Genomic DNA, 57,671 nt, shown 5'->3' with positions numbered 1-57,671 from the left:
TTTGCCTTAACTATAATATCGTCTCCTGCTTCAACTTTGTACAAGTTTACAAATGCTTCTGAATAATCTGATACCCTGTGACCAGCTACCACGAAATTTCCTTTTTCTCCTGGTTTTGCTGAATCTTCAAAATGACCTAAGTAATACTGAAGTACATTATCAGACATTCCTTCCACTAAGCCTTGAGATAAGTTTATACTTGGAATTTCAATTAAAGCAATAGGTTTATATCCATTAATTGATTTATCACCATTATCAGATCCCTCACTTTTCGGATCTTCATTTATTACTTGTTCTAAAATATTTTGAAGCTCTTTTTGTTTCTTTGAAGTTTCCATTTTTTTATAAACAATTGATATTATCAATGCTAGTCCAACTATTATTAAAATAATCCCTATTACTCTTCTAATCTTTTCTTTCAAATTCATCATCTCCCATTAAACATTTATACCACTCTATCATATATTATATCATAAACATTATGGACTTTTATAATATATATGTTCTAATTATTAATTTACATTACATTTTGTATTATTTATTTTATAGTAAAATCTCATTAGCAGTATATGAAGAAAATTTAAAAGCATATATATTTTTGAATTTTATATATAAGTTCCTGTAATACCGAATTACTTATACTATAACAAAGTGTATTTACTTTAATTAAATTAATGCAATTTATTAGAACTTATATATGCTTTTTATAGTCTATTAATATTTTAGGAGCAACTTATGAATAGAAAAATAATTTATGTAGATTTCGTCCTTAAACGTAAGAAACTTTCATCTAGGACCATTCACTTTATTTACAAGCTTAATATTAAATTAAATCATCTTATTAATAAAATATTTAAGAAAAAATATGTAAAAAATAATTCTAAAGTCTATCCCTTTAAAAAAGTATTATAGTTCTAAAAAATAAATTTTAAATATATCTTCTATATTTATGGTAAAATAATTCTATAATTAATTTAGAGGTGATAAAGTGAGGATAGGATTAGGATACGATGTACATCGTTTAGTTGAAGAAAGAGACTTAATAATAGGAGGAGTTAAAATTCCTTATAAGCACGGTTTACTTGGACATTCAGATGCTGATGTATTACTTCATGCAATTATGGATTCATTGCTTGGTGCTTCAGCTCTAGGTGATATAGGCAAGCATTTTCCTGATACAGATGAAAGATTCAAAGGTATTTCAAGTTTAAAACTTTTAAAACAAGTAGGATTACTTCTTTCAGATAATGGTTATTCCATAAACAATATAGATGCAACTATTATTGCTCAAAAACCAAAAATGTCTCCTTATATACAACAAATGAGAGAAAACATAGCACAAGCTTTAGAAATTGATTTAAGTCAAATTAATGTTAAGGCAACTACTGAAGAAGGACTTGGATTTACTGGCAGTGGTGAGGGTATATCCTCTCAAAGTATATGCCTTCTTACAATGGATAATAAATAATTAAAAAGTTAAGAATTAAATTAAAGCTTATAAAAAGCAAGGAGATAACTAAAAAGTTATCTCCTTGTTTTTTGGTTTATATATTTAAATTTTTACAACAGCCTTATTTATTTCTCCAATGAATATATATAGCTATTATAGCACATATCCCCATAAGATATGGATAAAATAAAAATTTCATTATTGCAAATGGTGATAAAGCTGCAAGACCTGCCGCTGATATTAGTTGAGCTCCATATGGTATTATACCCTGAAATACACATGAAAACATGTCCATTATTCCTGCAACTCTCTTTGGTTCTAATTCAAATTCATTTGAAATATTTTTAGCTATTGGTCCAACAGTTACTATTGCTACTGTATTATTAGCAGTACAAATATCTACTAAACTTACTAGGGTTGCAATACCATACTCAGCCCCTCTTTTACTTTTAAAATTCTTCAGTCCTTTGTTAAGTATAAAGTCTATTCCACCATTAAACTTTATTATCTCTATTGTTCCAGCTATAAGTAATGAGATTATTATTAGCTCACTCATACCAGCTATTCCATCAGATATAGAATTAAATAATCCCAATAAGTCAAAGCTTCCAAATATAAATCCTATTATACCTGAAGACAAGATTCCAAGTAATAAAACTATTATTACATCAACTCCAAGTAAAGCTGTTATTATAACTATTATATAAGGTAAAATTTTGAATATATTAAAACTTAAAGAATCTAAACTAACTACATTTGCATTTCTTGTTAATACCATGAATATTAACGCAGTTATTATTGCTGCTGGAAGAACTATTATAAAATTCATTTTAAATTTATCTTTCATTTCACAACCTTGAGTTCTTGTTGCTGCTATAGTTGTATCAGATATTATTGAAAGATTATCTCCAAACATAGCACCACTAACTACTGCTCCAACTGCCAATGCTGTTGCTATTCCTGTCTTGTCTGCTATTCCAACTGCAATTGGAACTAATGCAACTATTGTTCCCATTGATGTTCCTATAGATAAAGCTATAAAGCAACCTATAATAAACATTCCAGGTATTAATAGACTACTTGGTAATAAAGATAATCCTAAATTTACAGTTGAGTCTACTGCTCCCATATTTTTAGCAACTTCAGCAAAGGCTCCTGCTAATATAAATATTAATATCATTAATAAAATATTAGTGTTTCCTGCTCCCCTGCAAAAAACTTCTACTTTTTCATCAAACTTTACTTTTCTATTCATAATTAATGCTGTTAGAGCTGCTACTAAAAAAGGAACAATAACTGATACAGCATAAAAATCTTTTGCTATTATAGATGTACCTAAATACACTAATAAGAATACTCCTAATGGAATTAAAGCTAGTCCATTACCTTTGTTTTTCAAAATTTCTTCCTCTCCTTTAAAATATAAATTATTTCTAATAACAAAATTAAAAAAGTCGCAAAGGCGAGCTTGTCGAGCCGTCGACTTTTTTTAGCGCATGTGCATTTCCGAATCTTGCCTGAGGAAAATCTTGCACGCGCACTATATTCACATTTTTTACTCTTTAGGATATAACTTTAATAACTAAATATCTTACAATAATTATGCAAAATAAATATAAAAATATAATTTTCTAAAGAGTAAAAAAAGCTCCTGTAGAAATACAGAAGCTTTACTCACACATATAAAAAATTATAGTTCGCCTCTTATCTACCAGGTTTACCTGCAGGATTTAGCACCTTAAGAATTAATTAAAATTCTTGGTTGCTGGGTTTCATAGGGCCAGTCCCTCCACCACTCTTGATAAGACTTTTAAATTTTGCACTATAATAGTATCAATTTAATATACTATTGTCAATATGAAAAATATTCCTAACACCTTATATAAGTCTTTTATTTTTAAAGTTACTATTAACAATAAAGTATTTAGTGTTAAATGTTCTATAAATAGAAAAAAAGAGATTACATAAAATTAATCTCTCTTTTAATGGTGCGTTATCAGGGGATCGAACCCGGGACACCCTGATTAAGAGTCAGGTGCTCTACCAACTGAGCTAATAACGCATATGGAGCGGGTGATGAGAATCGAACTCACGTAACTTGCTTGGAAGGCAAGGGCTCTACCATTGAGCTACACCCGCAAATATTATTGACAGTAATATTATATATTTAGTAATTATTACTGTCAATAATTAGTTTTACCTTTAAATTATTTCTGTAAGGGATTTTAATAAAATATCTCTAAATCGCTCTCCATGGCTCTTATTTTTATCAGCTTTTTCACATACTTCTTTCCAATCTGAAATAATTAAGCTAGTTCTCTCTTGAAATTCTCTTTCACTTGTTGTCATATAGCTTGAATTTATAACAAATTCCCCTAATTCTTTTGGTGTATTAAAAATTTTTAAATATAAAAATTCTCTATTGTCTCCGTACCAAGTTCTATTAAAGTCTCTAGCAAACTTTTGAAGTGCCCTAATTAATTTATCTTTAGGTAAAGCCCAACACTCCTTTATCATTTTTACATGTCTTCTCATATTATCTGCTTCTTCTTTAGATATTTTTTTATTTTTTTCTCCATCTGAAATTATTATTTCTACTGGAATGTTTGGGACATTAACAACTAACCTTTCCTTTCCATATATCCATTTATAAAAGGCTTCTTGTAAAAATGAATATTGAATATATCCTAACAATATTTTTTCATTTGGAAAGTATGCCCATGTATTATTAAGTCCGTTATTCTTGCAAAAAACTAAGCTATGGATATATATACTTTTTTCATTAGGTAACTTATCCATAAACATATGTCCTCTTATAGTTTTATTTTCATTAATTAATTCTTCCCAGTAATCAAATGAATCATAACTATGTCTCACTGTATCACCTTTCCTTCAGTCTCGTAATATAATATACTATATATATATTATATAGTATATTATACCACCTTTACAAGTATTTTTTAAGAATATAACAAAGTAAATATAAACACTTTATTATAACAATATAATTCTATGTATTAGGATGCACGTATTTTTAGCGTAAAATACCTACTCACCCAATGATATACTTTTATATCTAATTTGAAATAAAAATAAATTTATTTTATAATATTATTAAAGATATAAAAAGGAGGCATGACTTTGTACCACTGTGAAATTTGTGGATCAAAAGCGGATATTCATCATATAGTTCATAAACACGAAGGTGGCTACGATATTAAGTTAAACTATAAATATCTTTGCAACTACCACCATAGAGGGAAACATGGTCCTCATAACTGTATAGAAACTGATTTAAAGTATAAACTTGAATTACAAGATAAGCTTTTTAAGCTCTTACCAAAAGATTACTATACAGCTAAGGAACTTTACAATATTTTAGAAATATCTCATTCTTCTTTAAAAAAGTTAATCAAAAACCTTAAACTATTTAAAGAAGGATACTCTAAAAAAGAAATAATAAAGAACCTCATGGGTGGTAAACTCTACTCCTATGCTATGCTTCAAGAGCTTGAGTTAGAACGTCTTTTCCATAATATTAATATTAGCTAAAATTTAACTTTATATTCAAGTTACCATTTATTTGTATATGTAATTAAATTATAGATATTTTTAATGAATTTTAATAACTTTATATAAATTTTTTCCAATTAAAAAAGCTTCTTAAAGATTATACATTTCTTTAGAAGCTTTTATTTTATTCAATACCTAAAATTTCTAATATGTTCTTTTTCTTAAATAATATTCTAGATCTTTAGTACAACAATACCTTTTCTAATTTAATAGGCTACCCTTAAAGTTCTTTAGCAACCTTATTTATTTTTTCCTTTAGGCTCATTAAATTTTTTCTAATTTCTGTGAATTCCTCACTTAACAAAATCTTATCTCTAACAACAACCTTTCCATCAACTACTACCGTATCTACATTACTAGGATTAGCCGAATAAACTATAGTAGCATAATAATCATATATTGGTTGCATATTAACAGATTTTGTCTCTATTAAAACTAAATCTGCCTTTTTTCCTATTTCTATGGATCCAACATCTTCACTCATTCCTAATACTCTAGCTCCACCTATGGTAGCCATCTCTACTAATTCTATTGATGGTAGTAACGTTCTATCCTTATTAAATAACTTATGTATCTTACCTACTTGTGACATTTGAGTTATTATATCTAAAGTATTTCCACTCATAGGCCCATCCGTTCCAAGCCCTATGCTTATTCCTTCTTCTTTCATCTTGACAATAGGCGCTACACCTTTTGCCCCCTTAGAATTTGCACCTATGTTATGGGATACACCTACTCCTCTTTCTTTTAATATTTTTATATCTTCATCATTAACTAACACTGTATGTGCTGATATAAAATTAGAATCTAATATACCCAAGCTATCTAAATATTGAACTGGAGTTAGATTATACTTTTCTCTATATTCACTTATTTCATAATCCATTTCAGCTACGTGTATAGTTATAGGAACATTATATTCTTTACTTATTTTATATGCTTCTTTTAATGATTCATCTGTATTAGTATATGGTGCATGTGGTGCTATTCCTGGAGTTATTAAAGTATCATTCCTCCATTTTTCAATAAAACGCCTTGAATAATCTAATCCCCCAAAAGGCTCTTTAGTATCTGGCGCGACGAAGTTTACTATGGTTTCACACAATACTCCCCTTATATTTAGTTCTTTAGCAGCCTTTGCAACTTCATCTTCAAAGTAGTACATATCACAAAAAGTAGTTACTCCCCCTAATAACATTTCAGCTATAGCATATTTAGCACCTATATAAGTTAACTTTTCATCAACTAACTTTTGCTCTAATGGAAATAAATATCTTTTTAATCTATCCTTATAATCATCTGCCAAACTTCTAAAAGGAACCATTGATGAATGAGTATGACAATTTATCATTCCTGGCATTAAAATTCCTTCTTTTCCATCTATAACCTCAAATTCACATTCATTTGAGCCTCTATTTTTATTTATATATCTCTCTAGAGAATCATCCTCTAAACTAGCATCTCCAATATATGTTATTTTATTTCCTTCAAAAGCAACTACTCCATTTTCTATAATGTCTTTATTTTCATTCATAGTAATTATAGTAACATTCTTAAATATAGTTACCTTACTTTTTACTTTCATATTGTCCTCCAAGTTATATTTTTATATTAAATTAGACTATGCATAACATAGTCTAATAATTTATTACTTAAATAACGAAACAAACTTCTGAGCCTTTACATCTATTAATCCTTTATCTGTAATTTTAAGAGCTGGGCTAACAGGTAATGACAATGTACTAAATGACATTATTTCATTCATATGAGTATAGCCTAAATCCTTCATCCCTTGCCTTACTTTTTCTAGATTTTTCCCTACTACCTCAATTGGCTCATCACTAACTATTCCACCTATAGGTAAGCTTAACTCAGCTAATACACTACCCTTATTTACAACAACATATCCTCCTCCAGAAGATATAACTTGATTTACAGCTAAAACCATATCCTCAACAGTTCTTCCCATCACCATAAGATTATGGTGATCATGTGCCCACGTAGTTGCTATTGCACCTTCTTTTATAATTCCACCTTCTACTAAGCCAAAAGCTACATTATTGTTTTTACCATATCTTTCAAATACAGCTATTAAGCAGCAGTCTTTATTTTCCCACTCTAAAATGTTATTAGCTATATTTAGTGTAATTTCACCTTCTTCTGTAAAGGTCGTATTCTCAAATACTTTAATAGTCCTACATGTAACTTTATTATTGTATAATTTAGGCACTTTAATTAGTAAATCTTCTTTAGTAATTGGTTTTACTTTTATACTGTTATAAAATCTTTCACTAAATCTGCTCTTTGTTTTAAAATACTCTTCTTTTATTCCTTCTGATTTACTAAATACAACTTCTCCATTTTTATAAACTTCTTCAATCTCAAAGCTATCTAAATCACTAAGTAGAATAAAGTCTGCAATTTTTCCCGGTGCTATTATTCCTATATCTAGAAGTCCCATTCTCATAGATGGAGTATAAGTAGCTACATATACTGCATTTTCTAGTGACATTCCTAATTTCATGGCTTTTTTGACTAATTCATTAAGATGTCCTTTTTTTAACGTATCTGCCATTACATCGTCTGTAGCTAAGCAAAAATGCTCATATAAATTATTCTCTATTAAAAAATTTATATTTTCACTAGTCATTGATTTATGTTGCATTTCTATAAACATACCATTTCTTATTTTTTCTTCAAGAGATGATACGCTTTGTTGAGTATGGTCTCCATTTACACCTCTATAAATATACAAAGATAAATCTACTCCATCAATTTTAGGACAATGTCCCTCTAACGGAAAGTTTCTTTTTTTATTTTTACTAATATTGATTATCTTATTTATAGTAGAATTTTCATCCTCTATTAAATCCTTAAAGTTCATTACTTCTCCGAGACAAAGAACTCTATCACAGGATAATAGTTCCTCTACCTCTCTCACACCAATTTTCCCTCCAGTAGTCTCTAAATCACTTGAGGTTGAAGGTACAGAGCTTGGTATGCCATAAAATATATCTACTTTTTCCTCAGACTTCATAAATTCCTTTATTCCTTCGATTCCAAAAACATTTGCAATCTCATGAGGATCAGCTACAACTGTAGTGACCCCATGTTTTATTACAGCCTTTGAAAATTCGCTCGGAATGGTCATTGAGCTTTCTATATGCATATGTATATCTATTAATCCTGGAATCATGTACTTATTATTACCGTCTATAACATTTTTAGATGTTAACCTGTTCTCATAATTATGTCCTATATGAACAAATTTACAATCATGTATTACAACATCACCTTTTATGAATTTTTTAAAATAACTGTTATATACATTTAAATTTTTTATAATTAATTGTACTTCCATTCTCTCACCCATTTAATACTAGTTCATTATTCTGTTCCAAGTATTAATCCATTGCTCCATTAATGGATTTACAAATTTGAAATCTATTATTTTTGCATTATCAACTACTGCTCCATATGTTAAATTCTTAGAATCTTCTTCGGTTAATTTAACTTCTGTATTAACTGGTGCTTCCTTTAAAGCTTTAGCTGTTTTCTCTTGAACTTCTGGACTTAAAGCATAATTTATAAACTCATACGCTAATTCTTTGTTCTTTGAATTCTTATTTATATTAATTGTGTTGAAGTTTAAGTAAGTTCCTGATTCTGGAACTATATTTTTAACTCCTGGCTTAGCTTTTGCAATTGTATCATATGCGAAATCTGATGCTACAGCTGCAACTATTTCTCCACTTGAGAACATATTAGCTAAATCTGATGATTTGCTATAAGTCTTAACAACATTTGGCTTTAAAGCCTCTAGTTCTTTAAAGGCTGCCTCACCTTTATCTGATTTGATATCAACCCCTGCTTTAGTTGCCGCAATATCTACTATTGCTGGCCCATTAGTAGTAGTTATATCGGGTATAGCTATTTTATTTTTTAATTCCGGTTTCCATAAATCTTCCCATGAATTTATCTCTATTCCAGCCGATGGATCTACTACTATTCCTATACTGTTTAATGTATAAGCTGGCCCATATCCTCTTTCTACAGTAGCTTTAGCTTTTTCATTTATATTTTCAGCATTTGGTATTTTTGAGTAATCTATTTTTTCAAATATACCTGCTTCTATACCTTGTTCAGCAAATGACTCTGCTAAATAAGTTATATCTATATTAGAATTAGGATTGTTCTTCATTTTAGTTAGTCTTTCAGAATTATTTCCAACCTCTAAAACAATCTCTACTCCATGTTCCTTAGCAAAAGGTTCAAACACTGTTTCTTTTAATACATCTTCATTTAGTCCCCATGTTGAAATTACAAGTTTTTTGTTTGATGCAGCATCTCCAGATTTGTTACATCCTACTAAAGCTGTTGATAAAATTAATCCTGTTAATAATAATGCTAAAATTCTCTTCTTCATAAATATTCTCCTTTATCTTATGCAAATTTTATAATATAACTATTTTATTTGATGGTAATTGAATCTTTACTTTATCTCCTTTTTCATATATAAGGCTATTTTCACTATTCACAATTATGCTACCCACAGATGTTTTAACATCATATTGGTATGCTTTCCCTAAGAATGTTCTTATTTCTATGATACCATCTATTGTATTTTCTAGCTCTTCATTAACTATCTTTATATCATCTGGTCTTATAGTTGCTTTAACATCTATTTGATCCTTTGATTTGTCCACCTTAAATTCAGCTCCACATTCACTACAATAAGTATCCTTTGAAACCTTTTTTAAATTAATGAAGTTTTCAAATCCTACAAACCTTGCAACAAACTCTGTAGCTGGATTTGAATAAATATTTTCCGGAGTATCAAATTGTTCTATGACTCCTTTATTAAGTACTGCTACTCTATCTGAGATTGAGAAGCACTCTTCTTGATCATGAGTAACAAATAATGTTGTTATTCCTAGTTTTTGTTGAAGTTTTCTTATCTCAACTCTCATCTTAAGCCTTAACTTTGCATCAAGATTACTTAAGGGTTCATCTAAGAGTAAAAGTCTTGGTTCTATAACTAATGCCCTTGCTATAGCTACTCTTTGTTTTTGTCCCCCAGATAATTCTTTAGGATACCTCTTTGCTAAGTGAGTCATATCTACAGTTTCTAATATTTCATCTACCTTTACTTTTATTTTATCCTTAGGCATATTTTTCATCTTTAAGCCAAAGGCTACATTTTCTTCAACTGTTAAATGTGGAAATAATGCGTAACTTTGGAACACTAGTCCAAAATTTCTATTATGAACAGGTATCTTTGTATAATCTTCATTCTCTAATAAAAACTTACCTGCAGTTGGCTCTATAAATCCTGCAACAACTCTTAAAGTTGTAGTCTTTCCACATCCACTTGGCCCAAGAAGAGATACCAGCTCTCCCTTTTTAACTTTTAGATTTAAATTTTCTAATATATTATTTTTTTTATCATATGAAACATTTATGCTTTGTAAATTTATTAAATCCATTTTACTTGTCCTCCAACTCTTTATTAGTCATAACTTTATCCTGCAAAATTATTAAGACCTAGGGTCTTTTCTAATATGTACATAATTCCAATAGTTAATATCATTAATATTACTGACAATGCTGATACTGTTGGATCATAATTATACTCAACATAGTTCATCATTGTTATAGGTAATGTACTTACCCCTGGTCCAGTTAAAAACATAGATACTGGAACATTATTAAATGAATTTATAAAAGCTAACATAAATGCTGCCATTACTCCTGATGTTATATTAGGTAATACTACTTTAAAGAAAGTTAATGATTTTTTGCATCCTAAGCTCATAGCTGCTTCTTCTATTGAATAGTCAAATACTTCTAAACTAGATCCAATAACTCTTATTATGTAAGGAATAATTACTAATGTATGTCCAATAAATAAACTAATATGTACTGAAAGACTTAACTTTACTAATAAGAATTGGAATAGTGAAAATCCAACTACTATACCAGGTATTATTAGCGGTGAGAAGAAGAAGCTTTTAATAGCAGCTTTTCCTCTAAAGTCATATCTACTTAATCCATAAGCTGCAGGAGTACCTATAATTAAAGCCGCTAATGTAGCTACTCCCGATATTACAAAACTGGTAATCATACTGCTTATAAAAGCTTCTGATTTAAATACTGTTAAAAACCATTTTAAAGTGAATCCTTTTGGTGGGAATGCTATATAGTTTTCTGTTCCTATACTTGTCATAGCAATAATAACTAATGGCGCAAATAAGAATATATATACTAATACAACAAAAGCTGTTAGAAATTTATTTTTTTTCATCTTATGAAACACCCCTCTTATCTAGTTTTGACGCTAGGAAGTTGATTCCCTTTATAACTATTAATGTAACTACAATCATTATAGTGGCTACTACTGCAGCTCCTTGCCAATCTCCCAATGTCATGGTTTTTTGATATATTAATGTGGCCAAAACTGTATTTTTGTTTCCACCTAATAGTTGTGGAGTCGTATATGCAGTTAAAGAGCCTGTAAATACTAAAACTGTTCCAACTATTAATCCTGGTAAACTAAGTGGAAATATAACCTTGAAAAATGCCTTTAATTTACTTGCTCCCAGACTTTCTGCTGCTTCTAATAAATCATTTTCTACATTTTCCATAACCCCAACAAGAGAAATAATCATTAAAGGTAAGAAAATATATACTGTACCAACTATAATTGCGCCTTCTGTATACAAAAGTGATAGTGGTTCATTTATCATATTTAACTTTATAAGTAAGCTATTAATAACACCATTTTTCCCTAAAATGCTCATCCAAGCAAATGAACGAACAACTGAATTTGTTAAAACAGGAAATACTGTTAATGCAATAAGTAAACCTCTTAACTTTTTAGATATTCTTGATATGTAATACGCTACTGGTACACCTATAATCATACAAATTGCAGATGATATTAATGATACCTTAATGGTCCTCCAGAATATTAACATCATATATGAATCTTTAAAGAAATTTGTATATTGGCTAAACATTCCTCCAGCTGTATTTGTCAATGTAGGAATTATCGTGCCTAATAGTGGAACTATCATAAAGTATGCTACCAATACTACACAGGGTATAAATAGTATATAATGACTTTTTCGCTTCATTTTTTCATTTCCCCTCTAAATAATTCGTTAATATACGAATATTTTAACATTTTTTATTCATATTATAAGTTTATTTTACTTTTTTATACGAACAATGTCAACTTTTTATTTTTTATATTTCGTTTTAAGTCTATTTTTAATATTAATTTTAACTAAAATTATGTTTCATAATCACATATTTATGATTTAATTCAATTTCTACATTTTCTTTCCATAGCCAAATCACGAATATTCTTTTCTTATATATAGATTAAAATATCTTTATACTACTTTTTTATAAAAAATTTTAAGTTTAATTCTTTTTTGTTGACATTAGCATATTATATAACTATAATAATTAGTAATAAATATTTAAACACGTTGAAGAGAAGAGTAAACTACGTTTCATTTTCAGAGAGAGATATGTTTGGTGAAATTATCTTACTTGAATTTAGTTGAAGACCACCTCTGAGTGACTCTAATAAAGTCCGTTTATATCACGTTACGATATTCTTAAGAGGCCTTATTGTAGGCAATTAAGGGTGGAACCGCGGGAAAATTAGAATTTATACTCTCGTCCCTTCTATTTATATAGAAGAGACGGGAGTTTTTTTATTTACTTTTTAAATTTGTATTACGAAGGGAGAAATAAATATGATTAAAATTACTTTAAAAGATGGATCAGTAAAAGAATTTGAAGCTAGTATTTCTGTTTTAGATATAGCTAAATCAATTAGTGAAGGCTTAGCTAGAAATGCTTGTTGTGGAATAGTTAATGGAGAGGTTGTAGATTTACGTTATGTTGTAAATCAAGATAGCGAACTTGCAATTTGCACATTTGATTCTCAAGAAGGAAAAGATGCATTAAGACACAGTATATCTCACGTTTTAGCTTATGCAGTTAAAAGATTATATCCTAATGCAAAACTAGCTATAGGACCTGCTATAAGTGATGGTTTCTATTATGATTTTGATGTAGAAAATTCATTTACAGCTGAAGACTTAGTTAAAATAGAAGATGAAATGAAAAAAATAATAAAAGAAAATCCTTCTATCGAAAGATTTGAATTACCAAGAGTTGAAGCAATAAAGCTTATGGAAGAAGCTAATGAACCATATAAGGTTGAATTAATAAATGACTTAGACGAAAATGAAGTTATATCTTTCTATAAAATGGGTGACTTTGTTGACTTATGTGCAGGTCCTCATTTAATATCATTAAAATCAGTTAAAGCTATTAAACTTATTAGAAGTGCAGGTGCTTACTGGAAAGGTAATGAAAAGAATAAAATGCTTTCAAGAGTATATGGAACAGCCTTCTTAAAGAAAGCTGATTTAGATGCTCACTTAGAAGCATTAGAAGAAGCTAAAAAGAGAGATCATAATAAGTTAGGTAGAGAACTTAAAATATTTACAACTGATGAAAATGTAGGTCAAGGATTACCATTAATAATGCCTAAGGGAGCAAAAATGATACAACTTCTTCAAAGATGGGTTGAGGATGAAGAAGAAAAAAGAGGTTATGTATTTACTAAAACTCCTTCTATGTCTAAAAATGACTTATTTAAGGTTTCAGGACACTGGGATCACTATAAAGACGGTATGTTTGTTTTAGGTGATGAAGACCATGATCCAGAAGTTATGGCATTAAGACCTATGACTTGTCCATTCCAATATACTATTTATAATGCTGAGCAACACAGCTATAGAGAGTTACCAATAAGATATGCTGAAACTTCTACTTTATATAGAAATGAATCATCAGGTGAAATGCATGGATTAATTCGTGTAAGACAATTTACTTTATCTGATGGTCATATAGTTTGTAGACCTGATCAAATTGAAGAAGAATTCAAGGGTTGTGTTGAGTTAATAAATCATATAATGTCTACTTTAGGAATTGATGAAGATATTTCATTTAGATTCTCTAAATGGGATCCAAAGAACACTGAAAAGTATATAAATAACCCTGAAGCCTGGGAAGATACTCAAGTGTTAATGAAAGGAATATTAGATCATCTTGGCATTAACTACGTAGAAGCTGAAGGTGAGGCTGCATTCTACGGACCTAAACTTGACATTCAATTTAAAAATGTTCATGGAAAAGAAGATACAATAATCACTATTCAAATCGACTTTGCTCTTGCAGAAAGATTTGGTATGACTTATATAGATAAAGACGGTAATAAGAAACGTCCATATATAATTCATAGATCTTCAATTGGATGTTATGAAAGAACTTTAGCTATGCTTATTGAAAAATATGCTGGTGCATTCCCAACTTGGCTTGCTCCTGCTCAAGCAATAGTTCTTCCTATTTCTGATAAATATAATGACTATGCTGAGTCTATAGTTAAAGATTTCAAAAATGCAGGAATAAGAATTTCTGGAGACTACAGAGCAGAAAAGATCGGCTATAAAATTAGAGAAGCTAGACTTGAAAGAATCCCTTACATTTTAGTTGTTGGTGAAAAAGAAGCTACTAACAATGAGGCTTCAGTAAGAAGCAGAAAAAATGGCGAAGAAGGTGCAATTCCAGTTTCAGAATTGAAGAATAGATTAATCTTAGAAATAGCAAATAAAGAAAAATAATATAAAGCAGGTATTTGAAGTTAATCAAATACCTGCTTTTTTCATTATTTATTTTCTTCAATAAGTTTTTTCATCTTATTTTGAAGTAACCATATCTTCTTTTGCTTTCTATTATAAGATACCATTCTATCTTTATTATTTGTACTTGATTCTAATAATTTTGTACAATTTTCTTCAGCCATCTTTAAAGCATCATTAAGAATTTGAAGTTCTTCCTTTGTAAACATAACAAACCACTCCCTATAATTAATTTGTATTCTATATTTAATAATTAAATCAATTAGAATTTTATTTATTATCACTAATAACTTTCATTGCTTTTTCTTATTTAATATTATTTATTATATCAAAAGTATTGCGAAATTTAAAATATAAAACTTTAAAGAACTAAATAAGAAAAAGTTAGATTGTTCTGTATTATATAATCTAACTTGTATGAACCGCTTTATTATATCTTTAATTTATAAAAAGGGGTGCACGTTTCGTTACCCCCATTCATATTGTGAACTTGTTTCAAGGTATGAATAATTTTAACCTACTTTATTTTAGGATGTTTTTCTAGACATTTAGCTAATTCTAAAGCATTTTGAGAATACATTTCCGTTCTTAAATGAGAAGTTTCTAAAACCTAAATTTGTTAAGTAAGCATTAAATAGACTTTGACAAGTCCCAAGATCTCATCCTAATGTAACTTTTACCTTTATTATATATGCATCATTCTCAAAATTTTCAACTACTAATTAAAATTTATCTATGATTTTGCTATTAGTAACTATATAGTCTATCTTAACATCGTGTGCCTCGGCATCTATACTTTCAACTATTTGAATATCATAAGCTAAGGCCACTTTATTATTTTTATATTTTATATCTTCTAAATACCTATCGTAATAACCTCCGCCATATCCTATCCTATTTCCTTTATTATCAAAGACTACTCCTGGGACTATTATTAAATCTATATTTGTTTTTTCTATAAAATTAGAATCATCGTATGGCTCCAATATTCCCATGGAGTTTTTCTTTAATTCATTAAATGAATTTAACTTTATTGCTTTCATAGATTTATCACCCTTATATATTTTAGGAATGAAAACTTCTTTTCTATCATTTAATGATTTTTCTATTATATTTATTGTATTTATTTCATTACTAAAATTTATATAAATAAAAATACTCTTGGCATTTTTATATAGTTCACTATTTACTAACTTATTAAATATATTATTATCCATATATTCTTTTTCGTTCCTAACTAAAGCATCTCTTATTGATAATATTTCATTTCTTAATTTTCTTTTATCTTCTTTATTCATAATATTCTCCTTAAGTCAGATAGTTTATAAATATTTTCTCAACTATACTTTCTAATTCCCTTTATAATATAGGATAATCCAAGTCCCAAAAATGCCGCTACTGTTCCAAACATAAGATTACCTGTAAGCAATCCAATTGCAGTACCTGCAATAAATCCTCCTACCATTATAAATTCATCCTTTTCTTCAGAATCTTCATTAATCTCATTTTCTAATTTAGTTCCATCATTATCTTTATTCTCACATGTAATATCCCCATCTCTTACTAAATCATCTAATGTTATTTTAAACAAATCACTTAACACTATTAATTTATCTATTTCAGGATATGTTTGACCAGACTCCCATTTTGAAACTGCCTGCCGAGATACAGATAATATTTCTGCTAATTTTTCTTGAGATAATCCCTTTTCCTTTCTTAAAACTTGTAATTTTTCTGAAAATTTCAATCTTATCACCTCTATTAAAACATACCTAATTATAAACTTTCATACTACCAATTAACACTTGCTTTTTGTCAACCTAAAGTTGCCATTCTGTTAAAATACATAAGTTTTCTATATTTATAACTCATGCACATTATATTATTATAATATATATTGACACTATTTAATCAAGTTCACTAATTAACAATCTCTGTACTAAATATCCATTGTTTTTCTTCTATATTCCTACCCTTAATAGTAACATTATTACCATTTACTTCTATATAAACTCCTTTGATATAGTCTGCTTCTCTCCTATAACCCTTTTCTTCATTTGGATCAGGTATAATAGTATAATGAACAGCCCCTGTATTAACTATTGTAAATGGTTTGTTTAAAATTACACTGTTTTCATTCAAGTCACTATGAGTGTGAGATGCAAACATTATTACTTCTGGATATTGTGCTAATATCTCTTTAATTTCTTCACTTTGTTTAACACCAATCCATGAATTATTTCCATAATCTAAGTGTTGATGTAGAAATACAAATATCGGCTTTCCTTTTTGGTGATTTTCAGCTAGTTTTTCTTTAAACCATTCTAATTGTTTATTAGATATAAATGCTGTTACTGAATTTAAAGTTTCAGAATTACCATCTTCAGATCCTAGTGATATAAAATGATAATCTTTTATCCATTTATCATGATATACCTTTTCTTCTCCGGAAAACTCAAGATATTTATTCATAAATATTTGAACTTGCTCTGGGGCATTCGTTTCAGTATTATAATCAAAAAATTCATGATTCCCAATATTTTTAATAATTGTTCCAGGTAAGAACTCTTTATTTTTCTCTAAAGCTTTTTGTACTGAATCATATTGTTCATCTAATCCTTGATCTACAACATCACCATTTAACACTAATGCATCCATATTAGGATTTATTGTATATAAATCATTAATAGCCTTTTGAAAATGATCAATATTCTCATGAACATCTCCTAACACAGCAAAAGTAAGATCTGAATTTGATGTTGTTGTTGCTGTTGTAATCTTAGGAATTGCTTTAGATTTATTTATATATGTAACTGATATTACTCCTAAAAAGATTATTATAATTGTACTAATGATTAATTTAAATTTTTTCATTTTTAATCACCTCTACTTTAAAATTAGTTCTGAATATAAAATCTTAATTAAATTTATTTTTTTCTATAACTTATATAATATTCACTTCTATTTCTTAAAAGTTTGCTAATTTAATATATCTATAATATAATTTCAACTTATCTTTATCACTAATTTAGCATTTAACCCCAATTATGTCTAATACTTAAATTCAATATATAATGTTTAAAAAGTATTATATATATTGAATTTAAGCAAATCAAAATCATCTAACTACAATTTATTATAAAAAGTCCATCATAAATTTAATATTCTATATAAAAAAAATCGTTAATTCTATTTATAAGAATTAACGATTTTTTACTCTTTATTTGAAAGCCATATGCACTAACTATTAATCAAGATCTAAGATATTTTTAATTTCATTTTTATAAGCATCTGCTTTAGCCCCAAATATAGCTTGAATTCCATTTCCAACTTCAACTACACCTGCTGCTCCTAAAGATTTTAATTCATCTTTATTTACATTTGCTTTATCTTTAACTTCAACTCTTAATCTAGTTATACAAGCATCAACACTAACTATATTTTCTTCTCCACCTAAAGCTGCTAATACTGCTGGAGCTTTTTCAACTATTTCGTTGTTTTTACCCTTAGCATTTTCCTTTATATCAGCTTGAGGGATTCCAGCTTTAGCTTGGTAATCCGCTTTAGTGTAAAGCTTAGTTTCTTCTTCACTTTCATCTCTACCTGGAGTCTTTAAGTTGAATTTCTTAATCATGAATAAGAATAAGAAGTAATAAACTACTGCATATACTGCACCAACAATTATAACCATTATCCAGTTAGTTGGTACTCCAGCTCCTGCTGGTAATAAACCGAATAAAGTAAAGTCTATTAGACCACCTGAGAATGTCATACCTATAAATACATTTAATATATCCATTAACATAAATGATAAACCTGCTAATATACAGTGTACTCCGTACAATACTGGAGCAACGAATAAGAATGTAAATTCAATCGGTTCAGTAATACCTGTTAACATTGATGTTACTGCTGCTGAAATTAATAGTGATCCAACAATTTTCTTCTTGCTTGGAGCTGCTGCCTTATACATTGCTAAAGCTGCTGCTGGAAGACCAAATATCATAAATGGGAACTTACCAGCCATAAATCTTGTAGTACCTGCAACTACTGTTGCCATATCTGCTGATGAAGCACCAACTAAACTACCCATATTTGATAATTGAGCAAAGTAAGCTGTATTAGCTCCTGCAACTGTTTGCCATGTTCCATTTACTAAAATATTTCCTTCAACAAATGATCCAAACCAGAATGGTGTATAGAATACATGGTGTAATCCAAATGGAACTAATGCTCTTTCAATAACTCCATAGAAGAATGTTCCAACTGCTCCTGCATTTCTAACTAATTCTGAAAGTCCTACTATACCATTTTGTACTACTGGCCATGCGAAAGCTAAAAGTGCTCCAACTAAAGCCATAACTAATGATGTTATTATCGGTACAAATCTTGATCCTGAGAAGAATCCAATAACTTGTGGTAATTGTATTGTGTGATATTTATTATGTAATAATGCTGTAACTATACCTGCTATAATACCACCAAATACTGACATATTTAATGTGAATATACCTAAGTTAGTAGTTACATAAGTTCCATATGCACCAACCTCTTTCGCAGTAACAACGCCTAATTGAGTTAATCCTAAAGTTAACATTGAAGAGATAACTTGGTTCATTACTATGAATCCAAATACTGATGCTAATGCTGCTGTTCCTTTATCTTTTTTAGCTAGTCCAACAGCAACACCTACTGCAAATAATAATGGTAAATTTCCAAATATTATATCCCCAACATTTTTCATTATTGTTAATACTGCTGTAACAGCTGGAATACTAACAAAAGCTATAAGTGGTTGATAAACTGCTGGTGGATTGTTTAATCCTGATATTCCTAATAATGCACCACCAACTCCTAGTAAAATACCTGCTATTGGTAAAGCTGCTATTGGAAGCATGATTGCTTTACCGATTCTTTGTAAAAATTGTAGCATTTATAATTCCTCCTTAAATAAATTTTATATAAATATAAAAATAAGCTGCTAAGTAGTTTTTGCTACTATGGATTTATTGTTTCCATTTTGCCATAAAGTTATGAAGCCTTTTTAAAATAGTATTATAAAAAATAAAAAAAGGACCAAAACCTTATAGATATAGCTATATCTATAATATTTTTAGTCCTTGCCTGCATAACCAGTAACACACTACTTATTTAATTACGGTTTTATAGTATCACAACTTTTTTATAATGTAAATGTTTTTTTATTATTTTTTTCTAATTTATTTTTATTTATTAAATTATTTATCATATTATTTAGTAACTTATATTGATTTAAATCTTTTGTTTCCTTCTTCATAAAATCAGCTCCCTGTTACTTTATTATTATATATTGTACATAATAAAAACACTAGTTTTATTATAAGCAGAATATATTTCTTTTAGTCAATTATTACATGTGACTATTTAACACAACCATTAATCTCATTTTTTCTTTCAATACATGATTCTTTCTAAGAAATAGATATTTTATTTAAATATTTAAAATTCCCAATATATATTATATGTTTACGCACTCTAAAATAGTTCCTAATTTTCTATTTTAAGTTTAGCTTAATATACTAATACTAAGAATCATCATAGTCAAAATCACAAATTTTCACCTTTTTCTATAGATTTTTTACAAAATAAATTGTATAATTATAAGAAATATTTAATTTATAACAAATTAATTTAATTAATTATAAATTTCGAAAGGATTCGATAAATATGGCATTAATAGGAATATTAATAATAATTGTAGGATTTGCTCTAAGGTTTAATACGATAGCAGTTGTAATTGTTTCTGGTATTGTAACTGGTTTAATTGCTGATATGAGTATTTCTGAAATACTTACAACTTTAGGTCAAACCTTCGTACAAAAAAGAGAAATGAGTTTATTTCTTTTAACATTACCTGTAATAGGATTATGTGAAAGATACGGACTAAAAGAAAAAGCAATTATGCTAATAAAGAAAGTAAAAGGCTTATCCACTGGTAAACTTATCTCTGGATATTTATTGATTAGAGAAGTATCTGCTGCCCTTGCAGTTAAACTTGGTGGACATCCTCAATTTGTAAGACCACTAATTAATCCTATGGCTCAAGGAGCTGCTATCTCTAAATATGGTGAACTTGATGATGAAGATGAAGATTTAATTAAAGCTCATTCAGCAGCCGCTGATAACTATGGTAATTTCTTTGGACAAAATGTATTTTTAGCAAACTCAGGAGTTCTTCTTATAGCTGGTACATTAGAGACTTTAGGCTATAATGTTGATGCATTACAAGTTGCTAAAGCTTCAATTCCTATAGCTGTAATAGCTTTTATTTTAGGAGTTATACAAAACTATTTACTAGATAAGAAACTAGCTAAAAAATATAAAAATAGGTAGGAAAAATTTATGGATATTAAGATGTTTTCAAATATACTATTAGAAATATTCTACATTATAGTAGGTTTGTTTTTTATCCTTACTATGATGTTTACTTTAAAAGACAAGAATCATAAAACTAAATATGGTACTGCTTTATTTTGGGGAATACTTGGTGTTATATTTATACTAGGCAAATACATTCCCTCAGTTGTAACAGGATTCCTTATTGTAATAATAGGTATCCTAGCTGCCTTTAATCAAATTAATATTGGAAGCGTAAAAGAATTAGACAGTACCTTTGCAAACTTAAAAGCAAATGAGATAGGTATAAAAATATTTATCCCTTCATTAATAATTGCTTTAGTTGCTTTAATTATTGCTCAATTTACATCAATTTCAGGTGTAGCTGCTGTAGGTATTTCAGCAATAGTTGCTTTAATATCTACCTTCTTAATAACTAAGGCTAAACCTAGTGAGTTTATAGAAGATAGTGATAGAATGTTCCAAGCTGTTGGAGCTACTGCAATATTACCTCAACTTCTAGCTGCTCTTGGAGCGTTATTTACCGTTGCTGGTGTTGGAGACATTATATCAAATATGATTTCAAGCGTTATTCCTGAAGGTAACATATTAATAGGAATAACAGCTTACTGCCTTGGTATGGCTATATTTACTGCTATTATGGGTAATGCATTTGCTGCCTTCTCAGTTATAACAGTTGGTATAGGAGTTCCTTTTGTATTTGCTCAAGGCGGAGATCCTATAGTTGCATCAGCGTTAGCTATGACAGCTGGTTTCTGTGGAACACTATTAACACCTATGGCTGCAAACTTTAATGTATTGCCAGTAGCTTTATTAGAAACTAAAGATAAAAATGCTGTTATAAAAGCACAAGCTGTATTTGCAATTGTCTTACTTGCAATTCATATACCACTTATGTACTTCTTAGCATTTTAGATTTTAAAGGAGGCTTTTATATGAAAATATTAATTACAGGATTTGATCCTTTTGGTGGAGAAAATATAAATCCAGCTTTAGAAGCTGTAAAAAAATTACCTGATACTCTTTTAGGGAGTGAAATAATAAAATTAGAAATCCCAACTGTATTTAGAAAATCATTAGAAACAATTGAAAAAAATATAATTAAGCATAACCCAGATGTAGTAATATCTATAGGACAAGCTGGAGGAAGATTTGGAATTACTCCAGAAAGAGTTGCTATAAATATGGATGATGCAAGAATTAAAGATAATGAAGGCAACCAACCAATAGATATATCTATTTACGAAGATGGTGAATCAGCATATTTCTCAAACCTACCTATTAAAGCTATGGTTAAAGAAATGAATGATAATGGTATTCCTGCTTCTATTTCTAATAGCGCTGGAACTTTTGTTTGTAATCACGTTATGTATGGAGTTTTGTACTTAATAGATAAAAAATATCCAAATATAAGAGGTGGATTTATACACGTACCATATATTCCATCTCAAGTAACTACAAAGCCTAATATGCCATCTATGTCAATAGATGATATAGCTAAAGGCTTAGAACTTAGCATAAAAGCAGTTATAGAAAATTCATCAGATATAAAAACTATAGGTGGAACTATTTGCTAATGAATCAAAATGTAAATATTTTTGTTTATGGTAGCTTAAGAGAAGGCTTTTTTAACTATGACCTTTACTTAAAAGGAAAAGTTAAATCTATACGACCTGCTGAGATAAGTGGCTTTGAATTATACCATATGCCTTATAAAGGTTATCCAGCAGTATTGCCTGGTGACACTACTATAGTAGGAGAAGTTGTTGAATTTGAAGATTATGATTCAACACTAAAAGCTATTGATGAAATGGAAGGATTTTCAGATGAGAATAATCCAAATAATGAATACTCAAGAAACCTTGTAAAGGTTAAATTAAATGATGATGAAAGCTATGAAAATTGTTATTCTTATTTTTATAATGAGAATATAGATCCAAAATTCCAAGATGAAGCTATTTATATTGAGAATGGTGATTGGAAAAAATATATGCTAAGAGAAACAACTGATAATTAAGAATTACTAATGAATAATTAAAAATAAAACTCAGCTATATCGCTGAGTTTTTTATTTTGAGGACATACTTTTCCCTTATAAAATCTAATATAATCACCTAATTATAACGATTATCTTTTTAAATACTCTTCTAATGTCAAGCCATTGTCAGTTATTTCTTTTGCTGGTCCTACACCTACATATCTTAAATGCCATGGTTCATAATTATATCCAGTTATATCCTCTTTCCCCTTAGGATATCTAATTATAAAACCATAGTTACTCATATTTTGTGAAAGCCATCTAAATGCATCTGACTCTTCAAAGTTACTATCTAAAGAAAAATAACCTTCTGATGCTACATCCATAGCTAATCCAGTTTGATGTTCACTAGTTCCAGGTATTGCTACATATTTATTCGTATAATCTTGTCCTTGTGTAGCTACACTATTATCATATACACTCTGTTGATACTCATAAGATCTATATCCTGAAACTCCAAAAAGAACTATTCCATCTCTCTCAGCATCATTAAACATATTTTCTAATGCATTAGCTGCCTCTAACCTCATATTCTTATCCATATCACTAGAAGCATTAAATCTAATATATGGCACAGTTAAATCATTTGGTGTATGTTTATAACCAACTTTATTCTGCTTATTTACTAAAATTAAATATTGATTTTTATCATTATATAATTTAGTCATCGCTATGGTAAGCAATGCTAATCCACACAAAATAGAAACTATTAATTTAACTTTTCTTCTTTTTTTTCTCTTTATTCTCAAATTTAAATTTCTCTTACTTATATTTCTCTTTTTAGTATTCATATAAAACATCACCTAATTTCTAAATCTTAAATTCTAAAAGTTATATTATTAATGAACTTATCGAAAGTATATCCTGATTGTTTCAAAGTTGTAAATTAATTAATCTACTATAGAGTTTAGCATGTCTTAAAATATACATTATGTAAAAAAACTAATCAATAGAAGTAATAAAGAAATCAGAAAAACACAAGAAATTTTTAAGAAAATAAACTAAATGTAATAACGAAGCTGTGTAGTTTTTTATTCTAATACAAAATATTGATAGTTGAATATCTGAATGTATTTTAATATGGTAAACATGACCAACAATCAGTTGATTATTAATTTAAATAATAGCAACTTTAGAAAATTTGCATACTTTGTTTAAAATGCTTTAAATTGGATATAAATTAAATGAGGTGATATATTTGGAAACTAATAACAGTAGTTCCCTAAGAATAGATTTATCAGTTATTTTATTATTAATTAGCATATTATTTTCTTTAATATATTGTATAAGCTTGTAATAAAATTTTATAAATAAAAAAGATAGTATATAGGATTATTTAAAATCCTATTACTATCTTTTTTGTATTTGTTTTATTTAGATTATTAAATATCAATAAGCTAATATAAAAATTATTCAAAATTATTAAAACTTAAAAATACTAAAATTAATTTTTACTATTTATTAATTTATAAACTCTGTAACTAAGTCTGTAAATAGAATTCCATCTAAATGATCTATTTCATGGCAAAAACATTTTGCTAAATCTCCTGTAGCTGTTATTTCTATTTTTTCTCCATTTTCATTTAATGCTTGCAAAGTAACTTTTGCTGGTCTTTTTAATTTTCCCCATACATTTGGAGAACTTAAACATCCTTCTATAACTTCTTGCTCTCCTTCTCTTTTTACTATTTTAGGATTAATTAATTTTATAAGACCTTGCCCCATATCTATAACTACTAATCTTTTTAATATACCTACTTGTGGAGCTGCTAATCCACCACCATTTTCAGTATTATACATAGTATCTGCCATGTCATTTAATATTTGTCTTATTCTTTCATCTATAACTTCAACTTCTCTACTCTTTTTTCTTAATATTTCATCTTCAAAAGTTCTGATTTGTCTTATAGCCATTAAACAACACCTCTACTTTGCTGAGATCTAGATTTTTTTTCACTTTCTTCAAAAAGAAATACTTCTTCAATAGTGCAATTAAAAACTTTAGATAAATCATAAGCAATCCATATTGATGGCTCATATTTTTCTGTCTCAATTGCATTAATAGCTTGCCTTGATACTCCAACAAGATTTCCTAACTGTTCTTGAGTTAACCCTAAAGTTTCTCTTAATTCTTTTAATCTATTTTTCATAAAAACCTCCATAAAGTTTACCTTACATCAATTTTAAACTATTGGCTCTAAATGTCAAGTTAACATTACTAAATATATTCTTAAATAATTTATTTTATATATTTAGTAACAAAAAAATGTAGCTATTATTTATAGCTACATCTTTTTTTATTTTCCGTATCTAAACCCTTTATATAAAGATGTTAATATATCTATAACTGTAGTAATTACTATAATGATTATAGTAATTAAAATAACTCTATCCCATGGTACTTTAATAAATTCCTCTACTTTTTGTATTATATCATTATTCCAAATTAAATCATTTGATATTATTTTTATTAATAATATTGAGGTTAAAGTTGTTAATAATGAATATATAACAGATAACTTAATTGTCCATTTTCCTATAATCAATTTAATTAATTCTTTAACTATTCCTATTATAAATATTATTAAAATTATTATCTTAATAGATTCAAAAGTATCTAAATTAAATATTGGATTTATAACCCATCCATTTTTCTTATAATATATTCCAAAATATTGAGGTTGAAAATATAATAAAGAGAAAAATATAGTTGAAAATATAATTCCAAAAATAGGCTCGCTTTTTGGTATTACTGACTTTTTATTTGGCACATCCGGCAATTCAGATGGATTCCATTTTTCTTTGCCTATAACATTATCTATAGATACTCCATTATATTCTAAAAGAGCAAAAATACCTGTTACCCATGCAGCTCCTTGCAATAAAGCTGACATTAAAGTAGCTATATAACTTCCTATAATTCCTCCAATACTATCTCTAGATGATATTCCACCTACTACTGTAGATATGGATATGCCTATAAATATAGAAACTAGAACTATTTTCATAACAAATATATACTTATTAAAATAATTTGGTCCAATTAAATATCTTTCTTTTCCCCTATATTTATTAGCTAATACATCAGGATCTCCTAACTTTTCTAATGCCTTATATATTCTTTGTTCCTCTGAATTAAAGTCATTAATATCTTCCATCATATCGTATATTAATTCTCTAATTTCATCCCCAACTTCTTTTCTTACGTTCTTAGGTAACTTGCTTGTAACTGCATAGATATACCTATCTATCATCTTTTCCCTCCTTTATTTATAATAAATATTTATATGTATTATTAATTAAAATTTCGTTAAAAACTCATTACACTCTTTTCTATTTTTAAAAATATATATTTTTTTATTTTCTATCTCTTTAAGTAATTGATAATACTTATCTCTATGCTCCTTATTGAAGTTCCATATCCATTTTAAGAATTCAAAATCAAATTTTTCTGGACATCCTTCTCCCATATCGGGACGAACTTTCCCATAATTACTTATTACCCTCTTTATTGCACTAATTAAACAAGTTCTTCTCGGATAATCTAAGAAAATAACAGTATCACATCTATTAAGACGTTCTTCTATAGTTCTATCAAAATTTCCATCAATTATCCACTTATCTTCTTTTAATTTTATTTGCAATAATTTATTAAATTCTTCCCTTGATATTGATTGCCATCCTTTTCGCCAAAACAATTTATCAAGATGAACTATTGGTAAATTTGTTTTTTCATATAATTTTCTTGCAAGAGTTGATTTTCCACTTCCTCCGCATCCAATAATTATTATCCTATTAAAATTCATTACAAACTCCTTTCAAGATAATATTTTTTACAATTTTAAATTTGAATTATAATATTCTTAAATAATAAAGATATACTGAAAGTCTACTTACTAAAACCTTTTGTATATCTTTATATGAATTATTATAATTTAAATTTTCCTAATAATATAAACTCTTTTAATCTAACACTCTCTCAAAAAGTATGCTATCATGCCATTTATCTCCTTGATAAATATACTTATTATATTTACCAACAAATTGAAATCCATTTTTTATTAATACTATTTGAGAACCTATATTGTCAGAGCTTGTTCCTGCTTCTATCCTGTGTAGTTTATGTTCTTTTAGTGATTTTTCTAATACTATTTTTGCTGCATTTGTTGCAACTCCCTTACCTTGATAATCCTTACCTATTCTATATCCCAATTCAGCTTTATTAAAACTACCCCTTTGTATTGATGTAATATTTATTCTTCCTATTACTTTTCCTTTTAAATCTTTTATTAAATACATATATACAATATCATTTTTTTGTTCTTCAACTAATTCCTTTATTATTTCCTTGAAATTTTCCATCTCATAATACTCATCACCTCTTGGTGGAAGTGTTTCCTCAAAAAAAGCTTTATTTTCTATTTCAAAAGCTAATAACTCATTTAAATCAGATTCTTCAAGTAATTTAACTATAATCTCCATATTTTTCTCCTTATAAAATACAATTAATCTTTATTAATATAATACCATATGTTATTCCAATATTATCCTTTTTATTTTTACTTAATTTATATAATTGTTTATGCCATAATGCAACTAATGATAGTAATTAGAAGATGTTAATAATTAGTGTGAAAATTTATCTTAAATAAGAATATTATTATTTTCTTTATAGATGTTAATACATTAATAGAATCTCATTGAAAACTTCACACTATAAAATAAAGACATACAGAATATTTTAAAATTCATGCATGTCTATAACTTAATTCTAGATTGTACAGATAGTCTAATATATAAATTTTTATGATGGAAAACCATAAAATATAAAATATACAATAATTGAAATGAAATCAATCACAAAAATTATTCCTATAATTATCAGCACTACTTTAGATATTTTCTTCGTAGATATCTTAACTTTTTCTCTATCAATACTATCAATTATTGTTTCTAAATTACTCTTTCTTGATGAATCTATTTTTGTACTCTCTCTTTCTTTTGCATCCATTACTAATTCATCTAGAGATATTTGAAAAAAATCACCTACCGCTATTAATTTCTCTAACTCCGGTGTAGTTTCTCCAAGCTCCCACTTAGAAATTGTCTGCCTTGAAACATTTAACTTACTACCTAATTCATCTTGAGACAAACCTTTCTGCTTCCTCAAGGAATATAATTTATTGCTAAATGCCATATCTCTCCCCTTTACCCTTTCTTAATAACATTATAATGAATAAGCTTAATACCACTGTACAAATTAATCCGGCTTCAAATCCATATTGACCACCACTTAATAACTCTATACTTTTGTTAACATTAAAGTTAAAAACTGACGATGTTTTATTTGAGCCGCTTACATTAATACCTATTATAATTGCAAGCACAAAATTCCAAACACTATGAACAGCGCATGACACCCATATATTATTATACTTAATCATCAATAAAGATACCATAATTGAAAATAATAATAAATTAACTATTCCTATTATTCTAACTAATATACTAAATTGAAAAAGCGTTGATAAATGCGGAAAAGTAAACATAAAAGAACTAATTAGTATTGCTATTTGTATAGATACTTTACATCTAAGTGAATTCATTAAAAAACCTCTACACATAACTTCTTCCATTGCTCCTTGAATACCAAATCCTCCAAGATACAATAAAATTAAAATAACACTTATATCATTGTTTTCTCCATTATAGAAAATAGAACCACTTATTAAGCATAAAGTAAATATAATACTAAGTAGCATCATTGCTATTCCTGTACCTAAAAAATATGACTTTACTATGTTAGCTTTTACAATCCCCATACTTTCTACGTCTCTATTTTCTATAAACTTACAATATAAAATTGTTATTATTAGATGAATTGAAAATCCATAATACTTAATTAACATCATAACATCATCATTAGGCATTTCACCTTGTAAAAAATCATATCCTGCTAGATTTAATCCAAATACTACTATAACTTCTCCAATAATCATAGATGATATATATACTAAAAAAAATCCAAGTAACTTCTTAATCACATATAATCCTTTACTAATATCACCCTCATCTTTTTTAAAAGGATTAATCCTAATTATAATTTTTTTCATAAATTCTGTCCCCCAATTCTTTTTTAAGAAAATAATATATCTTCTCTTACAACAAAGTTTATATTTTATCTTTAAAACTTGCGACCAATTATACTTGGAAATTTGTCAACCAAACTTAACATTCTTGATTTTTCAAGGACTTAAGGGATATATCAGTAATGAATACCATACCATTTACTCTAACCAGTATCCCATCAGTATTTTATAAAGACATGCAAAGTATTCTTTAAAACTCTTATATGTCTTTAAAATCTATATATAAACCTCACTTCACAAATTATTTTATATATATTTAAAGGGGTACGCGTTTTGGTCTTACCCCCATTATGTAGACAGTAGACAAAGGGTTATGTACAATCTACATAATGGGGTGATTTTTTATGTCAATAAAACACAAAACTTATAGTACAGAATTTAAAATAAATGCAATTGAAGAATATATAAAAACAGGAAAAAGTCAAAAGAAAATATGTGAGGATTTAAATATAACAAGCACATCAGCATTTAGTAGATGGGTAATTCAATATAATGAAAAAGGTCCAGATAGCTTTTATGAAAATGAAAAGCCTCGTCGCGAAGCGGCTAAAGAAAATAAAAATGACGAATTAACAAGACTAAGAGCAGAGAATGAAGTTTTAAAAAAGTTATTAGAGAAAATAAGGGGGAATGCATAAAGTCCTATAAATTTGAAGTGATAAATGAATTTAAAAGTAAATATTCGATATCTCTTCTATGCAATATTTTAAAAGTATCAAGAAGTGGATTCTATAAATGGTTAAATAAAAGAAAAATAGCCGATATGCGAAGCGAGGACGTAAATTCAGTAGAGCTTCTTATTCGTGATGTTTTTAATAAACATAGAGGAATTTATGGATATAGAAGAATAACTACATTCATTAAAATAAACCGTAATATAAATATTAACCATAAAAAAGTTTATAGAATTATGAAATCATTAGGATTAAGATCAAAAGTTAGAGCAAAGAAGAAGTTTTTCGCTCCGCTTGTCGAAGGGATAATTATAGAAGAAAATATACTAAATAGAGATTTTAAAGCTATTACTCCTAGCTCTAAGCTAGTAACGGATATAACAACAATTAAATATAAGAACAATAAAAAACTATACTTATCAGCAATTATGGATTTATATAACAATGAAATACTAACTTATAAAATAGGTTCAAATAACAACAATGATTTAGTAATCAATACAATTACAGATATACTAGCCCAAAATAAGTTAGATGGCGCAGTATTGCATAGCGATAGAGGTATTCAATATACTTCAAGATTATATAATACTATACTAAAGGAAAATAAAATAATTCAAAGTATGTCTAGAAAAGGAAATTGTCATGATAATGCCTGCATAGAATCATTTTTTAGCCACTTAAAAAGTGAATGTATTTACTTAAATAACTATAATTCAGAGGAAGAAGTAATTAACTCTATAGATGAATATATAAATTTTTATAATAATATTAGATTTCAAAAAAAGTTAAAAAATATGGCTCCAATTAAGTATCGAAGCCATTCTTGTAATTCCTGAATTTATATCCCTTTATTCATTGTCTACTTTTTGGGGTTCAGACCATTTCGTTACCCCCTTTGTAAACCCTTGATTTTACTGATTTTATCAATAATTTTATTAAGCAAAAAAATTTCTATCTACTATTTAAATATGCAGAAAGTTATATGTTTTTAAAATTTTTCTTATTTCATGCACCTCATATAATATAAAGCATATTACTTAATTCATTATAAATTACATTGTATTTTTTCCATTCAATACCATCTTTTTTTAATTTCCCTTTCTATTATCTTATGTCATAATAAAACTAATAAATATAATTTGGAGATGATTTAATGTACGATAATATAGAGAAGCTAACACAAATTTTAAAAGAAAGTAACAATATAGTTTTCTTTGGTGGTGCAGGTGTGTCCACTGAATCAGGAATTCCCGATTTTAGAAGTTCCAATGGATTATTTAATGAAAAGCTTAATATAACTTTTACTCCTGAGCAATTAGTATCTCATAGCTTTTATATGAGATATCCTAAAGAGTTTTTTAACTTCTATAAAGCTAAGCTTATTTACCCTGAGGCTAAACCTAATGGTGCACATATCGCATTGGCTAAGCTAGAGGAAATGGGAAAATTAAAAGCTGTAATAACTCAAAATATAGATGGACTTCATCAAGCTGCTGGAAGTAAAAATGTTTATGAACTTCATGGATCAGTTCATAGAAACTACTGTGTTAAATGTAATGCTTTTTATGATGCTGACTTTATTTTAAATTCTAAAGAAGTGCCAACTTGCACTAAATGTGATGGAACTGTTAAGCCTGATGTAGTTCTTTATGAAGAAGGCTTAGATGATGATGTAATTAGATGTGCAGTTAATGCTATTTCTCATGCTGATACTTTAATTATTGGTGGAACATCCCTTGTTGTTTATCCAGCTGCTGGACTTATAGACTATTTTAGGGGTAAGAATCTTATTTTAATAAATAAAAGTTCTACATCTGCTGATAATAAAGCTAATTTAGTAATTAACTATTCTCTTGGAAAAATTTTAAGTGAAGCCCTAGAACTCCTTTAAAAACAATTATCGTATTTATTTATAATTAAGTTTACTTAAAAAGGCTTATTCAATTTATATTATTGATATAAATTAAATAAGCCTTTTTAACTATTCATTTTGTTCTTTTTTAAATGCAAAAAATTTTAACAATATAAAAGTTACTGGAATTCCTAATATTGCTGCTAGTATATATGCTATAAGCTTATCCAAACCCATAATGTTAAAGGTTATTATTACTACTATGTTTTGAATTATAAAATTAGGTATATATGATATTGCAAATTTTACAAACTTCTTAAAAGCCAGCTTTTCTTTAAAAGTTAGATAGCTATTTAGTATATATGCTACGATTAATCCTGAAATATATCCAAATACAAAAGCCATATTTTCATTTAACATATTTGAATATATGTAAGAAAAAATTACTCCATTAAAAGTATTAATAACACCTATTATTAAAAACATTATAAACTCTTTAGTTATAAATATTTTTTTAATTTTATCTATTAAACTATTCAATTAATTGCACCTACTACTCTTCTTTATCATCAATTAATATATCTTTTATAATATATCTTGGTCTACTCTTAGTTTCATTATATATCTTTCCAATATACTCACCTATAACCCCTAGTGAAAGAAGCTGTATTCCTCCTATCATCCAAATTGAAATTGTTAATGATGTCCAACCAGCTTGAGTTTTTCCCATAAATTTTACTACTAAAGAATATACTAATGCTATTAAACTAAGTATAAATATAGAAAACCCTAAGCTTGTAATTATCCTTATTGGTTTTATGCTAAAAGATGTTATTCCATCCCATGCAAAAGCTAACATCTTTTTTAATGGATACTTAGATTCCCCTGCAAATCTTTCATGTCTTTCATACTCTACAATAGAATACTTATACCCAATTAAAGGAACTATCCCCCTTAAAAACAAATTTACTTCTTTAAATTCACTTAAACCTTCAATAGCTCTTTTGCTCATTAATCTATAGTCAGCATGATTATAAATTAAATCTACACCTAACCTATTCATAACTTTATAATATCCTAAAGCTGTTGTTCTTTTAAAAAAAGTATCTGTTTTTCTTGAGCTTCTAACACCATATACTATATCACTTCCAGAATAATATTCTTTAACAAATTCATCTATTACATTAATATCATCTTGTAAATCTGCATCTAGTGATATAACCATATCTGCATGTTCTTTTGCAACCATAAGTCCTGCTAATAGTGCATTTTGATGCCCTTTATTTCTTGAAAGGTTAACTCCGCTAAATATACTATTCTTATTATATAAACCTTCAATTATATCCCAAGTCTTATCCTTTGATCCATCATTTACAAATAGTATTTTGCTTTCTTTTGATATATCTTCATTGTTAATCATTGTATTTATCTTGTCTAGAAGTCTCGTACTTGTCTCAGACAAAACTTCTTCTTCGTTATAACAAGGAATAACTAAATATAATATCTTATCCATAAAAATCCTCCGCTCAAAGTATAAACTATATATTTTAGTTTACAGCATAATCTAATTATTTTACTTTATTGGTATTTACATAGTAATTATTTTTTATAATTTTATCAGCTATATCATAAGCCTGCTCTAATCTTACTTCTTCTTCTTTAGATGGATTACCAACTACTATTCCACCTTTTATAACTGTTGCATTTCTTTTGGTTGTTAATAAATTTCTTCCCATATAATAATCCTTTGTATCAATACCTAATAAATATGAAACTGTTGGCACTATATCTATTTGTCCTCCATAAGTACTTATAGTTTTACTTGGCATATCTTTTCCATATATTATAAGAGGAACTTCGTTATCTTTTGCTTGCCACCAATCTCCTGGCATATCTGTACTTTCAACATCTTCCATATAGTATTTATGCACTCCACCATGATCGCCATATATCACAACTATTGTGTTGTCTAACATGTTATTTTGTTCTAATAACTTAAAAAATAATCCTATTTGCTTATCTGCATAATTAACACTTTGAAAATATCCACCTAACTTATTTTTATCTAACTCTTTTGGTAGATTTAGCTCTCTATATTTTTCATCTATATCAAAAGGCCCATGGCTTGTTAACGTTGGTACAACTGCTAAAAAAGGCTCTTCTAATTTTGAAATCTTTCCACTAAATTGAGTATATAAACTTCTATCTGATAAACCAAATCCTGCATACTCATCTATCTTATATTTCTTTATATCCCAAACTTCATTATAACCTGCTGCTGATTTTCCAGCCTCTGCCCAATTCCAATCTCCAGCTCTTTCAGCATGAGTTAAAATAGTATTATATCCTTCTTCTTCCAAAAGCCTTGGAAAGGACTTATACTTTACTTCTGGATATTCTAAATATGTTATAACATCTCCTAAAGGTAATACCCCTGATGCAGCCATCATATCCATATCAATACTATTTCCAGCATTATTTTGCTCATGAATATTATTGAAATATAATCCTTTTTTTATAATTTCATTCATATTAGGTGTTATCTCTTGGTCATATACCTTTTGATTTATAACGAAGTTTTCTAAAGATTCAATTTGAAGAAACACAACATTCTTACCTTTTGCTATGCCCTTATATTTATTGTCTTCAACTGTTTCCTTATTCCATGCTAACCATTCATCAATTTCTTTTATTTCATCATAATCAACTTTTTTATTAACTTTTTTTAAGGTTTTATAAGATTCATATATATGATGTCCAAGAGGTGATCTATTAGAAAGCCTTTGAGCTGGACTCCAGGAAGCCTGCCAATCCTCTTGAAAAAATCTTATTTTCCCATTTAAAACTCCTTTTATATCAAATAAATAATGAGATGAACATATTATTGTTATGCAAGTAATTAACCCTAATATCGATCCCTTAAAGTTTCTTTTAAAATTAACGCTTCCCTTTAACCTTTTACAATAAAATATCATTATTGGAATATCTATTATATAAACTATATCTATAAATCCTGGATTAATAATACTCCCATTTAAAGGGTTAAACCCATCTTTGAAAAATAAATACTTTAACTCTAACAAATACCCTGTGCCCCTATATGACCATATATCAAAAAGCATAAAAATAGAGTATATTAAATTTATAGCAATTAGATATCTTATTGAAGCCTTACCTTTAAATATTAAGCTAGGAAATATAATTATTCCTAATATAGCTAAATGAGCTATCATAAGCCTTATATCAAAAGGGATACCATAGAAACTAAAACCACTATTTGAAGCACTCATAAATGTTAAAATCAAGCTTTTTATATATAAAATACTAAATGTTATACTTATCCATAATATTCTTTTATTAATTTTTTTCATTTAAGCAACTTTCTCCAATTTCTCTTCTTTCTCAAACTTTTCATTAGGTTTTTTATTAAATATTTTTAATAAAAAGTTTATTCCTTCTACTTCTAAAATTATAAATACCCATGAAATAATATAAGAATATCTTCCTTGTGATTCTGTTACTAAATACATAACACCATACCCACATAATATTATGTAAAATAAATTCATCTCTTGATTTTCTCTATTATTCTTTCTATTTAAAATTCCTAAAAATATAAGAATCATCATAATTAAATAAATAATTTGTGGAGCTTCTAATGAAACATCTACTATTATATCTTCCTCTGGAACATCTAATTTTGTCCAATAGATTCCTCCGAAGTCCCCCTCATTCCATTGCAATGCAAATTTCTTAATATAAAATTTTACTAACTCTATAGGCGGAGTTGTAGTTAATCTATCTTTAATAATTTGAGCACTAGCTTCCTTCACCTTTTCATAATCATAATTATATTTTTCAGGAACAGATGCATCTTCTTCATTCCATCTTCCACCACTTTCAATGTTAGTTCCCTTTAATATGTTTGTTATTTTAGGTTCACTGCCTTTCCATAATGGAAATTCTGTAATTTTTAAGCTTTGTAATGTAAAGCTTACTAAAAATAAAAGCATAAAGTAAGGAACACTATATAATACTACATTTCTTATTTTATTAACTATTTTATCTTTAGAATAAATTATTATATACATTCCATATGCAACTATCATTATTAGTGCTACCATTCTAAATAAATTCCCAAAAGATAATATTAACCCTGATAGGACTAGATAATATTTATTTTTCTTTCCTTTAAGAACAAGTATAAATATATATGCACTAAGCAAATATAATGGTATTGCTATATTTTCTGTACAAAAGACAGCTGGATAAGCTACAAATGGTGGAAATACTGACGCTAATGCAGCTGCATATATCCCTTTTTTATTTGAATTAAATATTTCTTTAACTATTAAATATATAATGTATATTGTTAAAACACTTAATGATAAGTTAACAACTTTCATCATTAATATATTATTAATTGGAAATATTTTAATCATTAAAGCCATATAGAGTACCATTGCTGTTAAATGTGGAAACCTGGCTATATATGAATCTCCCCAAAACATACTTGTACTGCCATTTAAAAAATCTTGTGCAGATTCATAAATAACTCTAAAATCTGATACTGGAAAGCTATTTACATTTAATAACCATAAGCTTCTTAAAATAAATCCACAAAATAATATTAATAATATTTGTTTTTTATAACTTATATTCTTTTTTATAATATAAAACTCTATAGCTATTATGCTTAATAAAAAAATTCCTATCATCATAGAATTTTTATTAAAATCTTTAATATATATAGCGCTAGCTACTATAACTATTATCATTAATACTTTTAGTATAGTTAAAAAGAATTTAGTAAATCTCCCCTTAATTTTCTCCAAACCCGTATCCCCCTCTAAATTTTTATAAATGTATTATTTTTACTAATATAATCATAAATATTATTTTTACCAAAAAATAAATCTTTAATATTATATTAAGATACACTTATTAAGAATTTATTAAGGATTATCTAAGATATAATTAAAGGTTTCTTTCATATTTACTAATATCTCTTTTACTAAAACCCTTTTTAATATCTATATCAAACTTATTTAATATAAAGTTTATTCCTTCTACTGCTAGAATTATAAATACCCATGAAATAATGTAAGAATATCTTCCTTGTGCTTCTGTTACTAAATACATAACACCATATCCACATAGCATTATGTAAAATAAATTAATTTCTTCATTTTCTTTATTATTCTTTCTATTTAAAATTCCTAGAAATACAAGAATCATCATAATTGAATATATGGTTTGTGAAACTTCTAAGGAAACATCTAATACTATATCTTCCTGTGGAACAAATGATTTTGTCCAGTGAGTCCCTTCAAAATCCCCAATACCCCATTGCATTGCAAATTTTTTAACATAAAAACTTATTAACTTTAAAGGGGGAGTTGTTGTTAGCCTTTCTTTAATAATTTCAACACTAGCTTCCTTTATTTCTTCATAATCGTAATTATATTTTTCAGGAATAGATGCGTCTTCTTCATTCCATCTTCCTATACTTTCTATATTAGTTCCCTTTAATACATTTGTTATCTTAGGCTCACTACCTTCCCATAATGGAAATTCTGTAATTTTTAAGCTTTGCAATGTAAAGCTTACTAAAAATAAAAGCATAAAATAAGGAATACTATATAATGCTATATTTCTTATTTTATGGACTATTTTATCTTTAGAATAAATTATTATATATATTGCATATGCAACTATCATTATTGTTGCTACCATTCTAAATAAATTCCCAAGAGATAACATTAATCCTGATAAAATAAGATAATATTTATTTTTCTTTCCTCTAAGCACAAGTATAAATATATATACACTAAGCAAATATAATGGTATTGCTATATTTTCCGTGCAAAAAACCCCTGTATAAGTTACAAGTGGTGGAAATATTGTTGCTAATGAAGCTGCATATATACCTTTTTTATTTGAATTAAATATTTCTTTAACTATTAAATATATAATGTATATCGTTAAAACACCTAATGCCAGATTAACAAGCTTAATCATTAATATATTATTAGCAGGAAATATCTTAATCATTAAAGCCATATAAAAAACCATTATTGTTAAATGTGGAAATCTAGCTATATATGAGCTTCCCCAAAACATACTTGTACTACCATTTAAAAAATCTTGTGCAGATTCATAAATAATCATATAATCTGATGTTGGAAAGCTATTTATGTTTAATAACCATAAAGCTCTTATAATAAATCCACAAAATAATATTAGATATATCTGCTTCTTATAACTAAAATTCTTTCTTATTATATAAAATTCTATTAATATGATACCTATCATAATTAATGTTACTATTATAATGCTCCTAATTAAATTCTCAGCACTAAGAAAAATATGAGCAAAAAATATAGCACCAAAACTAGCAGGTATAAGTATTATCATTAAAAATTTTAATACTGTTAAAAAGAATATAGTAAACTTCTCTTTAAAGCTTTGCAAATTATGCACCTCCTAAAACTATATAAATATACTTAATCTAAATTATATATTTATATGTATGCCAATGTTTGAGTAATATTAAGTCAAATTCACATCATACATATTTTAACATTTAAACCTAAAATACTAACTTTTAATATATACCTCCCAGTTTAATAAGTCTACCTTTTTTCACTAAACTTAACCAAATCTTTAATAATATAGTAATGTATACTTCTTAATTATATCTTATATCTATCTTATATTTTTCTAAAAAGTAAAAAAAGCTATTTGTTTAACTTTTATACTTAAACAAATAGCTTTTTAATTATTATATATAATTTATTTACTATATTAATTTATAGTTTTTCTTATAATCTTAATTTATTTATATATTAATTTTAAATTTTACAATATTGAATTTTCAGATAAACTCTTATATCTTTGGTATCTTTCTTTAGCATTTTCTTCTGTCTTTTGGAATAACTCTTCTGCTAATTCTGGGAAAGCTTTTGCTAATGATGAGTATCTTACTTCTCCCATTAAGAAATCTCTAAGACTTGAACTAGGCTCTTTCGAATCTAATGCAAAAGTATTCTTTCCTTGTATCTTTAAATCAGGATTATATCTGTATAAATGCCAATATCCAGAATCTACAGCTCTCTTTTCTTCATAAGGAGTATTTCCCATTCCAATCTTTATTCCATGACTTATGCAAGTTGAATATGCTATTATCAATGATGGTCCATTATAGGCCTCAGCTTCCGCTATAGCCTTAAGGGTTTGATTTAAATTAGCACCCATACATACTTGAGCTACATATACATAGCCATAAGTCATAGCCATTAATCCTAAATCTTTCTTCTTTGTTCTCTTTCCTGTTGCAGCAAATTTTGCTACTGCTGCTTCTGGAGTTGATTTTGATGATTGACCACCTGTATTTGAATAAATTTCTGTATCAAACACAAGGACATTAACATTTTCACCTGATGATAATACATGATCTAAACCACCATAGCCTATGTCGTAAGCCCATCCATCTCCACCAAATATCCATTGAGATCTATTTACAAAGAATTCTTTATCTTTTAATATTTCTTTTGCAATTTCAGAGTTATCCTCTTCTAAAACTCTTCTTAAGTTATCTGCCCTTTGTCTTGTTCCATCTCCAGTATCTTTATGATCTAACCAATCCTTTAATACAATCTTTGTATCTTCTGACATTTCACCTTCTAATGCTATTTTAATGTTATCTGCAACTCTATCTCTAATTGTTCTAACACCTAAGTACATTCCTAATCCATATTCTGCATTATCTTCAAATAAGGAGTTTCCCCAAGCTGGTCCATGCCCATTATAATTAGCTGTATAAGCAGTTGATGCTCCTGATGCTGCCCAAATTGATGAACAACCTGTTGCATTTGCAATCATCATTCTGTCTCCAAATAACTGAGTAACTAGCTTAGCATATGCAGTTTCTCCACAACCTGCACACGCTCCTGAAAACTCAAGTAAAGGTTGTTCAAATTGGCTTCCTTTAACTGTATTTTTATTCATAGGATTCTCTTTTGGCGTAACTGATTCAATTGCATAATTCCATGCTTCTATTTGCTCACTTTGACTATCCATAGGCTTCATAACTAGTGCTTTCCCAGGTGCTGGACAAATTTGAGCACAGTTTCCGCATCCAGTACAATCTAAAGGAGTTATTCCTATTGTATAAAAATATTCTTCTTTTCCCTTTATACCATTTGCTTTTACGCTTTTATAACTACTTGGTGCATTTTTTATTTCGTTAGATGTAGCTAAAAACGGTCTAATAACAGCATGTGGGCAGACAAATGAACACTGATTACATTGAATACAGTTTTCTTGTATCCATTCTGGCACATTAACTGCAATTCCTCTTTTCTCAAAAGCTGTAGTACCAGCCATAAATGTTCCATCTTCTGCTCCTGAATCAACAAAACTTGAAACAGGTAAATGATTACCTTCTAATTTATTTATTGGAATACAAATTTCTTCAACAAATTTTGGAACATTCATTTTTTCATCTAGTTTATCATCTTCAGCATTTATCCAATCTTCTTTTGGATTTATTTTAACTAATGATTCTATTCCTCTATCTATTGCCTCAAAGTTCATATTTATAACTTTTTCACCTTTTTTACCATAGGAAGTAACTACAGCTTCTTTTAAATACTTAACAGCATCTTCAGGAGGTATAATATTTGCTAATTTAAAGAAAGCTGCTTGCATTATCATATTTATTCTTCCACCAAGTCCTATTTGTTGAGCTATTTTTATTGCATTTATAGTATAAAACTCTATATTATTTTCTACTATATACCTTTTAATACTTGCTGGTAATTTCTTATCTAATTCTTCTTCACTCCAAATTGTATTTAAAACAAATATTCCATTTTTTCTTAATCCCTTTGCTACATTATAAGTATAAACATAAGATTGATTATGACATGCCACAAAATCAGCTTGATCTATTTCATAATGTGATTTTATTGGAGTTTTACCAAATCTTAAATGAGAAATTGTTATTCCACCTGATTTTTTAGAATCATAAGCAAAATAACCCTGTGCATACATATCTGTATGATCACCAATTATTTTTATTGCACTTTTATTTGCCCCTACAGTTCCATCTGATCCTAATCCCCAGAATTTACAAGCTCTTATTCCTTCTGGTGTGGCATCAATTTCTTCTTTTGGTGAAATAGATAAATTAGTAACATCATCTTCTATACCAATAGTAAATCTATTTTTAGGTTTATCTTGAGCTAAATTTTCGTAAACAGCAACAATATGTGATGGATATGGATCCTTTGAGCCAAGCCCAAATCTTCCTCCATATACTTTAGGTGGATTATCCATTTCAGATACAGCTCTAACGATATCTAAATATAATGGTTCACCAATTGATCCTGGTTCCTTTGTTCTATCAAGAACTGCAATTTTTTTAACGGTTTTTGGCATAACTTTTAATAGCTTTTCTATTGAAAATGGTCTATAAAGTCTTACCTTTATAAGTCCTACCTTTTCTCCTTTTGCTCTTAAATAATCTATAGTTTCTTCTATAACTTCCATTACAGATCCCATTGCTACAATAATTCTATCTGCATCTTTATCTCCATAATAGTCAAAGCAATGATATTCTCTTCCCGTTAATTTTGTTATTTTTGACATATATTCTTCAACAATTTCTGGAATATCATCATAATATTTATTTAATGATTCAGTTAATTGAAAATATGTATCTGGATTTTGTGATGTTCCTCTTACAACGGGATGATCTGGATTCATGGAATTTTTTCTAAAGTCACTAAGTGCTCTATAATCAATTAATTCAGCTAATTCTTCATATTCTAAAACTTCTATTTTTTGTATTTCATGAGATATTCTAAATCCATCAAAGAAATTAACAAATGGCATTCTTGCTTTAATTGCTGTTAAATGCGCAACTGGTGCTAAGTCCATAACTTCTTGTACTGAACCTTCTGAAAGCATAGCAAAACCTGCTTGTCTTGTAGCCATAACATCTTGATGATCGCCGAAAATACTTAATGATGATGTAGCAAGAGCTCTCGCTGCTACATGAATAACTGCTGGTAACCTTTCACCTACCATTTTATACATATTAGGTATCATTAATAATAATCCTTGAGATGCTGTAAAAGTTGTAGTTAATGCTCCTGCTTGCAAAGATCCATGTACAGCACCTGCTGCTCCTGCTTCTGATTGCATTTCTACTATTCTAACCGGCTTCCCAAAGATATTTTTTCTTCCTTGAGCAACCCATTCATCCATATGTTCTGCCATAGGTGAAGATGGAGTTATTGGAAAAATTGCACTTACTTCTGTAAATGCATATGAAATATGTGCTGCAGCTGTATTCCCATCCATTGTTTTTGTCTTTCTCATATCTATTCTTATGCCTCCTTTGTAAAATTAAAAATTATTTCATTTTATATAATTAACTTATAATACTCTAAGTATTTGCATAGACATACTCTATTATTCAATCAATAAAAATATCTATTAAATTACTATACCAAAATTTTCATTATTTTTAAAGTTAATTGATTATAATTATCATACTCAAATATAATTAAATAAAAAAAAACAAGCATAATAACTCCGCTTGTTCTTTTTATTATATATGAATATCTTTACCATCTTGTTGATTTCTTCATCTCAATTACTAATATATGTGATTTTGTATTAGCCTTAATTAAAATATTCTCTTCTACTACTTCTAATCCATCTCTTTCATCTAATTCCACATCATTTATTATAGAACTTCCTTCTATTTGAACTAAATAAGCTTGTCTTCCAGATTCTACTGAAAAATCTATTTCTTTTCCCTCATCTAATTCTACCACATAAAAGTTTGCATCTTGATTTATTTTAATTGGTGCATCACCATCTTTGCTTGATACTATATTAAGCCATTTGTTTTTTCTATCTTCTGCATTAAATCTGTAATCTCCATAAGCTGGCTTATAATCTTTTTTATCTGGAACAACCCATATTTGTAATAGCCTTGTTATGCTATCCCCTAAATTATGTTCACTATGATATACTCCTGTACCAGCACTCATATATTGAACATGGCCTCTTGAAATAGTATTTTTATTTCCCATTGTATCTCCATGAGTTAATTCTCCATCAACTACATAAGATACAATTTCCATGTCTTTATGGGGATGTAAATCAAAACCTGTTTTACCTTCTATTAAATCATCATTTATAACTCTTAATACTCCAAAATTCATGTTATCTATATTAAAATATTCTGCAAAGGAAAAATGAAATGTACTCTTTAGCCATCCTAAATTACTTTTTCCCATATTTTTATGATCTAATTTTCTTAACATAATAATTTTCTCCTTTCATTAATAATTACTATTTACTTAAACATTTAAAATTCACTATATTACGATATTATAATTAGTAGATATATATATCCTTAACATATATCTACTTAATGAAAATACAAGAAATTTTTTATTCTATTTTACTATCTTTACTCTATCTTCTATCGGCATAAATTCTTTTTCTCCTGCCGGTGCAACACCTTTACCAAAAGGCATTTGTGCAATCATCTTCCAGCCGCTTGGAATATTAAATTCTTTTTTAACTTCTTCTTCTATTAATTCAGTATAATGTTGTAATGTTGCTCCAAGACCTTCTATAGATAAAGCAGTCCAAATAGCAAATTGTAACATTCCTGAAGTTTGCTGTGCCCAAACTGGGAAATTATCTTTATATAATTCAAATTGCTTTTGCAATGATTCAACTACATTGAAATCTTCAAAATATAATACTGTTCCATATCCTGCTTTAAATGAATTTATCTTTTCTTCAGTAGAAGAGAAATTATTTGCTGGAACTATTTTTCTTAAAGTCTCCATTGTAATATCCCATAGCTTATTATGATTTTCCCCAAATAATACAACTACTCTTGAACCTTGTGAATTAAATGCAGATGGGACATGCTTTACTGCTTCTTCTACTACTTCTTGAATTCTTTCATCTGATACTGGTGACTCCTTGCTTATTGCATATATGCTTCTTCTTTCCTTTATAGCATTATAAAAATCTTTATTCATATTAAATCATTCTCCTATCATATTTTTAATTTTTCTAAATTTTAATATTAATATATACATCTTATATATTATTTAATTAGTCACTTTAATACTTTTCTTAATTGAATCAAATTATCTAGTAATTCTTTTTTAGTTTTCTCATCTAAATTGATGAATAAACTATCCAAAAACCCCTTATGTTTTGGGAATATATGTGCAATAAAATCCTTTCCCTTTTCTGTTAAAGAAACGTAAAATATTCGTTTATCCTTCTCACATTTTCTACGAATAACAAGCTCTTTCTTTTCTAACTTATTTATTACATAGGTTATTGTTCCACTTGTAACTAAAATTTTCTCAGCTACTTTTTGTACAGGTTGATCTCCTTTGTGGTATAGCATTTCTAAAACACCAAATTCACTAATATTTAATCCAAACTCTTGTACATTTTTTTCTATTTCAAAAAATAAATCATCATAAGTTCTAGCCATTGCAATTACTAATTTTAAATTTATATCACTCATAATTTCACCTACATTATCTTGATTTCAAGATAATTATATATCTAAAATATCTTTAAGTCAAGATAATTTTTGATATTAATTATCAATCCCCTTCCCCCTCTGTATTTATACAATTTTTCAATATAATCCTCTATTCTCTCTCCATATTAATAAAATTATTCTTAATTATTAATTCAAATTCTTTAATAGTATAAAATAATAAGTTTTACACAAAATAAAATTGGAGGTGTAGTAATATGGAAATAACATTAACACAAAAGGAAAGATTATTACTTGAAGACCAAAAAAGCCATGAACAAATTTGCATAGAGAAATATATAAATTATGCAAATCAAGCACAAGACCCTCAATTAAAGCAAATATTTAATTTACATGCTCAAGATGAAAGAACTCATCTTGATAGCATTAATCAATTATTAAGTGGTAAAATCCCTCAAATGGGTCAACAACAAAACCAAAACTCAAGTCAGAATATGACTAATCAAAATTCAGTTTCTACTATGAATAATACACAGTCAAATGTAGGAAATGTATCAGATGCTGATATGTGTAAAGACTTAATAATGACAGAAAAATATGTTTCAGGAACTTATGATACTACAATTTTCGAATTTAGAGATACTAGGGTTCGTGATGTATTAAACCATATACAAAAAGAAGAACAAAAACATGGGGAGACCATATTTCAATATATGGAAAGCAAAGGGATGTATACTCCTCAATAATGGTATATAATATAAAAAAGCTATACATCTATTTTAATTAAGATGTATAGCTTTTTATTTCATATCGCTGACCTTTTCCTATTATTTTATACTTATTACTAGCTCTTAACAAAAGGTAGGTAAACTTATGAATAACTTTAAAATAAAATTAAAAGCTTTAATAAAAAATTTTGTATTCATTCAATAAGTCTCTTTGAATAATTATTTTATATGTGGAAAAATAAACTTTATAGAAAATCCTTCATTTATAACCGAATCAATTTCTATACCTATTTTCATTAAGTCACAATATTTCTTAACTAAATATAGCCCTATTCCTGTTGATTTCTTTACATTATTATAATTTCCTGTAAACCCTTTATCAAAAATAAATGGTATATCTTGTTTTTCTACACCAACTCCATTATCTTTAATTTCAAGATACACTTTCTCATTTTCTTTGCATATTCCTGATTTTATACAAATATATTTTTCTTTATCTTTTGAATATTTTAAAGCATTTTCTATAACTTGAGATAAAATAAATTTCATAGTTCTTTCATCTGTAACTACACTTTTATTTTCAATTTCAATTTCTAAATTCACATTATTTTCTTTAATTAAGCTATTTAAATCCATTATTACATCGCTTGTAATTTCATTAATATTACTTTTTTTAAGTTGAAAATTTATATGTGAAGATTGAAGTCTTGCATAATATAAAATAAGGTCTAAATTAGAACTAATTCTATGAATGATATGGCTAAATCTAGCATGCACTAAAGACGACATTTCATCCTTTCTATTTTCAAGTAATAAGGTTCCTAAATGAATTGGAGTTTTTATCTCATGAATCCAGCCATCTATTAAATCTTCATACTCCAAATATCTTTCTTCATTTTCTTTTATAGATTTTTCTAAGCTTCTTAATCTATCCCCAATATTTTTTATTGTATTTATATAATTTTCATTAAAAATATTTAAGAGCTTTCCTTCATTTTCTTCACTTGGTTCATATAAAAACTTTTCAAAATAAACCTTTTGTTTATTTATTTTATTTCCCTCAAAAAGTAATCCAATTAAAATAACTATTAAAGTAAAAAGAATCATTACACCAACTAGGATTTTAAAGTTCTTTGGAGAAACTAGCCATATCATAAAAATAAAAAATAAGTTTGTTAATATTAAAAGAAAAATCCATATTTCTGATTCTATAAAACTTTCCTTAAATTTATTCTTCATTTAATTCCTCCATTTTATATCCAATCCCTCTAATCGTTGTAATTATATTATCTAATTTAATTTTAGATAAACTTTTTCGTAGTCTTGTCATATTAACCTGAAGAATATTTTCATCAACAAACTCTTTTGTTCCCCAAAGCTCAATGAATAACTCTTCCTTTTTTACTATATTAGGATAATTAATCATAAGAGCTCGAAGTATTTTTCCTTCATTCTCTGGAAGTATTATAGAATTATCTACGTATTTAGCTTCATAAATTCTCTCATCTAAAATCAAATTACCAACAGAAATAATATTCATAATTTTTCCATACATCTTAATTATTTTTTCTGCTCTTGCAATTATCCTATCTGGGTGACAAGGTTTAGTTAAATAATCATCTGCACCTAAATCTAATGCATTTAATTCATCTTTCACTTGATTTCTAGATGTAAGTATAAGAACTGGAAAAGATGTTCTTTGCTTTACTGATTTACATATTTCAAACCCAGACATTCCTGGTAAATTCAAATCTAAAACTATTAAATCTGGATTAGATTTTTTTATATCTTCTAAAGTATTATTAAAATTTGTTATGCTTTCTACTACATATCCTCTCTTTTCAAAAATACTTTCAAGTTCTTCTCTAATATATAAATCATCTTCTATTATTAGCACCTTTTCCAAGTAACTTACCCCCTATTGAATGAATTTAATGAATTTATTTCTTTATAACTTGTTTTATCAATTATTTTTATATAAATTAATTCTACTATCAGTAACATAATAATTATAACAGAAGCTATTGGTCCAATATATACCAAAAGTTTTTTACTTTCCTCATTTAAAAAACTATTAAACATTGCCCATATTCCAAATATTGAACTTATTAAGGATACTCCTATAACTAATCCAAAGAATATTCTTATTTGTGCTTTTGCAGATTTAAATACTTCTGATTTTTCTGCTCCTAAATTTAATAAAGTTTTATATCTACTTTTAGTAGAGGTAAATTGAATTAAAAACTTAATTCCAATCATTGTATTTCCTATGATTAAAAAGATAATTCCTAGATATAAAGTTAAATAACTACCTGTTACAATATAAAACAGATTTCTTCCCATCCCTTGCAGATAACTCTCATATTGTAATCCACTTACAGATAAAATTTCATTTACTTCACTTATAGCTTGCATTAACCCCTTCTCTTCAACCAAATTATTATTTATATTTAAATTCCAAATAGAAGGCTCCGCATTTCCTATAAGACGCTTATATAAATCCGCTGAAACAATAAGAGCATTTGAAAGAGTTATAGTTCTATCAGCTACAATATTATCTATATAATACTCATTAGCTAAATCATATTTTTCACCTTGAATCATAATATATGGATTGCCTTTTAAAACTTCATTTATAAAATCTTCTGAGTAAAATCCTGCATTAGAATAAAATGCAACTTCATTATTTTCTAAAACAACTTCTTCCTTTCCTGATGCTTTTCTCATATTATTAAAAGATTCTAAAGAAATTAGATAAGGATAATTATCAGGTGTTAAATACTGCAATATTGAATACTTACTCTTAGATTCTGGCATTTTTTCTATTTCTTTTCTAAATCCTTCCCAAGAAAATTCTAATGCTTTGCTATCATCCGAATGAAGTGATGTTCTCATGTTTTCTAAATAAACAGAATAATAATTTTCTACATAAGAATTTAAATCTAAAGAATTTATAGTTTCCTTAACTTCCTCTTCAGAAGCTGTTATTGAAAAATCTACTGTTCTATTAGTATTATCTTGCCTTGATATAGCTACAGATGAACCAAAAGCAATACATATCATTGATAACAAAACTAGTAAAGAAGAAAAGGCTAAAGTATTTGATTCAAAAAATATATTTTCTTGAATTTGTCTCATTGTAAATGTGAATAATCCACTAGATTTCTCTGACTTTTTATTTAATCCATTTCCAATTAAAGTACTAATTCCTTTAAAGAACATAAAAGTCCCAGTAATTCCTGTAACTAAAACTATAAGAGCAACAACTAAATTTAAAGATTTTAAAAGTAAAATAGCAACTAAGTAAGCTATTACTAATAAAATGCTTCCTATAATTAAATAAATCCATCTAGATTTTTCAGAGGAAATAACTTGTTTTTTAGAACTATCCTTCTTTATTAAATCAAGGGGTTCTTTCTTAGCTATAGATATACTTAATAAAAGCATAGCTATAATTTGTACTAACAAAAACCCTATAAAAGTTCCTATAATTCCCATATATGAAAATTTGAATTGATGTCCTATAATACCTATTCCAATTATCTTTATAGTAGCTAAACTTATTAGTTCAGTTAAAAATAAAGCTATTGGTATTCCTATTAAAAGAGAAATTAAACTATTGTATATTGTTTCACCCATAAGCAATCCAAATATTTTTCCTCTTCTCATACCTAACATTTGATACATTCCAAACTCTCTTTTTCTTCTTTCTAAATGATATCTACTAGAAAAATATATTAAGAAAAATAGGAAAAATAAAGATACTACATATACAAGCTTAATTAAAATCATTAACTTTTGAATTGCATCACTCTCCATAGTTTTTAAAAAGCTAATTACATCTTGATCTTCTAAAGAAAGTAAAACATAAAAAGATACTATAGCTACAATTAAAGAACCAAAATACAATCCATTTTCTTTTCTACTCTTTTTTGCATTTTTTAAAATATGCTTAAAGAACATTTGCACTTCCTCCTCCTAATTGAGCCATTACCATCAAAATCCTTTCATAGAAGTCCTCTTGACTCTCTTTTTCTTTATTTCTTCTAAGTTCATGAAAAATAACTCCATCTTGTATAAATAAAATTCTTGAACAAAAACTTGCTGCATTAGCATCATGAGTAACCATTAAAATAGTTGATTCATTTTCTTTATTTATAAGTTCAAGCTTACTCATTAGTGATTTAGCATTTTTAGAATCCAAAGCTCCTGTTGGCTCATCAGCTAATACAATTTCAGGATTAGTAATTAAAGCTCTAGCTGCTGCAACCCTTTGTTTTTGTCCTCCTGACATTTCATTTGGATATTTATTCAAAACAGATTCAATATCTAATTGACTAACTATTTTTAATAACTTTTCCTTCGCTACTTCATAACTAATATTGTGAATAGACAAAGGTAAAATAATATTCTCTCTGGCTGTTAAATTATCTAATAGCTCGAAATCTTGAAATAAATAACCAATTTTATTTCCTCTAAAATCAGCTAATTTACTTCCCTTAAAAGAACAAATATCTTCTCCATTTAATAAAACCTCACCAGAAGTAGGCTTTAACATAGTTGAAATACAATTAAGCAAAGTTGTTTTGCCAGATCCACTTGCTCCCATTATTCCTAAAAACTCACCCTTTAAAACATCAAAAGTAATTCCCCTTAAAGCTTCAGTCTTGCTTTCATTACTTCCATATACCTTCTTAATATTTTCAACCTTTAATAATTTATCATTAATATTCATTTATTTTCCCTCCCACTCTTCTTATATATAATTCTAATAAAGAGTAGTTTAAATTTAAACTTACACTTAGTGTAAGGTTCTAGTTTTAAAGCAAAAACCATAAAAAAACTAGAGAATAATCTCTAGTCTTTATATTTTTCTAAAATTTGAAGTCCTTTATTTGTTAAGGTTGAGCTCTTTAAAGAATAGGAATCAGATAATATTATTCCTCTCTTTATATAGTCATTATCATATAAATATCTTAATAATTGCCTAAATTCATACTCTTGCATAGCATATAATTTTTCACCATTATCTAAAGTTTTATTGTTTATTTCTTTTAATAAGCTATATAAAATTTTCATCCCCCCCTTTACAAATTTAGTAAAATGTTATAGTGTGTTGCTACTATACATTAAACAAAAATATTTTTCAATTTAATTATTATAACTATTTTCATACTTATTTGTGATATGGTTCTCCTTATCACAAATAAGTGATAGTTTTATATTATTTAGCTCTAAGGATTAAAAGTGTTAGGTTTTCCCACTCTCCTTGTATATATCCCAAAATCCTACTGCCCATACCTTAAAGTTAATATTTTGAAGCATTCTATATTTACCAAACCGGTCTTAACTTCGATGGCAATTTACCTCCACTCGCTTCATAAACTAATTTAGTTAAATCTTCTTTAATCATTTGCATTCGCTCGGTACCTATATTCTCACTCCAACGTTGCTCAATTTCATTTAATATCTCATCTTTTACCTTCATTACTGCGGAGCCTCGTTCCGTCAAAACAATAATTTTTCCTCTCTTATCAGTAGGGTGAGTTTTGCGTATTACATAATTATTTTTTTCAAGATAATCTATTATTTTACTCACAGCTTGCTTTGTAATTCCTAAATACTCAGCTAATTCTATACCTGTTGCCCCATCAGGGCTGATACAACTAAAAATAAAACCATGTACAGGTCTAATATCTTCAAATCCCAATTCCATCAATCTGTCATGTAATTCGTTAATAGCTGTACTAAAAGATAATAAAAAAAGTGATGTAAGATCTAATCCACTAAATATTTGATGATTCATACATAAAACCTCCTTAAAAGTCAATTAAGTTGACTTTTTCTTATTTTTATTATACTATATTCAATATAGTCAATCAAATTGACTATATTACTTTTGCTATGAAAGAACTAGACTAACTTTAAATGATTCATATAGCAACGTAATATGAATTAACAGGAGGAAAAGAAAATGACAACAGTTTTATTTGTAAAAGCAAATAATCGTCCTGCAGATCAGGCGGTTAGTGTAAAATTATATGAGGCTTTTTTAGCCAGCTATAAAGAATCACATCCAGAGGATACAGTGGTAGAACTTGATTTATACAATGAAGAATTACCATATGTAGGAGTAGATATGATTAACGGTACTTTTAAGGCTAGCAGAGGACTTGAGTTAACAGAAAATGAAGCAAAAGTAGTTGCTGTTGCTGATAAATATTTAAATCAATTCCTTGCGGCTGATAAAGTTATATTTGGGTTCCCACTATGGAATTTAACAATTCCAGCGGTACTACATACATATATTGACTACTTAAACCGTGCTGGAAAAACATTCAAATATACGCCTGAAGGTCCAGTAGGTCTTATTTCTGATAAGAAAATTGTATTATTAAACGCAAGTGGTGGTGTATATTCTAAAGGGCCAACAGCTGAAATGGAAATGGCAGTTAGATATGTATCAAACATGATGGGCTTCTTTGGAGTAAAAGATATAGAGACAGTAGTAATTGAAGGACACAACCAATCACCTGATAAAGCAGAAGAAATTATTTCTTCTGGACTTAACAAAGCTATTAAACTAGCAAGTACATTCTAAGTAAGAAAATACTTGTCAATCTCTATAGCAGTACTAATACTTTTATAAAGTATGTACTGCCTTTTTATTTGCTTACCATGCTATTTGGGAGTAATAATAACCCAATTACTGTGAGCTTTTCATTTTCAATTTATTAAAATAAAAGAAAGCGAGGTTTCAATATAATGGAACGTTTATGGACAAAAAGCTATATAAAGCTGACAATCACAGCACTACTGCTATTTAGTGGTTTTTATTTACTAATGCCAACACTACCTATGTTTATTAAAGAATTAGGTGGAAGTGAATCTCAGGTTGGATTTATTATTGGAGTATTTACAATTTCTGCAGTAATTATTCGTCCTCTTATTGGAGGATTAATGGATAAATATGGCCGACGAGTATTTATAATAAGTGGGCTATTATTTTTTGCAATTACAATGTATTTTTATAATTTAGTGATAGGAATTGTTTTCTTAGTGATTTTACGTATCCTACATGGAGTTAGTTGGGCAATGGCTACTACTTCTATAGGAACAGCTGTAACTGATGTTATTCCAGAATCCCGTCGTGGAGAAGGAATGGGATGGTATGGACTTTCAATGACTTTAGGTATGGCCCTTGGACCAATACTAGGCCTTTGGGTAGCAGAATCATTTTCATTCAATTATCTGTTTGTACTATGTACAATATTAGCACTTATTGCATTTATTCTTGCATTTAGTACAAAAATCCCAGTAATTGAACATACACATAAAAGTAAAATATCATTTTTTGGAAAAGAGTTTTTACCAATGGCTGTCGTTACATTTTTCCTATCAATAACTTTTGGTGGAATTACAACATTTTTACCATTGTTTGCAGCAAAAATTCAAGTTAATGCTGGTACATTTTTCTTAGTCTATGCTGTCACACTAGCATTAATTAGACCAATTACCGGAAAAATATCTGATAAATATGGAGAAGATGTAATTATTATTCCTGCACTTTTCACTCTAATTATCGCACTATTAGTCTTACCATTCACAAATGGAATTGTTGGACTAGTTATTACAGCTATTTTATACGGAATTGGATTTGGATCAGCACAACCTGCTCTTCAAGTAGCTATTCTAAGATTAGCTAAACCTGAAAAAATAGGAGTAGCTAATGCCACATTTTTTACTGCCTTTGATTTAGGAATTGGGTTTGGATCTATTATTCTAGGACTTGTTTTACAACTTATAGGATATAAACTGTTATTTATTGTTTGTGCTACATCCGGTTTTATCAGTCTATTAATTTTTATTTTCTTTGTAAAAAAGACATTAAAATAGTTACGGTTCATTATTTATAATTCTAAAATAATAACCCTCGACAATACATTTCTGTACTTTCGAGGGTTTCATGGTAAAGGTAAAGTAATTATCTTTTATTTTCTATGATATTTGATATAATACCTTGACATCTTCCACAACCTGTACCTGCTTTAGTAACTTCTCCAACTTTTTCAACAGTATCTGCTCCATTTTTTACTGCTTCTACAACTGTATCTATTGATACAGATTTACATTTGCATACGGTTTTTATAAGAACTTCTACTTCTTTAAGCTCTTCTTCATTTTCAATAACTATATCAGATATTTTTTTAAGTTCTTCAACAGTTCTAGCTCCTTGTACTTGAGCTTTTCTAACTTGTAAGTATTTACTCATTTCTAGTGTCATATATATTTCTCCTCATGTTTAAATTTATTGTTTAATATATTAATTCCATAATCTCATTATGTAACAATATATTTTAATGCTATATAATATACTTAACATTAATATTTTATAAATATTAATATTATAATCAACTTAATTGACTATATTATATATAATACAATATAATTCACATGAGGTCAACTTAATTGACTTTATTTAAGAAGGTGTTATGTATGAATCTTTCTTTGATTTTGCTTTCTCATATTATTTATTTTTAATTTCATAACTTGAATTATCTACCGTCCCTAACACTATCAACTTTTTCTGATATATCTTCTTATAATTAAAACTTCTGTTAAATAAAAATTTTTTTAAAACTATGCTTAAATTTATATACATTCTCCATATCTAAATATGCTTTATTATCTCTCGTAACTATTAATACGCCTTCTCTAATTAGTATTTTAGTAGTACGTGAGTATTTAATTTTTAACTCATTGTAATCTATAGCTTTTTCTTCGGATACCGCATTAGCCTTTATAAACTTATTGATACATATATTTTGTTTTAATGTAATAGTTTCAGCTCCAAATGCCATTTTACTTCTCCTTTTAAATTATATTGCTATTGATTCTTCAAATAACTGAATTAATGAATTTTCTTGAACTTTAATATCATAAAATTTTATATCTTTATTAATTAAAAAACTTATTATCTCGTAGAGTTGACTCTCATATTCAAAACTAATAGTTTTATCATTTATAAAAAATAGAGAATAGATATAATGAAATTAGAGAAAGCATCCATTTACCTTGGATGCTTTCTCTAATTTCATTATAATAATTCATAATTTAAACATAAAGGAACATTATAATTCTCATTTGTTATAAGTTCCGCATCTATATTATAAATATCTTTTAATACTTTCTTATTCATTATTAAATTTGGCTTATCTTTATAAAGTATTTCTCCATCCTTCATTGCTACAATAAAATCAGAATACTTTGCTGCATGATTTATATCATGTAAAACCATAACTATTGTACATTGATGTCTTTCATTTAGGTTTTTTACAATATTAAGCACCTCAAGTTGATGAGACATATCTAAAAAAGTAGTTGGTTCATCTAATAATAATATATCTGTTTCTTGAGCCAATGCCATAGCTAACCAAACTCTTTGTCTTTGCCCTCCTGACAAATCAGATAATTCTCTATCTCTAAAATCAATAGTATTTGTTACTTTTAGTGCCCATTCAATTTTATCTTTATCTTTACTAGATAATTTATTTATATTAGTTCTATGAGGATATCTTCCATAAGAAACTAACTCTTCAACTTTTAACTGAGAAGGCGCAGTAGGATTTTGAGATAATATAGCTAATTTTTCTGCTATTTCTTTACTATTCATATCATTCATATTTTTATCTAGAAGAAATATTTCTCCTTTTTCTTTTTTAAGTATCCTACCTATGCTTTTTAAAAGAGTTGATTTCCCACATCCATTAGAACCAATAATACTAGTTATTTTTCCTTTTTCAAGACTAAGGTTTAACTCTTCTATTATTATTTTTTTATCATATCCTATTTTTAAATCCTTTATATTAATAGCATTTTTCATATCTTACCTCTTATGATTTGTATAATAAATATATAAAATAAGGAATTCCGATTATAGATATCACTATTCCTACAGCTAATTCTGATGGTGCAAAAACAGTTTTAGCAATAAAATCTGATAATATTAAAAGAAAAACTCCAACTAAAGCAGTTACTGGCATAAGTTTTCTATGCTTTATACCTACTAATTGCCTAGCTATGTGAGGTGCCATTAACCCAATGAATCCAATATTTCCAGCAACACACACACAAGAACTAATTAGCCCAACACATGCAAATAATAATTTTCTTTTTTCTTTCTCTAAATTTATACCTAAACTAACTATACTACTTTCTTCTAATTGAAAATAATCTAGTAAATGAACTTTCTTATAAAGATAGATTCCTAAAATTATTATCCAAGGAAGCATCATATAAATAAAGCTCCAATTTGCATTATATATGGATCCTGCTTGCCAAATAGCTGCAAACTCAAAATCTGAAGCATTCATTTTCATAGAAAAAAGCATTGAAACAGCTGAAAATCCACTGTTTACTGCTATACCAGTTAAGATAAGTCTTTGCATATCCATCTTACTATTATTTCTTGAAAATAATAGTATTAATATTGCTGCTAAAATACCACCTATGAACCCAAATATAGGCATAGCTAAGACACTAAAAAAATTACTTCCATCAGATGCTGATGAATTAAAATTAACAAAATACATATATATAATTACTGCTGCACTTGCACCAGAATTTATTCCTAATATTCCTGGATCAGCTAATTCATTTTTTGTAATTCCTTGAAGAAAAAGACCAGCTATTGATAATCCTATTCCGATTAATACAGATATAATTATTCTTGGAAGTCTAAATTCAAATACTACTAACCTGAATTTTTCATTATCATTTAAATTAAATAGTGTTTCAAATACTTCAATTACACTTATATTAAACATCCCATTAGTTAAATGTAAATAAAAAGCAAATAATATTAGCAAGAGTAGTGCTATTATCACAAAAGAATATTTAAGCTTTTTCTTATGCATTTTTTGAACCTCCCTTAGTTTTTATCATATATAAAAAGAAAGGCACTCCTATAATAGCTGTTACAGTTCCAATAGGTGTTTCAAATGGATATTCTATGTATCTACTTAATAAATCACATAATCCTAAAAAGAAAGCTCCTCCAATTAAGGAATAGAAAATAATATATTTATAATCATGTCCTACTAAAAGTCTTATTATATTAGGTATTACTAACCCAACAAAAGCAATCTTTCCAACTAATGCAACAGAAGTAGATGTAAGTAGTACTACTGATCCCATAGATAAATATTTCACTATATTTGTTCTTTGCCCTAAGCTAATAGCTATATCTTCTCCTAGTGAGCTTATAGTAATATCCCTAGCTATTATTATTGCTATTAAAATTCCAATAACGCCTATTGGAATTATCATTTTTAATAAATCATTATTTACAGTATGAACTTTTGTATTATACCAAGCTGAAATAGTTTGAGACACTTGAAAATACATTGCAATGGTAGATCCTAAACTACTTAAAAAACTACCTACTATTGTTCCTATAATGGCAAGCCTAACAGGTGATAGACCATTTTTTATTGATGAACCTATTCCTAATACTAATAAGGCTCCAAATATAGATCCGATTATTGAAACTAAAATTAAACTTCCATTTGAAAGCCCTGGATAAAAAACCATAGCTATAGTAATAAAAAAAGCTGATCCATCATTTACTCCCATTAATGAAGGAGAGGCTAAATAATTCCTTGTTATTCCTTGCATAATTGCTCCAGCAACTGCTAAAAATCCTCCAACAACTAATACAGCAATGGCTCTTGGTAACCTATTATTCTTTATTATTAAATGATCTACATTATTTTCATCAAATTCAAATATAGCATCATAAACCACTTCTTTTGGTATATCTTTAGTTCCCATCCTAACAGATAAAATAGTCACGCTAATTATTCCTACTATACATATTATAAATATTAATAAAAACTTTTTATTAAAACCCTTCATATTTGTCCCCTTAAAAAATTATCCAGTCATAATTATATGACTGGCATAATTTTGTTATTTTAATAAATTATCTACAACTGCATCCAGGAACCTAACTTTTGACCAAGCTGTTCCTCCTTGAGCTAAAGGATCAATAGTATTAACAAATACTTTATTATTTTTAGAAGCTTCTATACCTTTAAATATAGGATTTTCTAATAACTCACTTAAAGCTTTAGGTGCATCTGAATTCTCTGAATCATCAAATTGTAGAAAAATTGCATCTGGATTCATTTCTGCTAAAGTCTCTAAAGTTAATTCAGCTTGTGCTTTTGCCTGAGTAACTACTTCGGGAACCTTTAAACCTAAATCATTATATAAAACTGGATTTAAATATACATCTGCCGGATATACATACATTAATCCACGTCTAATCCTAATAACTAAAACATCTTTATCTTTATATTCATTTGAAAGTTTTTCTTTAGTCTTTGAAGCCTTTTCTTCATAACCTGAAATTATTTTATTACCTTCTTCAACTTTACCTGTTATTTCTGCTAATGCTAAAAGATTATCTTTCCAGTTAGCTGATATGTGTGAATATGGCAATGTTACTGCTATCTTAT

Annotated in this window: 56 protein-coding genes, 2 tRNA genes, 1 riboswitch and 1 other annotated feature (2 of these 60 cut by a window edge); of the genes, 13 read left to right on the top strand and 45 right to left on the bottom strand. The window is 27.6% G+C overall.

What is annotated here, in order from left to right:
* On the bottom strand, positions 1-422 hold the 5' portion of the coding sequence (locus tag ACH36K_RS03855) for a sortase (RefSeq protein ID WP_411169643.1). 184 nt of this gene lie to the left of the window's left edge; only the first 422 of its 606 coding nucleotides appear in the window; its start codon is at positions 420-422; its stop codon lies beyond the left edge, outside the window.
* Positions 423-988: 566 nt separating this feature from the next.
* On the opposite strand from ACH36K_RS03855, the gene ispF reads away from it, so the two are divergent.
* A complete protein-coding gene (ispF, locus tag ACH36K_RS03850) occupies positions 989-1,468 on the top strand; it encodes a 2-C-methyl-D-erythritol 2,4-cyclodiphosphate synthase (protein WP_411169642.1) in 480 nt (159 codons plus the stop codon).
* 103 nt (positions 1,469-1,571) lie between these two features.
* On the opposite strand, the gene ACH36K_RS03845 is transcribed toward ispF, so the two are convergent.
* The 4 genes from ACH36K_RS03845 to ACH36K_RS03830 form a co-directional block, all read right to left on the bottom strand.
* Positions 1,572-2,849 carry a Na+/H+ antiporter NhaC family protein gene (locus ACH36K_RS03845; RefSeq protein WP_411169641.1) on the bottom strand — a complete coding sequence of 426 codons (1,278 nt, stop codon included), beginning with the start codon at positions 2,847-2,849 and terminating at the stop codon, positions 1,572-1,574.
* A gap of 302 nt (positions 2,850-3,151) precedes the next feature.
* A riboswitch (SAM riboswitch) is annotated at positions 3,152-3,258 on the bottom strand.
* Positions 3,259-3,436: 178 nt separating this feature from the next.
* Positions 3,437-3,512, bottom strand: a tRNA-Lys gene (locus ACH36K_RS03840).
* 3 nt (positions 3,513-3,515) lie between these two features.
* A tRNA-Gly gene (locus ACH36K_RS03835) sits at positions 3,516-3,589 on the bottom strand.
* 63 nt (positions 3,590-3,652) lie between these two features.
* Positions 3,653-4,327: a hypothetical protein gene (locus ACH36K_RS03830; protein WP_411169640.1), complete on the bottom strand. Its 675-nt coding sequence runs from the start codon at positions 4,325-4,327 to the stop codon at positions 3,653-3,655.
* A 264-nt stretch (positions 4,328-4,591) separates the two neighbouring features.
* Between ACH36K_RS03830 and ACH36K_RS03825 the strand changes: the two genes are divergently transcribed.
* Positions 4,592-5,002: an HNH endonuclease signature motif containing protein gene (locus ACH36K_RS03825; protein ID WP_411169639.1), complete on the top strand. Its 411-nt coding sequence runs from the start codon at positions 4,592-4,594 to the stop codon at positions 5,000-5,002.
* Positions 5,003-5,243: 241 nt separating this feature from the next.
* On the opposite strand, the gene ACH36K_RS03820 is transcribed toward ACH36K_RS03825, so the two are convergent.
* From ACH36K_RS03820 to ACH36K_RS03795, 6 genes are all read right to left on the bottom strand, one after another.
* On the bottom strand, positions 5,244-6,608 hold the full coding sequence (locus ACH36K_RS03820; protein WP_411169638.1) for an amidohydrolase: 1,365 nt from the start codon (positions 6,606-6,608) through the stop codon (positions 5,244-5,246).
* Positions 6,609-6,671: 63 nt separating this feature from the next.
* A complete protein-coding gene (locus ACH36K_RS03815) occupies positions 6,672-8,384 on the bottom strand; it encodes an adenine deaminase (protein ID WP_411169637.1) in 1,713 nt (570 codons plus the stop codon).
* 18 nt (positions 8,385-8,402) lie between these two features.
* A complete protein-coding gene (locus tag ACH36K_RS03810; RefSeq protein WP_411169636.1) occupies positions 8,403-9,449 on the bottom strand; it encodes a polyamine ABC transporter substrate-binding protein in 1,047 nt (348 codons plus the stop codon).
* A gap of 28 nt (positions 9,450-9,477) precedes the next feature.
* Entirely contained in the window at positions 9,478-10,509 is a 1,032-nt protein-coding gene (locus ACH36K_RS03805; protein ID WP_411169635.1) for an ABC transporter ATP-binding protein, read from the bottom strand.
* 35 nt (positions 10,510-10,544) lie between these two features.
* Positions 10,545-11,327, bottom strand: a complete 783-nt coding sequence (locus tag ACH36K_RS03800; RefSeq protein WP_411169634.1) for an ABC transporter permease — start codon at positions 11,325-11,327, stop codon at positions 10,545-10,547.
* Position 11,328: 1 nt separating this feature from the next.
* Positions 11,329-12,159, bottom strand: coding sequence for an ABC transporter permease (locus ACH36K_RS03795; protein ID WP_411169633.1), 831 nt, complete (start codon positions 12,157-12,159; stop codon positions 11,329-11,331).
* Positions 12,160-12,510: 351 nt separating this feature from the next.
* Positions 12,511-12,723: a binding site (T-box leader), on the top strand.
* Positions 12,724-12,792: 69 nt separating this feature from the next.
* Here ACH36K_RS03795 and thrS point away from each other — a divergent pair.
* Positions 12,793-14,730 (top strand): threonine--tRNA ligase, encoded by a 1,938-nt coding sequence (thrS, locus tag ACH36K_RS03790; protein ID WP_411169632.1) that lies wholly within the window; start codon positions 12,793-12,795, stop codon positions 14,728-14,730.
* Between the two features lie 44 nt (positions 14,731-14,774).
* On the opposite strand, the gene ACH36K_RS03785 is transcribed toward thrS, so the two are convergent.
* The 5 genes from ACH36K_RS03785 to ACH36K_RS03765 all read right to left on the bottom strand — a co-directional run bounded on the left by ACH36K_RS03785 (position 14,775) and on the right by ACH36K_RS03765 (position 19,681).
* Positions 14,775-14,957 (bottom strand): hypothetical protein, encoded by a 183-nt coding sequence (locus ACH36K_RS03785; protein WP_411169631.1) that lies wholly within the window; start codon positions 14,955-14,957, stop codon positions 14,775-14,777.
* Between the two features lie 513 nt (positions 14,958-15,470).
* Positions 15,471-16,046: a 5-formyltetrahydrofolate cyclo-ligase gene (locus ACH36K_RS03780; RefSeq protein WP_411169630.1), complete on the bottom strand. Its 576-nt coding sequence runs from the start codon at positions 16,044-16,046 to the stop codon at positions 15,471-15,473.
* A 38-nt stretch (positions 16,047-16,084) separates the two neighbouring features.
* A complete protein-coding gene (locus tag ACH36K_RS03775; protein ID WP_411169629.1) occupies positions 16,085-16,504 on the bottom strand; it encodes a helix-turn-helix domain-containing protein in 420 nt (139 codons plus the stop codon).
* 164 nt (positions 16,505-16,668) lie between these two features.
* The gene (locus ACH36K_RS03770; protein ID WP_411169628.1) at positions 16,669-17,622 is read right to left on the bottom strand and encodes a metallophosphoesterase family protein; all 954 of its coding nucleotides are present in this window, start codon (positions 17,620-17,622) and stop codon (positions 16,669-16,671) included.
* A gap of 373 nt (positions 17,623-17,995) precedes the next feature.
* Positions 17,996-19,681, bottom strand: a complete 1,686-nt coding sequence (locus ACH36K_RS03765; protein WP_411169627.1) for a PTS transporter subunit EIIC — start codon at positions 19,679-19,681, stop codon at positions 17,996-17,998.
* 773 nt (positions 19,682-20,454) lie between these two features.
* Between ACH36K_RS03765 and ACH36K_RS03760 the strand changes: the two genes are divergently transcribed.
* The 4 genes from ACH36K_RS03760 to ACH36K_RS03745 are packed head-to-tail and all read left to right on the top strand — an operon-like array spanning position 20,455 to position 23,161.
* A complete protein-coding gene (locus tag ACH36K_RS03760) occupies positions 20,455-21,120 on the top strand; it encodes a DUF969 domain-containing protein (RefSeq protein WP_411169626.1) in 666 nt (221 codons plus the stop codon).
* A gap of 9 nt (positions 21,121-21,129) precedes the next feature.
* Positions 21,130-22,059, top strand: a complete 930-nt coding sequence (locus ACH36K_RS03755; protein WP_411169625.1) for a DUF979 domain-containing protein — start codon at positions 21,130-21,132, stop codon at positions 22,057-22,059.
* 20 nt (positions 22,060-22,079) lie between these two features.
* Positions 22,080-22,721 carry a pyroglutamyl-peptidase I gene (gene pcp, locus ACH36K_RS03750; RefSeq protein ID WP_411169624.1) on the top strand — a complete coding sequence of 214 codons (642 nt, stop codon included), beginning with the start codon at positions 22,080-22,082 and terminating at the stop codon, positions 22,719-22,721.
* Positions 22,721-23,161 (top strand): gamma-glutamylcyclotransferase family protein, encoded by a 441-nt coding sequence (locus tag ACH36K_RS03745; RefSeq protein WP_411169623.1) that lies wholly within the window; start codon positions 22,721-22,723, stop codon positions 23,159-23,161. The genes pcp and ACH36K_RS03745 overlap by 1 nt, the downstream gene beginning before the upstream one ends.
* A gap of 110 nt (positions 23,162-23,271) precedes the next feature.
* On the opposite strand, the gene ACH36K_RS03740 is transcribed toward ACH36K_RS03745, so the two are convergent.
* The 8 genes from ACH36K_RS03740 to ACH36K_RS03705 form a co-directional block, all read right to left on the bottom strand.
* Entirely contained in the window at positions 23,272-23,973 is a 702-nt protein-coding gene (locus tag ACH36K_RS03740; RefSeq protein ID WP_411169622.1) for a D-alanyl-D-alanine carboxypeptidase family protein, read from the bottom strand.
* Between the two features lie 670 nt (positions 23,974-24,643).
* On the bottom strand, positions 24,644-25,096 hold the full coding sequence (gene def / locus ACH36K_RS03735) for a peptide deformylase (protein WP_411169621.1): 453 nt from the start codon (positions 25,094-25,096) through the stop codon (positions 24,644-24,646).
* Positions 25,096-25,332: a helix-turn-helix transcriptional regulator gene (locus ACH36K_RS03730; RefSeq protein ID WP_411169620.1), complete on the bottom strand. Its 237-nt coding sequence runs from the start codon at positions 25,330-25,332 to the stop codon at positions 25,096-25,098. Before ACH36K_RS03730 ends, def begins: the two co-directional genes overlap by 1 nt.
* 147 nt (positions 25,333-25,479) lie before the next feature.
* A complete protein-coding gene (locus ACH36K_RS03725) occupies positions 25,480-26,436 on the bottom strand; it encodes a hypothetical protein (protein ID WP_411169619.1) in 957 nt (318 codons plus the stop codon).
* A gap of 45 nt (positions 26,437-26,481) precedes the next feature.
* Positions 26,482-26,988: a DNA topology modulation protein gene (locus ACH36K_RS03720; protein WP_411169618.1), complete on the bottom strand. Its 507-nt coding sequence runs from the start codon at positions 26,986-26,988 to the stop codon at positions 26,482-26,484.
* 157 nt (positions 26,989-27,145) lie between these two features.
* Complete coding sequence (locus ACH36K_RS03715; RefSeq protein ID WP_411169617.1) at positions 27,146-27,664, bottom strand: GNAT family N-acetyltransferase; 519 nt, start codon at positions 27,662-27,664, stop codon at positions 27,146-27,148.
* A 322-nt stretch (positions 27,665-27,986) separates the two neighbouring features.
* Entirely contained in the window at positions 27,987-28,379 is a 393-nt protein-coding gene (locus tag ACH36K_RS03710) for a helix-turn-helix domain-containing protein (RefSeq protein WP_411169616.1), read from the bottom strand.
* Positions 28,369-29,295 (bottom strand): CPBP family intramembrane glutamic endopeptidase, encoded by a 927-nt coding sequence (locus ACH36K_RS03705; RefSeq protein ID WP_411169615.1) that lies wholly within the window; start codon positions 29,293-29,295, stop codon positions 28,369-28,371. The genes ACH36K_RS03710 and ACH36K_RS03705 overlap by 11 nt, the downstream gene beginning before the upstream one ends.
* Before the next feature lie 380 nt (positions 29,296-29,675).
* Here ACH36K_RS03705 and ACH36K_RS03700 point away from each other — a divergent pair, with 380 nt between their 5' ends.
* From ACH36K_RS03700 to ACH36K_RS03690, 3 genes are all read left to right on the top strand, one after another.
* Positions 29,676-29,969: a transposase gene (locus tag ACH36K_RS03700; protein ID WP_411169614.1), complete on the top strand. Its 294-nt coding sequence runs from the start codon at positions 29,676-29,678 to the stop codon at positions 29,967-29,969.
* A 17-nt stretch (positions 29,970-29,986) separates the two neighbouring features.
* Positions 29,987-30,844, top strand: coding sequence for an IS3 family transposase (locus ACH36K_RS03695; RefSeq protein WP_411169613.1), 858 nt, complete (start codon positions 29,987-29,989; stop codon positions 30,842-30,844).
* 317 nt (positions 30,845-31,161) lie between these two features.
* A complete protein-coding gene (locus ACH36K_RS03690; protein ID WP_411169612.1) occupies positions 31,162-31,899 on the top strand; it encodes an NAD-dependent protein deacylase in 738 nt (245 codons plus the stop codon).
* Positions 31,900-31,989: 90 nt separating this feature from the next.
* On the opposite strand, the gene ACH36K_RS03685 is transcribed toward ACH36K_RS03690, so the two are convergent.
* The 9 genes from ACH36K_RS03685 to ACH36K_RS03645 form a co-directional block, all read right to left on the bottom strand.
* The gene (locus ACH36K_RS03685; protein ID WP_411169611.1) at positions 31,990-32,400 is read right to left on the bottom strand and encodes a GtrA family protein; all 411 of its coding nucleotides are present in this window, start codon (positions 32,398-32,400) and stop codon (positions 31,990-31,992) included.
* 13 nt (positions 32,401-32,413) lie between these two features.
* Positions 32,414-33,373 (bottom strand): glycosyltransferase family 2 protein, encoded by a 960-nt coding sequence (locus tag ACH36K_RS03680; protein WP_411169610.1) that lies wholly within the window; start codon positions 33,371-33,373, stop codon positions 32,414-32,416.
* Positions 33,374-33,428: 55 nt separating this feature from the next.
* The gene (locus ACH36K_RS03675) at positions 33,429-35,231 is read right to left on the bottom strand and encodes an LTA synthase family protein (RefSeq protein WP_411169609.1); all 1,803 of its coding nucleotides are present in this window, start codon (positions 35,229-35,231) and stop codon (positions 33,429-33,431) included.
* Positions 35,232-36,695, bottom strand: coding sequence for a glycosyltransferase family 39 protein (locus ACH36K_RS03670; protein ID WP_411169608.1), 1,464 nt, complete (start codon positions 36,693-36,695; stop codon positions 35,232-35,234).
* Between the two features lie 142 nt (positions 36,696-36,837).
* On the bottom strand, positions 36,838-38,334 hold the full coding sequence (locus ACH36K_RS03665; protein WP_411169607.1) for a glycosyltransferase family 39 protein: 1,497 nt from the start codon (positions 38,332-38,334) through the stop codon (positions 36,838-36,840).
* A 387-nt stretch (positions 38,335-38,721) separates the two neighbouring features.
* Positions 38,722-42,249, bottom strand: coding sequence for a pyruvate:ferredoxin (flavodoxin) oxidoreductase (nifJ, locus tag ACH36K_RS03660; protein ID WP_411169606.1), 3,528 nt, complete (start codon positions 42,247-42,249; stop codon positions 38,722-38,724).
* A 248-nt stretch (positions 42,250-42,497) separates the two neighbouring features.
* Positions 42,498-43,205: a pirin family protein gene (locus ACH36K_RS03655; protein ID WP_411169605.1), complete on the bottom strand. Its 708-nt coding sequence runs from the start codon at positions 43,203-43,205 to the stop codon at positions 42,498-42,500.
* A 135-nt stretch (positions 43,206-43,340) separates the two neighbouring features.
* Positions 43,341-43,940 (bottom strand): nitroreductase family protein, encoded by a 600-nt coding sequence (locus ACH36K_RS03650; protein WP_411169604.1) that lies wholly within the window; start codon positions 43,938-43,940, stop codon positions 43,341-43,343.
* Between the two features lie 80 nt (positions 43,941-44,020).
* Positions 44,021-44,443: a MarR family winged helix-turn-helix transcriptional regulator gene (locus ACH36K_RS03645; protein ID WP_411169603.1), complete on the bottom strand. Its 423-nt coding sequence runs from the start codon at positions 44,441-44,443 to the stop codon at positions 44,021-44,023.
* Positions 44,444-44,679: 236 nt separating this feature from the next.
* Between ACH36K_RS03645 and ACH36K_RS03640 the strand changes: the two genes are divergently transcribed.
* A complete protein-coding gene (locus ACH36K_RS03640; RefSeq protein WP_411169602.1) occupies positions 44,680-45,168 on the top strand; it encodes a spore coat protein in 489 nt (162 codons plus the stop codon).
* Between the two features lie 201 nt (positions 45,169-45,369).
* Here the strand turns inward: ACH36K_RS03640 and ACH36K_RS03635 are convergent, their stop codons facing one another.
* The 6 genes from ACH36K_RS03635 to ACH36K_RS03610 form a co-directional block, all read right to left on the bottom strand.
* Positions 45,370-46,389: a sensor histidine kinase gene (locus ACH36K_RS03635; protein ID WP_411169601.1), complete on the bottom strand. Its 1,020-nt coding sequence runs from the start codon at positions 46,387-46,389 to the stop codon at positions 45,370-45,372.
* The gene (locus ACH36K_RS03630) at positions 46,379-47,047 is read right to left on the bottom strand and encodes a response regulator transcription factor (RefSeq protein ID WP_411170649.1); all 669 of its coding nucleotides are present in this window, start codon (positions 47,045-47,047) and stop codon (positions 46,379-46,381) included. The genes ACH36K_RS03635 and ACH36K_RS03630 overlap by 11 nt, the downstream gene beginning before the upstream one ends.
* A 14-nt stretch (positions 47,048-47,061) precedes the next feature.
* Positions 47,062-49,113: an FtsX-like permease family protein gene (locus ACH36K_RS03625; protein ID WP_411169600.1), complete on the bottom strand. Its 2,052-nt coding sequence runs from the start codon at positions 49,111-49,113 to the stop codon at positions 47,062-47,064.
* The gene (locus ACH36K_RS03620; protein WP_411169599.1) at positions 49,103-49,885 is read right to left on the bottom strand and encodes an ABC transporter ATP-binding protein; all 783 of its coding nucleotides are present in this window, start codon (positions 49,883-49,885) and stop codon (positions 49,103-49,105) included. The genes ACH36K_RS03625 and ACH36K_RS03620 overlap by 11 nt, the downstream gene beginning before the upstream one ends.
* Positions 49,886-50,007: 122 nt before the next feature.
* Positions 50,008-50,229, bottom strand: a complete 222-nt coding sequence (locus ACH36K_RS03615) for a hypothetical protein (protein WP_411169598.1) — start codon at positions 50,227-50,229, stop codon at positions 50,008-50,010.
* A 253-nt stretch (positions 50,230-50,482) separates the two neighbouring features.
* The gene (locus ACH36K_RS03610; protein ID WP_411169597.1) at positions 50,483-50,956 is read right to left on the bottom strand and encodes a MarR family winged helix-turn-helix transcriptional regulator; all 474 of its coding nucleotides are present in this window, start codon (positions 50,954-50,956) and stop codon (positions 50,483-50,485) included.
* A 168-nt stretch (positions 50,957-51,124) separates the two neighbouring features.
* On the opposite strand from ACH36K_RS03610, the gene ACH36K_RS03605 reads away from it, so the two are divergent.
* Positions 51,125-51,751 (top strand): FMN-dependent NADH-azoreductase, encoded by a 627-nt coding sequence (locus ACH36K_RS03605; protein WP_411169596.1) that lies wholly within the window; start codon positions 51,125-51,127, stop codon positions 51,749-51,751.
* A gap of 164 nt (positions 51,752-51,915) precedes the next feature.
* Positions 51,916-53,046: an MFS transporter gene (locus tag ACH36K_RS03600; RefSeq protein ID WP_411169595.1), complete on the top strand. Its 1,131-nt coding sequence runs from the start codon at positions 51,916-51,918 to the stop codon at positions 53,044-53,046.
* 88 nt (positions 53,047-53,134) lie between these two features.
* Here ACH36K_RS03600 and ACH36K_RS03595 read toward each other — a convergent pair whose 3' ends face one another.
* From ACH36K_RS03595 to ACH36K_RS03570, 6 genes are all read right to left on the bottom strand, one after another.
* The gene (locus tag ACH36K_RS03595) at positions 53,135-53,434 is read right to left on the bottom strand and encodes a (2Fe-2S)-binding protein (protein WP_411169594.1); all 300 of its coding nucleotides are present in this window, start codon (positions 53,432-53,434) and stop codon (positions 53,135-53,137) included.
* A 334-nt stretch (positions 53,435-53,768) separates the two neighbouring features.
* Entirely contained in the window at positions 53,769-54,011 is a 243-nt protein-coding gene (locus ACH36K_RS03590; protein WP_411169593.1) for a hypothetical protein, read from the bottom strand.
* Positions 54,012-54,247: 236 nt separating this feature from the next.
* Positions 54,248-55,033, bottom strand: a complete 786-nt coding sequence (locus ACH36K_RS03585) for an ABC transporter ATP-binding protein (RefSeq protein WP_411169592.1) — start codon at positions 55,031-55,033, stop codon at positions 54,248-54,250.
* Positions 55,034-55,043: 10 nt separating this feature from the next.
* A complete protein-coding gene (locus tag ACH36K_RS03580) occupies positions 55,044-56,066 on the bottom strand; it encodes a FecCD family ABC transporter permease (RefSeq protein ID WP_411169591.1) in 1,023 nt (340 codons plus the stop codon).
* Positions 56,059-57,066 carry a FecCD family ABC transporter permease gene (locus ACH36K_RS03575; protein ID WP_411169590.1) on the bottom strand — a complete coding sequence of 336 codons (1,008 nt, stop codon included), beginning with the start codon at positions 57,064-57,066 and terminating at the stop codon, positions 56,059-56,061. The genes ACH36K_RS03580 and ACH36K_RS03575 overlap by 8 nt, the downstream gene beginning before the upstream one ends.
* Before the next feature lie 54 nt (positions 57,067-57,120).
* Positions 57,121-57,671, bottom strand: partial view of an ABC transporter substrate-binding protein gene (locus tag ACH36K_RS03570; RefSeq protein WP_411169589.1) — the 3' portion only. 394 nt of this gene lie beyond the right edge of the window; 551 of the gene's 945 nt are visible here — the last part of the coding sequence; its start codon lies off the right edge, out of view; it ends in the stop codon at positions 57,121-57,123.

The organism is Clostridium sp. MB05, assembly GCF_046581255.1.
Classification (GTDB): domain Bacteria; phylum Bacillota; class Clostridia; order Clostridiales; family Clostridiaceae; genus Clostridium.
This window is presented reverse-complemented; position numbering and strand designations above follow the sequence as displayed.

Excerpts from the sequence above, each read along its gene's own strand:
- ACH36K_RS03820 (WP_411169638.1), bottom strand. The coding sequence starts at position 6,608 with ATGAAAGTAAAAAGTAAGGTAACTATATTTAAGAATGTTACTATAATT.
- ACH36K_RS03815 (WP_411169637.1), bottom strand. The coding sequence starts at position 8,384 with ATGGAAGTACAATTAATTATAAAAAATTTAAATGTATATAACAGTTAT.
- ACH36K_RS03810 (WP_411169636.1), bottom strand. The coding sequence starts at position 9,449 with ATGAAGAAGAGAATTTTAGCATTATTATTAACAGGATTAATTTTATCA.
- ACH36K_RS03805 (WP_411169635.1), bottom strand. The coding sequence starts at position 10,509 with ATGGATTTAATAAATTTACAAAGCATAAATGTTTCATATGATAAAAAA.
- ACH36K_RS03800 (WP_411169634.1), bottom strand. The coding sequence starts at position 11,327 with ATGAAAAAAAATAAATTTCTAACAGCTTTTGTTGTATTAGTATATATA.
- ACH36K_RS03795 (WP_411169633.1), bottom strand. The coding sequence starts at position 12,159 with ATGAAGCGAAAAAGTCATTATATACTATTTATACCCTGTGTAGTATTG.
- thrS (WP_411169632.1), top strand. The coding sequence starts at position 12,793 with ATGATTAAAATTACTTTAAAAGATGGATCAGTAAAAGAATTTGAAGCT.
- ACH36K_RS03785 (WP_411169631.1), bottom strand. The coding sequence starts at position 14,957 with ATGTTTACAAAGGAAGAACTTCAAATTCTTAATGATGCTTTAAAGATG.
- ACH36K_RS03780 (WP_411169630.1), bottom strand. The coding sequence starts at position 16,046 with ATGAATAAAGAAGATAAAAGAAAATTAAGAAATGAAATATTATCAATA.
- ACH36K_RS03770 (WP_411169628.1), bottom strand. The coding sequence starts at position 17,622 with ATGAAAAAATTTAAATTAATCATTAGTACAATTATAATAATCTTTTTA.
- ACH36K_RS03765 (WP_411169627.1), bottom strand. The coding sequence starts at position 19,681 with ATGCTACAATTTTTACAAAGAATCGGTAAAGCAATCATGCTTCCAATA.
- ACH36K_RS03760 (WP_411169626.1), top strand. The coding sequence starts at position 20,455 with ATGGCATTAATAGGAATATTAATAATAATTGTAGGATTTGCTCTAAGG.
- ACH36K_RS03755 (WP_411169625.1), top strand. The coding sequence starts at position 21,130 with ATGGATATTAAGATGTTTTCAAATATACTATTAGAAATATTCTACATT.
- pcp (WP_411169624.1), top strand. The coding sequence starts at position 22,080 with ATGAAAATATTAATTACAGGATTTGATCCTTTTGGTGGAGAAAATATA.
- ACH36K_RS03745 (WP_411169623.1), top strand. The coding sequence starts at position 22,721 with ATGAATCAAAATGTAAATATTTTTGTTTATGGTAGCTTAAGAGAAGGC.
- ACH36K_RS03740 (WP_411169622.1), bottom strand. The coding sequence starts at position 23,973 with ATGAATACTAAAAAGAGAAATATAAGTAAGAGAAATTTAAATTTGAGA.
- def (WP_411169621.1), bottom strand. The coding sequence starts at position 25,096 with ATGGCTATAAGACAAATCAGAACTTTTGAAGATGAAATATTAAGAAAA.
- ACH36K_RS03730 (WP_411169620.1), bottom strand. The coding sequence starts at position 25,332 with ATGAAAAATAGATTAAAAGAATTAAGAGAAACTTTAGGGTTAACTCAA.
- ACH36K_RS03725 (WP_411169619.1), bottom strand. The coding sequence starts at position 26,436 with ATGATAGATAGGTATATCTATGCAGTTACAAGCAAGTTACCTAAGAAC.
- ACH36K_RS03720 (WP_411169618.1), bottom strand. The coding sequence starts at position 26,988 with ATGAATTTTAATAGGATAATAATTATTGGATGCGGAGGAAGTGGAAAA.
- ACH36K_RS03715 (WP_411169617.1), bottom strand. The coding sequence starts at position 27,664 with ATGGAGATTATAGTTAAATTACTTGAAGAATCTGATTTAAATGAGTTA.
- ACH36K_RS03710 (WP_411169616.1), bottom strand. The coding sequence starts at position 28,379 with ATGGCATTTAGCAATAAATTATATTCCTTGAGGAAGCAGAAAGGTTTG.
- ACH36K_RS03705 (WP_411169615.1), bottom strand. The coding sequence starts at position 29,295 with ATGAAAAAAATTATAATTAGGATTAATCCTTTTAAAAAAGATGAGGGT.
- ACH36K_RS03700 (WP_411169614.1), top strand. The coding sequence starts at position 29,676 with ATGTCAATAAAACACAAAACTTATAGTACAGAATTTAAAATAAATGCA.
- ACH36K_RS03690 (WP_411169612.1), top strand. The coding sequence starts at position 31,162 with ATGTACGATAATATAGAGAAGCTAACACAAATTTTAAAAGAAAGTAAC.
- ACH36K_RS03680 (WP_411169610.1), bottom strand. The coding sequence starts at position 33,373 with ATGGATAAGATATTATATTTAGTTATTCCTTGTTATAACGAAGAAGAA.
- ACH36K_RS03675 (WP_411169609.1), bottom strand. The coding sequence starts at position 35,231 with ATGAAAAAAATTAATAAAAGAATATTATGGATAAGTATAACATTTAGT.
- nifJ (WP_411169606.1), bottom strand. The coding sequence starts at position 42,249 with ATGAGAAAGACAAAAACAATGGATGGGAATACAGCTGCAGCACATATT.
- ACH36K_RS03655 (WP_411169605.1), bottom strand. The coding sequence starts at position 43,205 with ATGTTAAGAAAATTAGATCATAAAAATATGGGAAAAAGTAATTTAGGA.
- ACH36K_RS03650 (WP_411169604.1), bottom strand. The coding sequence starts at position 43,940 with ATGAATAAAGATTTTTATAATGCTATAAAGGAAAGAAGAAGCATATAT.
- ACH36K_RS03645 (WP_411169603.1), bottom strand. The coding sequence starts at position 44,443 with ATGAGTGATATAAATTTAAAATTAGTAATTGCAATGGCTAGAACTTAT.
- ACH36K_RS03640 (WP_411169602.1), top strand. The coding sequence starts at position 44,680 with ATGGAAATAACATTAACACAAAAGGAAAGATTATTACTTGAAGACCAA.
- ACH36K_RS03635 (WP_411169601.1), bottom strand. The coding sequence starts at position 46,389 with ATGAAGAATAAATTTAAGGAAAGTTTTATAGAATCAGAAATATGGATT.
- ACH36K_RS03625 (WP_411169600.1), bottom strand. The coding sequence starts at position 49,113 with ATGTTCTTTAAGCATATTTTAAAAAATGCAAAAAAGAGTAGAAAAGAA.
- ACH36K_RS03620 (WP_411169599.1), bottom strand. The coding sequence starts at position 49,885 with ATGAATATTAATGATAAATTATTAAAGGTTGAAAATATTAAGAAGGTA.
- ACH36K_RS03615 (WP_411169598.1), bottom strand. The coding sequence starts at position 50,229 with ATGAAAATTTTATATAGCTTATTAAAAGAAATAAACAATAAAACTTTA.
- ACH36K_RS03610 (WP_411169597.1), bottom strand. The coding sequence starts at position 50,956 with ATGAATCATCAAATATTTAGTGGATTAGATCTTACATCACTTTTTTTA.
- ACH36K_RS03605 (WP_411169596.1), top strand. The coding sequence starts at position 51,125 with ATGACAACAGTTTTATTTGTAAAAGCAAATAATCGTCCTGCAGATCAG.
- ACH36K_RS03600 (WP_411169595.1), top strand. The coding sequence starts at position 51,916 with ATGGAACGTTTATGGACAAAAAGCTATATAAAGCTGACAATCACAGCA.
- ACH36K_RS03595 (WP_411169594.1), bottom strand. The coding sequence starts at position 53,434 with ATGACACTAGAAATGAGTAAATACTTACAAGTTAGAAAAGCTCAAGTA.
- ACH36K_RS03590 (WP_411169593.1), bottom strand. The coding sequence starts at position 54,011 with ATGGCATTTGGAGCTGAAACTATTACATTAAAACAAAATATATGTATC.
- ACH36K_RS03585 (WP_411169592.1), bottom strand. The coding sequence starts at position 55,033 with ATGAAAAATGCTATTAATATAAAGGATTTAAAAATAGGATATGATAAA.
- ACH36K_RS03580 (WP_411169591.1), bottom strand. The coding sequence starts at position 56,066 with ATGCATAAGAAAAAGCTTAAATATTCTTTTGTGATAATAGCACTACTC.
- ACH36K_RS03575 (WP_411169590.1), bottom strand. The coding sequence starts at position 57,066 with ATGAAGGGTTTTAATAAAAAGTTTTTATTAATATTTATAATATGTATA.